51 protein-coding genes (1 of these 51 only partly in view) are annotated in these 53824 nt (G+C 35.0%); 33 read left to right on the plus strand and 18 right to left on the minus strand.

The features are described from left to right. Positions 1-980, minus strand: partial view of a dihydrolipoyl dehydrogenase gene (gene lpdA, locus ACS8MM_RS03530; RefSeq protein WP_379713088.1) — the 5' portion only. It extends 409 nt beyond the left edge of the window; the window shows 980 of its 1389 coding nt (coding positions 1-980); the start codon lies at positions 978-980; its stop codon lies off the left edge, out of view. Between the two features lie 250 nt (positions 981-1230). Here lpdA and ACS8MM_RS03535 point away from each other — a divergent pair, with 250 nt between their 5' ends. The 4 genes from ACS8MM_RS03535 to purL all read left to right on the plus strand — a co-directional run bounded on the left by ACS8MM_RS03535 (position 1231) and on the right by purL (position 9821). Next, positions 1231-2445: an RsmB/NOP family class I SAM-dependent RNA methyltransferase gene (locus ACS8MM_RS03535; protein WP_379713090.1), complete on the plus strand. Its 1215-nt coding sequence runs from the start codon at positions 1231-1233 to the stop codon at positions 2443-2445. A 150-nt stretch (positions 2446-2595) separates the two neighbouring features. After that, positions 2596-3693, plus strand: coding sequence for an HNH endonuclease signature motif containing protein (locus tag ACS8MM_RS03540; protein WP_379713092.1), 1098 nt, complete (start codon positions 2596-2598; stop codon positions 3691-3693). Between the two features lie 550 nt (positions 3694-4243). After that, positions 4244-6064 (plus strand): endonuclease, encoded by a 1821-nt coding sequence (locus ACS8MM_RS03545; protein ID WP_379713094.1) that lies wholly within the window; start codon positions 4244-4246, stop codon positions 6062-6064. An 88-nt stretch (positions 6065-6152) separates the two neighbouring features. Next, on the plus strand, positions 6153-9821 hold the full coding sequence (gene purL, locus ACS8MM_RS03550) for a phosphoribosylformylglycinamidine synthase (RefSeq protein WP_379713096.1): 3669 nt from the start codon (positions 6153-6155) through the stop codon (positions 9819-9821). 40 nt (positions 9822-9861) lie between these two features. Here purL and ACS8MM_RS03555 read toward each other — a convergent pair whose 3' ends face one another. Further along, on the minus strand, positions 9862-12108 hold the full coding sequence (locus ACS8MM_RS03555; RefSeq protein ID WP_379713098.1) for a response regulator: 2247 nt from the start codon (positions 12106-12108) through the stop codon (positions 9862-9864). 163 nt (positions 12109-12271) lie between these two features. Here ACS8MM_RS03555 and ACS8MM_RS03560 point away from each other — a divergent pair, with 163 nt between their 5' ends. Then, positions 12272-13132, plus strand: a complete 861-nt coding sequence (locus ACS8MM_RS03560; RefSeq protein ID WP_379713100.1) for an EamA family transporter — start codon at positions 12272-12274, stop codon at positions 13130-13132. Positions 13133-13162: 30 nt separating this feature from the next. On the opposite strand, the gene ACS8MM_RS03565 is transcribed toward ACS8MM_RS03560, so the two are convergent. Both ACS8MM_RS03565 and ACS8MM_RS03570 read right to left on the minus strand, forming a co-directional pair. Further along, positions 13163-13738, minus strand: coding sequence for a dual specificity protein phosphatase family protein (locus ACS8MM_RS03565; protein WP_379713102.1), 576 nt, complete (start codon positions 13736-13738; stop codon positions 13163-13165). A gap of 1 nt (position 13739) precedes the next feature. Further along, complete coding sequence (locus ACS8MM_RS03570; RefSeq protein WP_379713104.1) at positions 13740-15665, minus strand: LTA synthase family protein; 1926 nt, start codon at positions 15663-15665, stop codon at positions 13740-13742. Between the two features lie 123 nt (positions 15666-15788). Between ACS8MM_RS03570 and ACS8MM_RS03575 the strand changes: the two genes are divergently transcribed. Beyond that, positions 15789-17207, plus strand: a complete 1419-nt coding sequence (locus ACS8MM_RS03575; RefSeq protein ID WP_379713106.1) for an L-serine ammonia-lyase — start codon at positions 15789-15791, stop codon at positions 17205-17207. Then, positions 17207-17581: a DUF2809 domain-containing protein gene (locus tag ACS8MM_RS03580; RefSeq protein WP_379713108.1), complete on the plus strand. Its 375-nt coding sequence runs from the start codon at positions 17207-17209 to the stop codon at positions 17579-17581. Before ACS8MM_RS03575 ends, ACS8MM_RS03580 begins: the two co-directional genes overlap by 1 nt. 527 nt (positions 17582-18108) lie before the next feature. Here the strand turns inward: ACS8MM_RS03580 and ACS8MM_RS03585 are convergent. The 6 genes from ACS8MM_RS03585 to ACS8MM_RS03610 all read right to left on the minus strand — a co-directional run bounded on the left by ACS8MM_RS03585 (position 18109) and on the right by ACS8MM_RS03610 (position 23568). Continuing rightward, positions 18109-19185, minus strand: coding sequence for an outer membrane beta-barrel protein (locus ACS8MM_RS03585; protein WP_379713110.1), 1077 nt, complete (start codon positions 19183-19185; stop codon positions 18109-18111). 15 nt (positions 19186-19200) lie between these two features. Continuing rightward, positions 19201-21135, minus strand: coding sequence for a KUP/HAK/KT family potassium transporter (locus tag ACS8MM_RS03590; protein WP_379713112.1), 1935 nt, complete (start codon positions 21133-21135; stop codon positions 19201-19203). Between the two features lie 120 nt (positions 21136-21255). After that, on the minus strand, positions 21256-21942 hold the full coding sequence (locus tag ACS8MM_RS03595; RefSeq protein WP_379713114.1) for a response regulator: 687 nt from the start codon (positions 21940-21942) through the stop codon (positions 21256-21258). Beyond that, positions 21935-22303 carry a sensor histidine kinase gene (locus tag ACS8MM_RS03600; protein ID WP_379714988.1) on the minus strand — a complete coding sequence of 123 codons (369 nt, stop codon included), beginning with the start codon at positions 22301-22303 and terminating at the stop codon, positions 21935-21937. Before ACS8MM_RS03600 ends, ACS8MM_RS03595 begins: the two co-directional genes overlap by 8 nt. A gap of 3 nt (positions 22304-22306) precedes the next feature. Further along, entirely contained in the window at positions 22307-23044 is a 738-nt protein-coding gene (locus ACS8MM_RS03605; RefSeq protein WP_379713116.1) for a sensor histidine kinase, read from the minus strand. Between the two features lie 92 nt (positions 23045-23136). Further along, positions 23137-23568, minus strand: coding sequence for a nuclear transport factor 2 family protein (locus ACS8MM_RS03610; RefSeq protein ID WP_379713118.1), 432 nt, complete (start codon positions 23566-23568; stop codon positions 23137-23139). Between the two features lie 99 nt (positions 23569-23667). On the opposite strand from ACS8MM_RS03610, the gene panB reads away from it, so the two are divergent. The 5 genes from panB to ACS8MM_RS03635 all read left to right on the plus strand — a co-directional run bounded on the left by panB (position 23668) and on the right by ACS8MM_RS03635 (position 27794). After that, positions 23668-24486: a 3-methyl-2-oxobutanoate hydroxymethyltransferase gene (panB, locus tag ACS8MM_RS03615; protein WP_379713120.1), complete on the plus strand. Its 819-nt coding sequence runs from the start codon at positions 23668-23670 to the stop codon at positions 24484-24486. Between the two features lie 109 nt (positions 24487-24595). After that, entirely contained in the window at positions 24596-24949 is a 354-nt protein-coding gene (locus tag ACS8MM_RS03620) for a four helix bundle protein (protein WP_379713122.1), read from the plus strand. Between the two features lie 36 nt (positions 24950-24985). Next, on the plus strand, positions 24986-25675 hold the full coding sequence (locus ACS8MM_RS03625) for an RluA family pseudouridine synthase (RefSeq protein ID WP_379713124.1): 690 nt from the start codon (positions 24986-24988) through the stop codon (positions 25673-25675). Between the two features lie 28 nt (positions 25676-25703). After that, on the plus strand, positions 25704-27032 hold the full coding sequence (locus ACS8MM_RS03630; RefSeq protein ID WP_379713126.1) for an aldehyde dehydrogenase: 1329 nt from the start codon (positions 25704-25706) through the stop codon (positions 27030-27032). A gap of 12 nt (positions 27033-27044) precedes the next feature. Further along, entirely contained in the window at positions 27045-27794 is a 750-nt protein-coding gene (locus ACS8MM_RS03635; protein ID WP_379713128.1) for a hypothetical protein, read from the plus strand. Positions 27795-28047: 253 nt separating this feature from the next. Here the strand turns inward: ACS8MM_RS03635 and ACS8MM_RS03640 are convergent, their stop codons facing one another. Next, on the minus strand, positions 28048-28926 hold the full coding sequence (locus tag ACS8MM_RS03640; protein ID WP_379713130.1) for a hypothetical protein: 879 nt from the start codon (positions 28924-28926) through the stop codon (positions 28048-28050). 122 nt (positions 28927-29048) lie between these two features. On the opposite strand from ACS8MM_RS03640, the gene ACS8MM_RS03645 reads away from it, so the two are divergent. Together ACS8MM_RS03645 and ACS8MM_RS03650 are read left to right on the plus strand one after the other, a co-directional pair. After that, on the plus strand, positions 29049-30083 hold the full coding sequence (locus ACS8MM_RS03645; protein ID WP_379714990.1) for a formimidoylglutamase: 1035 nt from the start codon (positions 29049-29051) through the stop codon (positions 30081-30083). Positions 30084-30113: 30 nt separating this feature from the next. After that, complete coding sequence (locus ACS8MM_RS03650) at positions 30114-31385, plus strand: DEAD/DEAH box helicase (RefSeq protein ID WP_379713132.1); 1272 nt, start codon at positions 30114-30116, stop codon at positions 31383-31385. Between the two features lie 283 nt (positions 31386-31668). Here the strand turns inward: ACS8MM_RS03650 and pdxH are convergent, their stop codons facing one another. The 4 genes from pdxH to ACS8MM_RS03670 are packed head-to-tail and all read right to left on the minus strand — an operon-like array spanning position 31669 to position 35079. After that, on the minus strand, positions 31669-32313 hold the full coding sequence (gene pdxH / locus ACS8MM_RS03655; RefSeq protein ID WP_379713134.1) for a pyridoxamine 5'-phosphate oxidase: 645 nt from the start codon (positions 32311-32313) through the stop codon (positions 31669-31671). A gap of 2 nt (positions 32314-32315) precedes the next feature. Then, on the minus strand, positions 32316-32987 hold the full coding sequence (locus tag ACS8MM_RS03660) for an SDR family NAD(P)-dependent oxidoreductase (protein ID WP_379713136.1): 672 nt from the start codon (positions 32985-32987) through the stop codon (positions 32316-32318). 11 nt (positions 32988-32998) lie between these two features. Then, entirely contained in the window at positions 32999-33904 is a 906-nt protein-coding gene (locus ACS8MM_RS03665) for a ribonuclease Z (protein WP_379713138.1), read from the minus strand. Further along, positions 33904-35079 carry a proline dehydrogenase family protein gene (locus tag ACS8MM_RS03670; protein ID WP_379713140.1) on the minus strand — a complete coding sequence of 392 codons (1176 nt, stop codon included), beginning with the start codon at positions 35077-35079 and terminating at the stop codon, positions 33904-33906. The genes ACS8MM_RS03665 and ACS8MM_RS03670 overlap by 1 nt, the downstream gene beginning before the upstream one ends. Positions 35080-35176: 97 nt before the next feature. Between ACS8MM_RS03670 and aroB the strand changes: the two genes are divergently transcribed. The 4 genes from aroB to ACS8MM_RS03690 all read left to right on the plus strand — a co-directional run bounded on the left by aroB (position 35177) and on the right by ACS8MM_RS03690 (position 39351). Continuing rightward, the gene (gene aroB, locus ACS8MM_RS03675) at positions 35177-36244 is read left to right on the plus strand and encodes a 3-dehydroquinate synthase (protein WP_379713142.1); all 1068 of its coding nucleotides are present in this window, start codon (positions 35177-35179) and stop codon (positions 36242-36244) included. A gap of 287 nt (positions 36245-36531) precedes the next feature. Then, the gene (locus ACS8MM_RS03680) at positions 36532-37932 is read left to right on the plus strand and encodes an arginine decarboxylase (RefSeq protein WP_379713144.1); all 1401 of its coding nucleotides are present in this window, start codon (positions 36532-36534) and stop codon (positions 37930-37932) included. Positions 37933-37964: 32 nt separating this feature from the next. Next, positions 37965-38939: a deoxyhypusine synthase family protein gene (locus ACS8MM_RS03685; RefSeq protein WP_136668117.1), complete on the plus strand. Its 975-nt coding sequence runs from the start codon at positions 37965-37967 to the stop codon at positions 38937-38939. Between the two features lie 19 nt (positions 38940-38958). Continuing rightward, the gene (locus ACS8MM_RS03690; protein WP_379713146.1) at positions 38959-39351 is read left to right on the plus strand and encodes a DNA primase; all 393 of its coding nucleotides are present in this window, start codon (positions 38959-38961) and stop codon (positions 39349-39351) included. Positions 39352-39411: 60 nt separating this feature from the next. On the opposite strand, the gene ACS8MM_RS03695 is transcribed toward ACS8MM_RS03690, so the two are convergent. The 3 genes from ACS8MM_RS03695 to pyrR are packed head-to-tail and all read right to left on the minus strand — an operon-like array spanning position 39412 to position 41248. Further along, positions 39412-39744 (minus strand): ribonuclease Z, encoded by a 333-nt coding sequence (locus tag ACS8MM_RS03695; protein ID WP_379713148.1) that lies wholly within the window; start codon positions 39742-39744, stop codon positions 39412-39414. A gap of 36 nt (positions 39745-39780) precedes the next feature. Continuing rightward, positions 39781-40710 (minus strand): aspartate carbamoyltransferase catalytic subunit, encoded by a 930-nt coding sequence (locus ACS8MM_RS03700; RefSeq protein WP_379713150.1) that lies wholly within the window; start codon positions 40708-40710, stop codon positions 39781-39783. A gap of 1 nt (position 40711) precedes the next feature. Next, positions 40712-41248, minus strand: a complete 537-nt coding sequence (pyrR, locus tag ACS8MM_RS03705) for a bifunctional pyr operon transcriptional regulator/uracil phosphoribosyltransferase PyrR (RefSeq protein WP_379713152.1) — start codon at positions 41246-41248, stop codon at positions 40712-40714. A 1281-nt stretch (positions 41249-42529) separates the two neighbouring features. Here pyrR and xerA point away from each other — a divergent pair. From xerA to ACS8MM_RS03780, 15 genes are all read left to right on the plus strand, one after another. After that, entirely contained in the window at positions 42530-43570 is a 1041-nt protein-coding gene (gene xerA / locus ACS8MM_RS03710) for a site-specific tyrosine recombinase/integron integrase (protein WP_379713154.1), read from the plus strand. A 140-nt stretch (positions 43571-43710) separates the two neighbouring features. Continuing rightward, the gene (locus ACS8MM_RS03715) at positions 43711-44535 is read left to right on the plus strand and encodes a hypothetical protein (protein WP_379713156.1); all 825 of its coding nucleotides are present in this window, start codon (positions 43711-43713) and stop codon (positions 44533-44535) included. A 157-nt stretch (positions 44536-44692) separates the two neighbouring features. After that, positions 44693-45610, plus strand: a complete 918-nt coding sequence (locus tag ACS8MM_RS03720; RefSeq protein WP_379713158.1) for a hypothetical protein — start codon at positions 44693-44695, stop codon at positions 45608-45610. Positions 45611-45784: 174 nt separating this feature from the next. Then, complete coding sequence (locus ACS8MM_RS03725; protein WP_379713160.1) at positions 45785-46411, plus strand: CatA-like O-acetyltransferase; 627 nt, start codon at positions 45785-45787, stop codon at positions 46409-46411. A 163-nt stretch (positions 46412-46574) separates the two neighbouring features. After that, the gene (locus ACS8MM_RS03730) at positions 46575-47012 is read left to right on the plus strand and encodes a hypothetical protein (RefSeq protein WP_379713162.1); all 438 of its coding nucleotides are present in this window, start codon (positions 46575-46577) and stop codon (positions 47010-47012) included. A 123-nt stretch (positions 47013-47135) separates the two neighbouring features. Continuing rightward, positions 47136-48092 (plus strand): hypothetical protein, encoded by a 957-nt coding sequence (locus tag ACS8MM_RS03735; protein ID WP_379713164.1) that lies wholly within the window; start codon positions 47136-47138, stop codon positions 48090-48092. A gap of 195 nt (positions 48093-48287) precedes the next feature. Next, positions 48288-48683: a hypothetical protein gene (locus ACS8MM_RS03740; RefSeq protein ID WP_379713166.1), complete on the plus strand. Its 396-nt coding sequence runs from the start codon at positions 48288-48290 to the stop codon at positions 48681-48683. Positions 48684-48914: 231 nt separating this feature from the next. Next, a complete protein-coding gene (locus ACS8MM_RS03745) occupies positions 48915-49481 on the plus strand; it encodes a hypothetical protein (protein ID WP_379713168.1) in 567 nt (188 codons plus the stop codon). Between the two features lie 162 nt (positions 49482-49643). Next, positions 49644-49940: an Imm27 family immunity protein gene (locus ACS8MM_RS03750; RefSeq protein ID WP_379713170.1), complete on the plus strand. Its 297-nt coding sequence runs from the start codon at positions 49644-49646 to the stop codon at positions 49938-49940. Positions 49941-50387: 447 nt separating this feature from the next. Beyond that, entirely contained in the window at positions 50388-51110 is a 723-nt protein-coding gene (locus ACS8MM_RS03755; RefSeq protein ID WP_379713172.1) for a hypothetical protein, read from the plus strand. A gap of 161 nt (positions 51111-51271) precedes the next feature. Beyond that, positions 51272-51736, plus strand: a complete 465-nt coding sequence (locus tag ACS8MM_RS03760) for a hypothetical protein (RefSeq protein WP_379713174.1) — start codon at positions 51272-51274, stop codon at positions 51734-51736. Between the two features lie 140 nt (positions 51737-51876). Beyond that, complete coding sequence (locus tag ACS8MM_RS03765) at positions 51877-52134, plus strand: DUF7660 family protein (RefSeq protein WP_379713176.1); 258 nt, start codon at positions 51877-51879, stop codon at positions 52132-52134. Continuing rightward, entirely contained in the window at positions 52127-52474 is a 348-nt protein-coding gene (locus ACS8MM_RS03770) for a hypothetical protein (RefSeq protein ID WP_379713178.1), read from the plus strand. The genes ACS8MM_RS03765 and ACS8MM_RS03770 overlap by 8 nt, the downstream gene beginning before the upstream one ends. 161 nt (positions 52475-52635) lie before the next feature. Next, a complete protein-coding gene (locus ACS8MM_RS03775) occupies positions 52636-52968 on the plus strand; it encodes a hypothetical protein (RefSeq protein ID WP_379713180.1) in 333 nt (110 codons plus the stop codon). A gap of 180 nt (positions 52969-53148) precedes the next feature. Next, positions 53149-53580 (plus strand): hypothetical protein, encoded by a 432-nt coding sequence (locus ACS8MM_RS03780; protein ID WP_379713182.1) that lies wholly within the window; start codon positions 53149-53151, stop codon positions 53578-53580. Positions 53581-53824: the final 244 nt, after the last annotated feature.

The raw sequence follows: 53824 nt of genomic DNA on the forward strand, positions 1-53824 counted from the left end.
ACACACAAAATTCCTTCCGCCGAAGCAACGTGTGCTAAAGCTTGACCTGGAGTAACGTCTCCAATAGCATAATAACCAGGAACATTTGTTTGGTAGTAAGCGTTTACTAAGATTTTATCTCTATCCGTAGCAATACCCGTTTCTTCTAAACCGATATTTTCAATATTTGTTTTAATACCAACAGCTGAAAGAACGATATCCGCTTCTAGAATTTCTTCTCCTTTTGCTGTTTTAACTGTAGCCTTCACACCTTTTCCAGAAGTATCCACTTTCTCTACAGAAGCATTTGTCATTACATTGATACCTGCTTTCTTTAAAGAACGCTCAAATTGTTTGGAGATATCTTCGTCTTCAACTGGAACCACATTTGGCATGAACTCAACGATAGTAACTTCGGTACCCATTGAATTGTAGAAGTGTGCAAATTCCACTCCGATAGCACCTGAACCCACAACAATCATTTTCTTTGGTTGTTCCGGTAACACCATTGCTTGACGGTATCCGATTACTTTTACTCCATCCTGAGGTAAATTAGGCAATTCTCTTGAACGTGCACCAGTTGCAATAATGATGTGATCTGCAGTATATTCGGTTACTTTTCCGTCAGCAGCAGTAACATCTACTTTTTTTCCTGGTTTCACTTTTCCGAAACCATCGATAACATCAATTTTATTTTTCTTCATTAAGAATTGAACTCCTTTACTCATTCCTTCCGCTACTCCGCGGGAACGTGCAATTACAGCGCCAAAATCTTTATCAACATTGTCTACTTTTAAACCATAATCAGATGCGTGTTTTAGGTAATCAAAAACCTGAGCTGATTTCAATAACGCTTTCGTAGGAATACACCCCCAGTTCAAACATATTCCACCCAAATTTTCTTTCTCGATAACGGCTACTTTAAAGCCTAATTGTGATGCTCTAATGGCAGTTACGTATCCACCAGGACCACTTCCTAAAACAATAATATCGTATTTCATAACGTAAAATTTTCTAAATTTCAGAGCACGAAAATACATAATAAATATAGAGTACTCAAATATTCTATTAATTATTTGGGCGTTTCCCTTCGGGTCACGTGTTCCGCGCTACACGGTAGCTCGCTACACCCGTTAACGCATTTGAAATGAAGATTCACCACCAATTCAACTTCGTAAATTAAAAAAACTTCCTACTTCTAACTTCTAACTTCCAACTTTACACTATCTTTGCACGCTCAAAATTAACATCATGCGATTACATAGAAACTTAGTTTACACAACAATAGACTCTTTAAATGCTATTTTTAATGAAGGTGAATATGCCGATAAAGTAGTAGCTCGTGCACTAAAAAAAGATAAACGTTGGGGAAGTGCCGACCGTAAATTCGTTGCAGAAACCATCTATGAAATTGTACGTTGGAAACGTTTGTATGCAGAAATCGCAGAGGTAAAAGAACCTTTTGATCGAGATAACTTGTGGAGAATGTTTGCTTCTTGGGCTGTACTTAGAGGATATCCTATTCCCGATTGGACACAATTACAAGGTACTCCTGTTCGAAAAATCAAAGGTCGTTTTGACGAATTATCAAAAAACAGAGCCATCAAAGAATCGATTCCAGATTGGATGGATGCATTGGGTGTAAAAGAATTAGGAGAAGCAACTTGGACCAAAGAAATTAAAGCTCAAAATGAGCAGGCCAAAGTTATTCTACGTGTGAATACTTTAAAAACAACTCCCGAAAAATTGCGTGCCCGATTAATGGACGCTAATATCGAAACCGAGTATATCAAAAATCAATCGCAAGCTTTAGTGTTAAAAGAACGTGCTAATGTGTTCTTAACGCAGGAATTTAAAGACGGTTTGTTTGAAGTGCAAGACGCTTCATCCCAATTGGTTGCTCCTCTTTTGGATGTTAAACCAGGAATGCGTGTTGTAGATACTTGTGCTGGTGCCGGTGGAAAAACATTGCACTTGGCTTCCATCATGGAAAACAAAGGGCAATTGATTGCTTTGGATTTGTACGAAAGTAAATTAAATCAGTTAAAATTACGTGCGCGCCGTAACGGAGTTCACAATATTGAAACACGTGTTATCGAAAACTCGAAAACCATCAAAAAATTACATGAAAAAGCGGACAGAGTTTTAATTGATGCACCTTGCAGTGGTTTGGGGGTATTAAAACGTAATCCGGACAGCAAATGGAAATTACAGCCGGAGTTTATTGAAAATATCAAAAAAATTCAAGCCGAAGTTTTAGAAAATTATTCCAGAATAGTTAAACCTGGTGGAAAATTAGTCTATGCGACTTGTTCGGTATTACCCTCTGAAAATCAAGAACAAATAGCAAAATTTTTAACCACAGAAAGCGGAAAAAACTTTACCTTTGTAGAAGACCACAAAATTCTGGCTCATGAGTCAGGCTTCGATGGATTTTATATGGCTCTATTAGAAAGAAAACCGTAAAAACCTAGTAAAAATTTCCAAACCCAAATTTATTTTTTGTTCTATTTTTCTTACGCTAATTAATTTAAAATAAGAAAATTACTAATATTTCATTGCTATTTGCAATAAATGTTTACATTTGAATCCCCAATTTTTTTAAATTATCAAAAAATGAAAAAAATCTACTTACTATTTTTATTGAATTCCTTTTTAGGATTTGCTCAAATTCCTGCGGGTTACTACGATACAGCAACCGGTTCAGGATACACATTAAAAACAAATCTTTATAACATAATAAGTAATCATACCATTGTCTCAGGTACAACAGGTTATGCAAACTTATGGACAACATATCAAACTTCTGATAGAGATGTATTTACTGGAGTAGGATATGAAAATGACAATACAATCTATGATATCTACACCGAAAATCCCACTGGGAGCACTGGAGAATGTGGATTTATTTATGGTACAAGCCAAGACACTGGCTCTGGAGGAGGAAGTGAATGTCAAGTTTACAATAGAGAACATATAATTCCTCAATCTGTTTTCGCTCAAGCTTCTCCGATGAGAAATGATGCTCATTTTATTCCACCTACAGACAAAAGAGTTAATGCTCTAAGAGCTGATTTTCCACATGGAAATGTAGCAACAGCATCAACAACAACAAACAATGGAGGAAAACTTGGTACAAGTGCAGTTCCAGGGTATGTTGGCACAGTTTTCGAACCTAATCCAGCATTTAAAGGAGACATTGCGAGAATGTATTTTTACTTTGCTACTTGTTATGAAAATACTGTGGCTACTTACAATTACGAAATGTTTAATAACACCAGTAATCAAGTATTTAATCCTGTTTTTTTAAGCATGCTTCTAAGTTGGCACATAGCCGATCCAGTGAGTCAATATGAAACTACCCGTAACAATGCAATTTATGCACGCCAAGGGAATCGTAATCCGTACATTGACCATCCTGAATATGTTTGTCAAATTTGGAGCTCACAATGTGCAGCCTTGAGTAATGAAGATTTTGCTGAAAATGTATTCAAAATTTACCCCAACCCATCTAACGGAAATTTCAGAATCGAATATGATTCTACAATAGGAGATATCAATTTAGAAATTTACTCAATGGTTGGTCAGAAAGTGTATGAAAAACAAAATATCAACGACAATACGGTTTCAACAAATGGACTTCAAAGCGGAATGTATCTTGTCAAGATTAACAAAGATTCCAAATCCATCGTAAAGAAAATAGTTATCAACTAATACAATGCAAGCGGCCTTAACGGCCGCTTTTTTTATGTCCATAAATTCTTATAACGACTATATAGTTATCCAAATCAAAAATTAAGAAAATTATCAAATTGGCAATAAAAACTGTGAGAATTTTTCTATTTAACAATCAATAAACTGTAAATCAACGATTTGTTAATAAAATATTAAATAAAATAAGATTCATATTGTTTTTTTATTTCTATATTTCCAAAGCAATTCGTTTTCAATGAGTTAACAATATAATAATATTTAAACGCTATTTTTCTTCAATTGAAGAAGTACTTTCGCCGAGTTTAAATAAATGGGAATAAAGAATAAAGAATAAAGAATAAAGAATAAAGAGTAAAGAGTAAATTAATGTTTGATCCTTGCCAAGGGTGTAAGTGGGAAACTGGTGATGCGTTTTGAATACTATCTGAGTAAAAGATTATATATAAAGAACAAAAATTAAATAGGAGTTCAATTGTAAATTAAAAACAAAGAAAAAGAGTAAAACAGAGTAACAACAAATCCAAAAACAAAAAACAAAAACCCAAAGCAAATGAAACAAAAATTACAATTACTGGTATTCTTACTATCAGCAGGATGTTTCGCGCAAGCACCAGCAGGATATTACAATTCGGCAACGGGAACAGGGTATACCCTAAAAACCCAATTATACAACATTATTAAAGGTCATACAGACAGAGGCTACGCTGGACTCTGGACTACGTATCAAACTTCAGACAGAGACAATCAGAACGAAAATGACAACACTATTTTCGATTTATATTCAGAAAATCAATCTGGTGCAGATCCTTATAACTTCGCTTACAGTACTGGTCAATGCGGTACATATGCAGTAGAAGGTGATTGCTACAACCGAGAACACATGATTCCGCAATCAGTATTCAATTCTAGTGCTCCAATGGTTTCCGATGCTCACTTCATTCCTCCAACTGATGGAAAAGTAAATGGAATGCGTTCCGATTATCCCCATGGAAATGTAGCCTCAGCATCGTGGACATCTCAGAACGGAAGTAAGTTAGGTACGAGTGCCGTTTCTGGTTACACTGGAACAGTTTTTGAACCTAATGCCGCTTTCAAAGGAGATATAGCCCGCATGTATTTCTATTTTGCTACACGTTATGAAAATACTGTTGCCGGTTACACATTCGATATGTTCAACGGTACAAGCAATCAAGTTTTCACTACTGCTTTCCGTGATATGCTCTTAGCTTGGCATGCTGCCGATCCAGTAAGCGCTCGTGAAATTGCAAGAAACAATGCTATCTATGCACGTCAAGGAAATAGAAATCCTTTTATAGACAATCCAAATTATGTAAGTATGATTTGGGGAGGAACGCCTGATACTACGGCACCTTCTGTTCCAACCAATTTAGCAGCTTCTAATGTAACTTCAACTAGCTTGACTTTATCATGGTCTGCTTCAACCGACAATGTTGGTGTAACAGGTTATGATGTTTATATGAATGGAAGCTTTAAAACTTCTGTGACTAGTACCACTAGTTCTATAACTGGATTAACTGCCTCTACAACTTATTCTTTTACCGTAAAAGCAAAAGATGCCGCAGGAAATTCTTCCGCTAATAGTGCAACATTTAATGTTACAACTTCTACAGCGGCTCCAACCGTATCAGATTTATACTTCTCAGAATACCTAGAAGGTTCTTCAAACAATAAAGCACTTGAAATAACCAATAGAACAGGAGCTTCTGTGAGTTTGAGTACGTATTCCATAAAAAAACAAACCAATGGTTCAGGTGCTTGGAGTACAGGTTTGGCTTTAACAGGAACACTTGCCAATAATGGTAAATATGTAATTGTAAACAATACAATAGCTTCAGCATGCTATTCTACTACAACTGCCAATATTTCTACAGCAGCTGGAGAAATGACATTCAATGGTAATGACGCAGTTGGTCTATTTAAAAATGGAGTTTTAATTGATGTTATTGGTATTTTCAATGGAGGTACAGCAAATTTTTCAGCTGATGAAACCTTACAAAGAAAAACTACAGCAACAGTTCCTTCTACAACCTTCAATAAAACTGCCGATTGGAATGTACTGGGCATAGATACTTGTAGCGGATTAGGAAACAGAACTGCAAATCCAAATCAATTAACAACAATCGATTTCGATATCTATCCAAATCCTTCAAATGGTAACTTTACTGTTTATTTTACTAACTTCGAAAAAGGATATTCAATGGAAATCTATTCGATTTTAGGTAAAAAAGTATTTGAAAAATCAGCCATTACAACACAAAACAATACTGTCTCACAACTGCAATCTGGTGTCTATTTAGTAAAGATTACTAAGGAATCAGAAACCGTTGTCAAGAAAGTTATTGTGAACTAAAAAAATAAAGCGCCGATTGGCGCTTTATTTTTTTCTATTTCAAAATTGAAATACTAAATTTGCATCACAAAACAACAACACAATAACAATGATTCATTTTTTTGGTAACTCAACCAATACCGTTTTTGCCGTTCAGACGCAAAACGGATTATCGACAGAAGATATCTCAAAATTAAACTGGCTTTTTGGCAACGCACATAAAATAGAAAAATCCGTCCTGACGGATTTTTTTGTTGGTCCTCGTGCCGCCATGATTACTCCGTGGAGTACAAATGCCGTCGAAATAACCCAAAACATGGGAATTTCAGGTATTATCAGAATTGAGGAGTTTGAAAAAGTAGCCGCTGATTTTACCAATTTCGATCCGATGATATCACAAAAATACTCGGAATTAAATCAGGACATTTACGTCATAAATATTCAGCCGGAACCAATTCTTGATATTGATGACATTGCGGCATACAACAAACAGGAAGGATTAGCACTAAGTGATGAGGAAGTAGATTACCTAAATAGTCTTGCGAACAAATTAGGTAGAAAACTTACCGATTCTGAAGTTTTTGCTTTCTCACAAGCCAACTCAGAACACTGTCGTCATAAAATCTTCAATGGAACTTTTGTAATAGACGGAGAAGAAAAACCTACTTCCCTATTCAAATTAATCAAGAAAACTTCTGAAACCAATCCGAATGATATTGTTTCAGCTTATAAAGATAACGTTGCTTTCGTTAAAGGTCCAAAAGTAACGCAGTTTGCTCCAAAAAGTGCCGACAAACCCGATTTCTACACCGAAAAAGAATTTGATTCGGTTCTTTCTTTGAAAGCGGAAACACATAACTTCCCTACCACTGTTGAACCTTTTAACGGAGCTGCAACTGGATCAGGAGGAGAAATCCGTGACCGTCTTGCTGGCGGACAAGGCTCATTGCCTTTAGCAGGTACTGCAGTATATATGACGTCTTACTCAAGATTGGAAGAGAATCGACCATGGGAAAACGGTATGGAAGAAAGAAAATGGTTGTACCAAACTCCAATGGATATTTTGATCAAAGCCTCTAATGGTGCTTCTGATTTTGGTAATAAATTCGGACAACCTTTAATTACTGGTTCTGTTCTAACTTTCGAACACGAAGAAGAAGCTCGTAAATTAGGTTTCGATAAAGTTATCATGCTTGCCGGTGGAATTGGCTACGGAAAATTAGATCAAGCGATCAAAAAGAAACCTCAAGAAGGCGATAAAATAGTAATTCTTGGTGGAGAAAATTATAGAATTGGAATGGGTGGTGCTGCGGTTTCTTCTGCAGATACCGGTGCTTTCGGTTCGGGTATTGAACTGAATGCCATCCAACGTTCCAACCCAGAAATGCAAAAACGTGCTGCCAATGCTATTCGTGGTTTGGTAGAAAGCGATAACAATCCTATTGTTTCCATTCACGATCATGGTGCTGGTGGACATTTAAATTGCCTTTCAGAATTAGTGGAAGATACAGGTGGTTTAATCGATTTAGACAAACTTCCCGTAGGTGACCCTACCCTTTCTGCTAAAGAAATCATCGGAAACGAATCTCAAGAAAGAATGGGATTGGTGATTGGTGAAGAAAATATTGACATCCTTCAAAAAATTGCAGATAGAGAACGATCTCCTATGTACCAAGTTGGAGATGTAACTGCTGACCATCGTTTTACTTTCGAGTCCAAAACTACTGGTGCAAAACCAATGGATTATGCGCTGGAAGACTTCTTCGGAAGTTCACCAAAGACAATCATGACCGATACAACTGTTGCTGTCAATTATTCAAACTTAGAATACACGGCACAAAATATACCTTCGTATTTGAACCAAGTGCTTCAATTAGAAGCGGTAGCTTGTAAAGACTGGTTAACCAACAAAGTGGATCGTTGTGTTGGTGGCCGTGTTGCTAAACAACAATGTGCTGGACCACTACAATTACCATTGAACAATGTTGGGGTTATGGCGCTTGATTTCAAAGGAAAAGAAGGAATTGCAACCACAATTGGTCACTCTCCAGTTGCTGCATTAGTAGACCCAGTTGCAGGATCCAGAAATTCTATTGGAGAAGCTTTATCCAATTTGGTTTGGGCTCCACTAAAAGATGGATTGAAATCGGTTTCATTATCTGCTAATTGGATGTGGGCATGTAAAAATGAAGGAGAAGATGCTAGATTATACGAAGCGGTAAAAGGTTGTTCCGATTTTGCTCTCGAATTGGGAATCAATATTCCAACTGGAAAAGATTCACTTTCAATGAAACAAAAATATCCTAACGACGAAGTAATTGCTCCTGGAACAGTAATTATTTCTGCAGCGGGTAACTGTTCAAATATAACCAAAGTAGTTGAACCCGTTTTACAACACAACGGAGGAAATATTTACTATTTGAACTTATCTCAAGATGACTTTAAATTAGGAGGAAGTTCATTGGCACAGATTTTAAATAAAATCGGTTCAGAAGTTCCGACTATAACTAATGCCGCGTATTTCAAGAAAGCTTTCAATGTAGTACAGGATTTAATCAAAGAACGTAAAATTAAAGCCGGTCACGACATTGGTAGTGGTGGTTTGATTACAACATTACTGGAAATGTGCTTTGCCGATGTAAATTTAGGCGCCTCTTTCGATTTGACTTCTTTGGGAGAAACTGATACCGTAAAGGCATTGTTCAATGAAAATATAGCCATAGTTTTCCAAGCTGATGCTGCTGTAGAAACTATTTTTGCTCAACACAATATTGAAATTTTCAACATTGGATCAGTTGTAGAAGGAAATTCGGTAACCATTACCAACAATTCGGATGCATTTACTTTTGCTGTTTCCGAAGTAAGAGATACTTGGTTCAAAACTTCTTTCCTTTTGGATTCAAAACAATCGAAGAACGGAACTGCTCAAGAACGTTATAACAATTACAAAAAACAACCTTTAACCTATAATTTTCCTTCACATTTTGACGGAAAAGCTCCAGTTATAGACGCTACTAAACCAAGACCAAAAGCAGCTATCATCCGTGAAAAAGGAAGTAACTCCGAAAGAGAAATGGCTAACGCTATGTTCTTAGCAGGTTTTGATGTAAAAGATGTTCATATGACCGATTTGATTTCTGGTCGTGAAACATTAGAAGATATTCAGTTCATTGGAGCGGTTGGTGGATTCTCTAATTCAGATGTTTTAGGATCAGCTAAAGGTTGGGCAGGTGCCTTCTTATACAATGAAAAAGCCAATACAGCATTGAAAAAATTCTTCCAACGCGAAGACACGTTATCTGTGGGAATTTGTAATGGTTGCCAGCTATTCATGGAATTGGAATTAATCAATCCGGAGCATGAAGTTCATGGAAAAATGACACACAACAATAGTCATAAACACGAAAGTATCTTTACTTCAGTAACTGTGGAGAAAAACAACTCTGTGATGTTATCCTCATTAGAAGGTACAACTTTGGGTGTTTGGGTTTCACATGGAGAAGGTAAATTCAACTTACCTTATTCTGAAGATCAATATAATATTGTGGGTAAATATGGTTATGATAGTTATCCTGCCAATCCAAACGGATCAGCGTTCAATACAGCCATGCTATGCGACAAAACTGGACGCCACTTGGTGACCATGCCACATATTGAACGTTCTACTTTCCCATGGAACTGGGCATATTATCCAGATAACGGACATAAAGATGAAGTGACTCCATGGCATGAAGCCTTTGTTAATGCACGTAAATGGATTGAAACTAAAAATAAGTAATCCCAATAAATAAAAAAAACGCTCAAATTGAGCGTTTTTTTTATTTAGTTACAAAATATACAATTGTTTCATACAATTCCTCCACATCGACCGGTTTACTGAGCACTTTTCTAATTCTGGATGCAGAGAATAATTCCTTGTTCACTTCTTCGGAAATCGCTGTTAATGCAACAATGGGTATCGATGGTTTTAGTTTCGAAATATGATCGGAGGCTTCGAATCCGTCCATTATTGGCATCATAATATCCATCAGAATCAAATCATAATTGTTCAATTCAACCATCTTACAAGCTTCCAAACCATCATTGGCAACATCGCAAGTATACCCTTTACGAGTTATGATTTTTTGTGTGATTAACTGATTGGTTTTATTATCCTCTACCAAAAGAATTTTGACCGAAGAGGGATCAAGTATCTCTTTCGGAACTTGAATTGTTGTAGGATCTTCATGGTATTTCTCAAAATCAAGGGAAAAAGAAATGGTAGTTCCTTTGTTTGGCTCCGAATCTATAAAAATAGTTTTATTAAATAAAGCCAATGTCTTTTTAACCAGGGTCAGCCCCAATCCGGAACCTCCATATTCGTAGTTGATTTTATCCGAACCTTGAAAGAACAAATCATAGATTTTCTCTTTAATATTTTCTTCAATTCCTATACCGGTGTCTTTTATAATGAATTGAATTTCTATTGTATCCTCATTGTCTCTTAATTTCTTAGCTTCCACGATTACGCTTCCGTCTTTTGAAAATTTAAACGCATTATCAATCAGACTAAACAATACCTGATAAAGTTTTGCCTCATCAAAAACTAATTGTGATGGTATTGTCGCATCAAAAACCAACGAATCGATATTATTATTGGTTCTGTTCTTTTTTACGAGGGTAAGAATTTTACCAAGCAATTCCTTTAATTGAACAATATCTTTCTTTGGAACATATTCTTTTTCAAAACTGTCAATAACATTGATTTCGATTATATTTCCAGATAAACTATACAGATTTTGAACTGAAGCCTGCAATTGTTCTATATTCTTATCATAATTGCTTTTGTCTTCTTCCATTAAATGCAACAAACCATTTAAAGTATAAATCGGGGTTCTCAACTCATGCGAAATGGTATCCAATAATTTCTTCTTGATATTCAGGGCTGTTTCCAATTCGGAATTTACCTGATGAAGCATTGCGTTTTTTTCGTTGAGTAAATCATTGGTTGAACTTTTGAATCGGGCATTTCGATACTGAAAATACAACAATACAATTAGTGTTATAATAGTAAACAAACAAAGAATCAAAAGATAATTCTTGTATTTGACGTTTTCACTTTTAAGCTGATTTTGTTTGATAATAGATTGGAATTCGATGTTTTTAATCTCCAATTCTCTTTGTTGATTCAAAGAAAGATTCATCTTCACCACGCGATAAATAAGTCGCTTTTTTAAAAAATCATTTGCTGCTTTGAAATTTTCGGTCGCTTCTTTGTAGTTTTTTAGCTTTTCATTAATCTTCCCTAAAATTGTAAAATAGCGGGAATGCAATAAGTAATCATCATCTTGTTTTTGAAAAGCTTTAGATTTATCAGCAATTGCCAAATACTTTAATGCATCATCAATTTTGTTCAAATGATAATAACATTCAGCAATAAACAAGTTGGTTTCCGGTTGGTCCGGATCACCATTGGTCTTTTCGTTTACTTCTAGGTATTTCAACGAATTTTCCAATGTTTTGTTCCAATCTTCTTTCTTTAAATACAGTAAAGTCAGATTATAGTACATATCCACCTGCTTCTCTAATGGCGCATATTTCTTCAAATACTGTTCCGAAAGTAAGGTGTATTTTTCATCTAAGGCTTCATTCCCTTGGGAATTATAAAACACTGCCAAATGCTCATAATATTCGCCTCGAATACAATTATTGTTGTGTTTGTCTAAAACTCGTTCTACTTTGTCTAACACTTTCTTGCTGGTCGCATAATCAAATGTAGATACATAGAAATAGGAAATCTCTAAATACAGATAAAGCAACTGATCGTAATTATTGGACTTAATCAGTTTTTTTTCTAATTCATTGATCAAATGAGAACCTTTCTGATAATGTTCATAGTCATTTAGACTCAATAGCTTTTTGGCCTTTTCAAATTCATTCAAAACGGCAGGATCGATGGCCGTTTGTTCTTGATTTGCAAAAGCTGAAGAAGTAAAAAAGAAAATAATAAGAAAAAAGCAACATGATAGCCTGTGCAACATCATAGACAAACCCAATTTGACATTTGCTTTATTTGAAAATTTCACGTGATAACCTATTAATTTCTATCAATTTACAATAATAATTACTTTCATCCAAATTTTACAATTTAAACTACAGGTTTTTACGTTATACTGCACAGATAACGTTCATTACTATTTAAAATTGCACTTCGTGTAATGGATTCCTATCTTTGAATAAAATTTAACAATGTATTATATTCTTTTCAGTATTATTTGCAGTGTTTTAGTAGGGGTACTTTTCAAAATCGCCCGAAAAAAAAACCTGAGTATTTATCAAATCATAGCTTGGAACTATGTTTTCGCTTTACTTTCTTTGGTTCTATTTTTTAAACCACAACTAAAAACCAACTTTGGTATAAAAACCGCTTTTGTAACTGGAAGTCTTATTTTTCTTTTACCTATTGTATTTGTCTTTCAGGCGAAAGCCATCAAATATTCCGGTATTGTAAAAACAGACATTGCTCAACGTTTGTCCTTATTTATATCCATCTCTTTTTCGTTATTTATTGCCAAAGAAGTGTTCAATGCCTATAAAAATTTAGGTTTAACTCTCGCCTTCATCGCTATCTTTTTTACGTTCTATAGAAAACAAAAAAACGAATCGGATTGGCGAAAAAACTATTTCTTACTATTGGTTTTATTCGGATTTGGGATTATAGACATCCTATTCAAAAAGGTGGCTACCATTGGAGAACTACAATTCACAGAATTGCTTCTTCTTGTTTTTGGTGGTGCCTTTCTCATTGCAACACTTATTGCCAGCTATTACATTGTGTCCAAAAAGGAAGGCTTTGCCATTCAAAATATGTATTGGGGAATTGCAACCGGACTTCTCAACTTCGGAAATATTTTCTTTTACATAAAAGCACATCAATCCTTGTCCTCGAATCCTTCTACTGTATTTATCGGAATGAATATGGGCGTTATACTATTGGGAAGCTTAATTGGGGTTGCTTATTTTAAAGAAAAACTCTCCCCTCTAAATTATGTTGGAATTGCTTTTTCATTGCTGTCTATCGCTTTAATCGCCTATTCCCAACTACAATAAAAAAAGTCCCAAATTTTGGGACTTTCTCTTTTATTTTTTTGCTTTCTCTTTTCTGGATTCATAAGCATGAAGGAAATCGCCTTTTGGTTTCCCTAAATCAAAGGAACTCCATTTTGTTAAAAAGCGGGTACTCGTTCTTGCTTCATCACGATCCATCCCTTCGTATTCAATTCTGTAAAGCGCCGAATACATTTCAGCACGTCCAACACCATGGTAACAATGAATTAGCACGGGATAGTTTTCAGGCTTGTCCATAATCTCAAAGAAGCGATCCAAATTTTGCTGCTTCGGTACCTGATCAGAACCATTGTTAAAATAGTTCACACCCGGAATTTTCTCAACAGCATTCTTTTCTGCTGTTAACTCTTCTGGAATCTCAGGATTGTTCACATCATCTCCCGTACCTGGGAAACGTAAATCGACAATACTCTTGATTTTGTATTTCTTTACGTAGTCTTCAATTTCATCGGGAGGTATTACACCACTTTTGTATACTTTTCCTTCCGTAATCGTTTCGAAGTTATGGTTGATATGCATATCGTATACATACTTCCCTACTCCAATAAGGACCACAAAGACAACTAAAATTCCTAATTTCTTTTTCATTTTATTGATAATATAATTTTTGATCGATGATGCGTTCAAAATAGTCTTTCAAGAAAGCTTTACAAGCTTCTCCTGTCTCCAACATTTCGGCATTAGGTTTGGCAATCAGATTTCTTTCTAAGCCTTTGTCATTGATATCATAATAGCCGGTAACCTTTTTACCATCAAATATACAGATATAATTTCCTCTTTGAAATTGGTATTGGTTTCCGCTGAAATTCACCACAAAAGGTTTGATTTTCGCATCACCTACCAAGCTTCTTCCCCAACTTCTGAACGGTTTATTATAGCCAACCATATCCAAGACCGTTGGGTAAATATCAATTTGCTGCGCCAACTCTTTATGATCGCCTTTTAAACTTCCGTCAGGTTTGTAAATCAAGATTGGTACCGCCTGACGATTGATCACTTTCTCGTATTCCGGATAACCGGTTAAATTACCATGATCGGCAGTAATAATAAAAATCGTATTCTTAAACCAAGGTTGCTTCTTTGCCGACTCAAAAAACTTCTTAAAAGCATAGTCTGTATAGCCAACACATTGATGCATTTTATTGGTTCCTTTCGGGAACTTGCCTTCATACTGTTTTGGTACAATATAAGGTTCGTGTGAGGAAACCGTGAAAATAGTACTGAAAAATGGCTTTTTCTTGGTATCCAATTGTTGTTTCATAAACTGCATGAACGGTTCGTCCCAGATTCCCCATACACCGTCGTGTTCTGCATCATTATTGAATTCGGTTTTCCCGTAATAATGGTCAAAACCTAAAATATTTCCAAACCCTAAGAATCCCATTGAACCATTCGGCGCTCCATGAAAGAATGAAGTATCGTACCCCATTTCTTCCAAGCATGATACTAATGACTGAATCTTCTGTTTTGGATACGGCGAAGAAGTAAAAGCATCTCTAAAGGAAGGAATACCTGAGATTACGGATGACATTCCGTGGATGGACTTACTTCCGTTTGCGAAGGCATTCGAATAAATCCTACTTTGCTGAGCCAAAGAATCCAAAAACGGCGTGTAACTCACATAGTTTTTAATGTTTCTATCTTTGTTGAACGCACCCCAATATTCGCGTCCGTAACTTTCTGTGATGAATAATACGATATTCGGAGTCGATTGTGAATTGTTTGTGTACTGCTTAATCGGTTGTATCTCACGCTCCAAAACACCGGCTTGAACCGGGTAGCTTACTTTTTTAAAACTGGTTTTACCGATGGTTCGAATCAAAGAAAAAGGCGTATTCAACACAATATCGGCGTGTTGGGGCTTGGTAACATAACGATTGGCATCAATCATATTCAAAGGACGCGTACTCTTTTTAAAGTCACCTCTAATTCCTCCCACACAAATTGTAGCAATAGCCAATAAACTCACAGTCGATGTGAAAAAGTACTTTGCATGATGATCTACCGGTTTTTCTTCCACTCGTATCAGTTTGTACAAACGAATCCATACATAAGCGATAATGAAAAACAACAAATACACATGCCAATAACTCACTATAAAACGAAAGAACATATTCCCTTTATTCGACTCGTGCTTTATGATATCCATAATCGCCATTGTCGTTCTGGAATAGGTGTATTTATAATAAATAAAATCGGCAAAATTAGTAGCGTAGGCCACAAAATTGAAGGCAAAATACACATAGAACAATACCCTTTGGTAGTGCTTTTTAGAATTCACCCAAAACGGCAATACCGACAACAAAATAAAGAGACCGTTGACATATAAAATGGATGTGGTGTCAAACACCAAACCATGATACGCCAAACGCAAGTATTCTGAAATCGAATCGACTTTCAGGTAAGAGAAATTATAGAAAAAAAACAATAATCGCGCAATTGAGTAAAACAAATACGCTAAAAAGATTCTATAAATTAGGACTTTATATTCCTGAGTTCTAAAAAATTTAGTCATTGAGAATGCATTTTCGAACAGCAAAAGTAGAGGATAAAACAATATCTTACTACATTTTTAAAAAATTATAACTTTTTTGTTATCAAATAGCCGTTATCTTTGTAGACTAAATCGTTGTAGTGTATGGAAGAATGTATTTCGGTATTTGATATGTTAAAAATTGGTGTTGGACCTTCAAGTTCACACACTTTGGGACCTTGGCGTGCCGCAGAACGATTTTTAATCGAACTCAAAGACCTCAACCTACTTGAACAAACCACACGAGTAAAGGTGGATTTGTACGGTTCATTGTCTTTAACAGGTGTGGGACACGCTACTGATTTGGCTGTAATGCTGGGACTGAGCGGACAAGATCCCGAGTACATTCCCGTACAGGATATTGATGGTATTATCAAAAACATTAAGAACAGCCATAAACTACAACTCAACAATCAATTCACAATTGATTTTGATATTGAAAAAGATATCGTTTTCAATAAAAATTTTCTTCCCTTTCACGCCAATGGTTTAACATTTACCGCCTATCACGATAAGGGTTCTTACGAATCCACTTTTTATTCTATCGGTGGCGGATTTGTTGTGAAGGAGGAAACAACCTCAGCCAAATCGGAAATCAAATGTGCTTTCCCTTATCCTATTACTTTAGCGTCTGAATTATTGGAGTATTGTCAGCAACAAAACCGTAAAATATCGGAAATTGTGTACGACAACGAAAAATCGATGCGTTCAGAAGAAGAAGTACATAACGAACTCCTTCGCGTATGGCATACCATGTTGGAATGCATGTATATTGGCTGTCATAGTGAAGGCATACTACCCGGTGGATTGAACGTTCGTCGTCGCGCTTTTGACATGCACCAAAACTTGATTGGCTTGGCTAACTATAATTCGCCTCAGGAATGGCTGGAAACCATTCGTAAAACTGAAGTGAAATTCCGTCAAATTCTAAAATGGGTAAGCTGTTTTGCGTTAGCGGTGAACGAAGTTAATGCTTCTTTAGGACGTGTGGTTACTGCACCAACAAATGGAAGTGCAGGTGTAATTCCAGCGGTTTTAATGTATTATATGGTAATTGAAAACCATGCTGCCGATGACAAGCAAATCAAACAATTCTTAATGGTAGCCGGAGAAATTGGAAGTATCTTCAAGAAAGGAGCAACTATATCAGCTGCAATGGGCGGATGCCAAGCAGAAATTGGTGTATCTTCAGCAATGGCTGCGGCTGCACTTTGCGAAGTAATGGGTGGAACTCCGGAACAGGTTTTAATGGCTGCCGAGATTGCTATGGAACATCATTTGGGATTAACCTGTGACCCCATCGGTGGTTTAGTGCAAATACCTTGTATAGAGCGAAACACCATGGGAGCTATTAAGGCGATCAACGCTGCTGAATTGGCTTTGGAAACTGATCCGAAAAACGCAAAAGTCCCTCTGGACAAAGTAGTCAATACGATGTGGCAAACCGCCAAAGACATGAACAATAAATACAAAGAAACTTCAGAAGGTGGACTTGCAGTAGCAGTAAACATGGCCGATTGTTAATGGTAAAAACGCGCTTGACTTACTTCTGTTGTATCCTTTTCATTATTGTATTAGGTATTGCATCAAGAGCATTCGGTAGTATTCCTTTATTTGTTGGCGATGTTTTGTATGCGGTCATGATGTATTGCATCGTACGCTTTCTTTTACCGAATAAGAAGTCTTCTTTCGTTTTCAGTATCGCTCTCCTACTCTGCTTTGCTATCGAATTCCAGCAGATTTTACAGTATGAATGGATGGTTACTTTACGTCGAACCTTACTCGGGAAGTATATACTTGGACAAGGTTTTCTTTGGAGTGATTTGATTTATTATTCATTAGGTGCAGGCTTAGGATATGTAGCAGATGTTTTTCTTCTGAGAAATTATAAGTTATGACCCGAGCCTCGCCGTAGAAAGAGGCGAACAGAGCGAAGCTAATTAGGAGTTATGAATTAGCAGTAATTAGTCCTTAGTACTTAGTCCTTAGTGCTGTTTAAAGATAAAATAGTCCATAGTACTTAGTCCTTAGTGCTGTTTAAAGATAAATTAGTTCACGTTACTTAATAACTAGTTCACCAAACTTAATTAGTAGTTCTCGTTACTTAGTAACTAGTTCACCAAACTTAATTAGTAGTTCTCGTTACTTAATAACTAGTTCACCAAACTTAATTAGTAGTTCTCGTTACTTAATAACTAGTTCACCAAACTTAATTAGTAGTTCTCGTTACAAAGAAACTAGTTCACATCTTTTAGTTTATAGTTCACGTTACTTAATAACTAGTTCACAACTTTTAGTTTATAGTTCACGTTACTTAATAACTAGTTCTCATTTTGACATAAAACACAAAAGCACCAAAGCAGCTTGTTTTGCTCCTTTGATGCCTTTTGTTACTATCTAACTGTATAAAGTGTCTTCTTCGAAATTAGAATTCGAAGCTCATGGTAGTCGTAACCGAGAAGTTGTCTTTCTTAGTACCTAAGTCGAACAATGATTCCGTTGCACGGTACCATTTTCCTTCGGTTCTGATTTTCATTCTAGAATTCGGAAGAAAGTCAAAGTTCAATGAATTCCCTAGAGTTTCGAAAGGCACACCTGCAGTCACTATCACGTTATCTTTATCTTGGAAGTATTCAATACGATGTGCCATTTGCCACTTATCAGAAAGTGTAAACTGGTTAATCAATGTTGGTGTCCACCATGTTTTGTATTCTTGACCTTCCGCTGCGATATCCTGAGCACCGAAGTCAAACCCTAAGATAGTTCTCCACTTAGCACTCCATGCTTTGTCCCAGTACAAATCACTGAAATAACGCATACCGAAAACAGTACCGTAGGCTTCTTTACCCGCAAAAGTACTCCAGTTTAGCGTTGAAGTTTCGTTGGCTTTATACACCAATTGCGTTCCGAATGCCGGTGCTAATTTTTTATCTACTTTATTGATACGTTGCCAGCCATTGGTTAACAAAATCGATCCTGATAATTGATCAGAAAACTGATGGTTTAATTTTACACCAGTCATGAAATACGGAGATGCTTCCGCAGAAATTGAACGAGTTGCCGTTAAATTCGAGTGCGAAGTTGCCGTTTCAAATCCAATATAACTCGGTAGAATACCTGCTTCTAAAGCTGTTTTTTGTGACTTATTCAGATACACACCAACGTATGCTTCATTCAACAATTTCAAATCTTCTGATGCATAATTTTCATCCACATAGGTTCCGGCATGTACCGAAAGTTTAGCATATACATTCTCATAGCTAACAGACGCTCTTAATAAAGCCATATTGATATTGAATTCATTTTGGCGATTGTAGCTGTACGAAAACGGCAATTTAACTTTGGTAACGGGTTCACTAAAATCATACGAATAATAGGTATCGATGTAACCAGAGATTTCAATTTTAGGTTTCGAGGTTTGTGTAGTGTCTTGTGAAAAAAGACGTTCAGTAAAGAAAAAAGAACTTAAACTGAATAGAACGGGGATTAATTTTATTTTCATTTTGCAAAAGTAAATTTATTTTCTATTTAAGTCAACATTTGAAACCGGCGAATAAATCATGGGAACATTCTCGATGGACACATCGCTTTTATCTAATCCGAACGCCTTCTCATCAGAGATGGACAAACGTTTCAGCCAGAAGTAGGAAGTCAACAACCAACCGTCTTTGAATTCGAAGTCATTCTCAACAGATAAGAATTTTTCGATAATGATAAATTTAAAATCGGGTTCAGCATTGTACTTTGTGGAGCCGTCAGGACGAATGTGGAGGTTGAGTTCTTTTTTGCTTACCAAATCCTGGACAATTTTCTTAAAGTAAAGCTCAACTTTAGGCTGTACACGGAAACCTACATTCAATATGACTTTAATTACTTTGTCATCCAGAATTTCAACCACTTCATAGTTCAGTGTAAAAGGTTCATTGGTTCTATTAATATGGAGGAACCAGTACACATCGGCTCTTTTCGGTTGTTTCGCAAATATGGAATTGATGATTTTCTCTTCTATTTCATACGTTCTGTCTGCTTTGGACAAATAAATTAGATGCGTAGAATACTTCGGAATCGAATCGTCTTCACTCAGCTCCTTTAGCAATGGCGTTTGCTCCATCAAATTGGTAAACTTCAGGAAACGGTTATTGATTTTTCGGGAGTAATACCAAACATACATCACCATGAAGATGAAAAGTTCAAAGAACAAGAACATCCATCGTTCTTTGATTTTAACTACGTTCGCAATAAAGAAAGAAACTTCAATCACTGCAAAAACAAAAAGCATTACAGCCACCCAGCCCATTTTCATCTTTTTAATGAATACCAAATAATACGACAAGAGCAAAGTAGTCATCAACATGGCAATAGTGATAGAGAAACCATAGGCCGCTTCCATGTGTGCCGAATTCTTAAAATACAAAATCATTAATACGCAACCAATCCAAAGGATAGTATTGACAGAAGGAATGTAGATTTGACCTTTTAAATTGGTTGGGTTTTTAAGCGCCACCCTTGGCCAAAAGTTCAATGATATTGCTTCATTGATTAATGTAAACGAACCACTTATCAATGCCTGTGATGCAATAATTGCCGCCACTGTTGCAATACAAATTCCGATTAACAAAAACCATTGCGGCATGATTTCATAAAATGGATTCTGACCATTTAAAAAATCACTGCCTTGGTGCATCAACCAAGCGCCTTGACCCAAATAGTTGGTCAGTAAAGCAATTTTAACGAAGATCCAGGTGATACGAATGTTCTCTTTACCACAATGCCCAAGATCAGAATACAACGCTTCGGCGCCAGTTGTACATAAAAACACTGCACCCAATAACCAGAACCCCTGAGGATACTCTACTAATAGCTTATAAGCATATATTGGATTCAATGCTTTCAGTATATCCGGATGATGCACAATTTGAGAAACGCCCAATACCATCAACATGGTGAACCAAACCACCATAGCCGGGCCAAAAAAGTAACCTACTTTTTGCGTACCAAATCGCTGAAAGAGAAATAATCCGGAAAGAATCATAATTACAATAGGTATGGTAGGTAAATTAGGAACGATAGCTTCCAAACCTTCTACTACAGAGGCAACAGAAATGGGCGGGGTTATAATACCGTCGGCTAACAATGTAGTTGCGCCTAAAATGGTGGGTATGATTAATTTTCCTTTTCCGAAACGTCGTACCAAAGCGTACAGAGAGAAAACGCCTCCTTCCCCATTATTATCTGCAGAAAGAGTAAGTAAAACATATTTGAATGTAGTTTGGAAAGTCAGTGTCCAGAAAACACATGATATTCCTCCATATACCAGTAACTCGGTTATTTGACGGTCACCAATGATTGATTTCATTACATATAGCGGACTTGTACCTATATCTCCGTAAATAATTCCGAGAGCAACAAGAAGAGAAGCCGCTGAGACTTTTTGAATTGTTTCCTTATTCATTTTTAAAAAGATTAATTAATTTATTGCGTGATTTTTGGTGTGATTTCAAGGCATAGCAAAGCCTGATCACGATGAATTTTATTCGTAATGATTTAGATTATGCAGTACGTAGAAAGTTGATTATCCTGAACTAAATCGGTAGCCTACGCCCGATTCGGTGATAATGTATTTCGGGCGGTTAGGATCTTTTTCTATTTTCTTTCGGAGTTGCGCCACAAACACTCTAAGGTATTGTGTTTGGTCAGAATAACTCTGACCCCAGATTTCTTTCAGTAGGTACTGATGGGTTAAAACCCTTCCGTCATTTTTAATTAAAAGTACCAGTAAATTGTATTCCGTTGCGGTGAACTTAATGACTGCTTCATCAATGGTAACCAATCGGGAAGCGTAATCGATGGTTAAATCTCCGATAGTTACTATAGATTGTTTGCTATTGTTTGCTTTACCACGCAAAGCTGTTCTAATTCGCGCCAATAGTTCCTGTGTTCGGAAAGGTTTAGTTAAATAATCATTGGCCCCATTATCGAGTGCTTTAACGATTTCCTCTTCTGCACTTTTGACGGAGAGAATAATAATTGGGTTCACGAACCAGCTGCGCAATTGCGTGAGAATATTTTGTCCGTCTTCGTCGGGTAAACCTAAATCGAGTAAAATCAAATCCGGTTGCTGACTGGCAGCCATAACGATACCTTCTTTACCATTAACTGCAAAATGTACTTTATAGTCATTGGCTTCCAAAGAAATCTCCAGCAGTTTTCTGATTTGGATTTCATCATCAATTACTAATATCGAAAAAGCGTTACTCATTTTTTAAAGAATTGATAGGTAAAGAATCCACATTGAATAGTAAAGTAAACACTGCTCCGCCATCTTCTGCATTATGCAAAGAAATCGTTCCGTTTTGTGCCTCAACAAATCCTCTAACAATAGACAATCCTAATCCGGTTCCACCTGTTTTTGATTCTTTAAACCTGTAAAACTTATCAAAAGCCCTGTCTATTTCCCCATTAGGAAAACCATAACCATCATCAGAAATAGTAATGATGCATTGTTTGATCATTTCAATATGAATATCATAATCAACATCCACATCATATTCTACTTTGATTTTTACGGTTGCACCTTTTGGTGTATGTTGTGAGAAGTTGAACACTAAGTTATGAATAATTTGTTACATCAATCCATAATCCAATTTAAACAAAGGCAGATTCTCATCAATTACATAAACCACCTTATGCTCTTTCAAATCATCGGACAAACGCTCACAAACTCCGTAAATAATTTCGCGTACATCACACCAGTCCATCTTCGGATGAATATAACCCGATTCCAGTCTGGACATGTTTAACAAGTTTTCAACCTGATAATTCAGTTTCATGGAAGCCTTTTCAATTTCATGATGCAATTTATCCTGCATTTCCTCCGGCAAACGAACATCCTTTTGCTGCAAAGTATCAATTGAACCAATAATAGCCGCAATTGGAGTGCGTAATTCATGAGAAAGCGAATCGAGTAATGTATTGTATAATTTTAAAGTACTGATTCTCGTTTCCTTGATTTGAATAGCGCGTTGCATTCTCTTGAACTTGTTCGTCAGCACCGCATTAATCAATACGATAATAAAGAAAAGAATTAACAGAAAAGTATCTTCTGCGTTGTCAATGTGTAAAGTGTAGTACGGTTTAATGAATAAAAAATTCAAAGCAAGAGCGCTTAAGATTGCACCCATAAGAACTGGTTTCAATTCAAAGAAAATAGCTTGAAAAGAAACCAGAACAAGAAGGATATACCCTATAATTTTATATTCTATTACATCTCTAATGAAAAGACATAATAAAGAGACAGCCACAACCGATAGAATGCTCATTGCATATTGGTTAAGATCTGTCTTTTGAAATAACTTGTCCATTACTGTTAATTTTTGACAAAGTTACGTCGATAGTTGTAAGTAAAATATAATATATCCGAGAAGAGATATAAAGATTTTATAAAGATTTGGAATTACTTTCTTCTGGTATCAATAAGATGAATGATTTTCCAAGTATTGTTTTCTTTGAATAAGGTAAAAGCATTAACTCCTTTGTGACTTAATTTACCGTTCAAATAAAACTCATAAGGTGTCCAGGCATGCGCCATAGCACCATCCACTTGAATCGAATAACCTAAAATGCGCTCTTCAAATTGTAAATCTTTTGGGAATGAGGCGAAGGACTTGATGAATTCGGCTGCTTTCTCGTCTACTAATTTAATACCCGCTTTTCCTTCAATGATCGATTGTAAAGCCATTCGGTCATGACACACTGATTTTATCTTAGTGGTGTCTTTGGCATGGAAACCAATAAAAAAGTCTTTGATAGTATTTTCCACTTCGTTTTGTTGTGCCTGAGTACCTATCGTAAAACAGAACGCTAACAGTAAAATAAATTGTTTCATATTGATTGATTTTATTAGCATAAGTAGCAATTGTAACAAAATTGTTACGGTATTTTATATTTTGTACTAATTTTACATCTCAAACAAAAAACAAGAGTTATGTCTACAGCTAAAAAAGATTATAAAAGAATTACCACTAAATCCTTAATTGATATGAAAGCCAATGGCGAGAAAATATCAATGTTGACTGCTTATGATTATACCATGGCAAAGATTGTTGATTCTGCAGGTGTAGATGTAATTCTAGTGGGTGATTCAGCCAGTAATGTAATGGCAGGTCATGAGACGACCTTACCTATTACTTTGGATCAGATGATTTACCATGCGTCTTCTGTGGTTCGTGCTGCAGAAAGAGCGTTAATCGTAGTTGATTTACCTTTCGGCTCGTACCAATCGGATTCCAAAGAAGCCTTACGTTCGGCTATCCGTGTGATGAAAGAAAGTGGCGGTCATGCTGTAAAGTTGGAAGGTGGCAAGGAAATCAAAGAATCGATTAAGAAGATACTACAAGCTGGAATTCCGGTGATGGGTCATTTAGGATTAACACCTCAATCCATTTATAAATTCGGAACGTATACTGTTCGCGCCAAAGAAGATGCGGAAGCAGACAAATTAATTGAAGATGCTCAATTATTGGAAAAGATTGGATGTTTTGCATTGGTATTAGAGAAGATTCCTGCTGCATTAGCGCAAAAAGTTGCCGAAAGCATCTCAATTCCAGTAATTGGGATTGGTGCCGGTGGTGGTGTTGACGGTCAGGTTTTAGTTTTACATGACATGATTGGAATGACACACGAATTCAGTCCGCGCTTCCTGAGACGTTACATGAACTTGTATGAAGACATGACTACTTCTATCGGGCAATATGTTACTGATGTGAAATCGAAGGATTTTCCTAACGCAAATGAACAATATTGATTTAGACATCTTAGACCTTTTAGATTTTTAGACTACTTAGAGCTTTAGATTGCCTAGACTATTCTGTTTAAATATTTACAAATTTCAATTATAAGCCATACAAAAATATATGCACCAATTTAAAGAACTAGCGGTTTGGAAAAAAAGCAGATTATTTTGTTCTGAAATTTATACCGTCACTTCAACTTTCCTAAGTGATGAAAAGTTTGGAATCACTAATCAACTCAGAAGAGCTTCTGTCTCAATCCCTTCTAATATAGCTGAAGGCTCGTCCAGAAATTCAAATAAAGATTTCTCAAGATTTCTTGAAATAGCAATTGGTTCCTGTTACGAAATTGAAACACAATTATTAATTGCTTCAGATTTAAATTTCATTGAACAAAATAAACTACAATTATTAATTAATCAATTGGATGAAATAACTAAAATGATATCCAAATTCCTTTCAACAATAAAACTCTAATATTCTAAGAAGTCTAAGCAGTCTAAGTAGTCCTAAATGAAAGAAATTTCAAATAAAAATAATTTACAAGTTCTTCACGAAGACAACCATATTATAGTGGTGAACAAGCGTGTAGGCGATATTGTACAAGGTGATAAAACCGGTGATAAGCCTTTATCCGACGTTGTTAAAGAATACATCAAAGCTAAATATGATAAACCTGGAGACGTATTTCTAGGTGTAGTGCATCGTTTGGACCGACCTACAACAGGTATTGTAGTCTTTGCACGTACCAGTAAGGCTTTGACTCGTTTGAATGAGCTATTCAGTAAAAGAGAAACCCAAAAAACCTATTGGGCGGTGGTGAAAAACCAACCTCCAAAAGCGGAAGATAACTTGGTGCATTATTTAAAAAGAAATCCGAAGAACAATACTTCCAAAGCACATTTGAAAGAAGTTCCGGAAAGCAAAAAAGCGAGCTTGGATTATAAAATCATAGCAAAGCTGACTAATTATTTTGCTTTGGAAATCAATTTACATACAGGAAGACATCATCAGATACGTTCGCAACTTTCGTTTATTGGTTGTCCGATAAAAGGTGATTTGAAATATGGTTTTGACCGAAGCAATCCTGACGGTGGCATTCATCTTCATGCTAGAAAACTGACATTTGTACATCCTGTATCCAAAGAAAACCTTGAAATAATCGCTCCGGTTCCCGATGATGTGATTTGGAAATCAATATAATTTTTATCTTTAGAAAAAATATTCTTTTATGAGAACTATTCCTTCTGTTTCTGAAAGAAAAGAAGCATTGAAAAAGCTGCTTAACAATGTCATCATCCATGAAGAAGAAATTCTGGATGCTTTGCACAAAGACTTCAGAAAACCGCGATTTGAGAGTGTCATTTCGGAAACGGCTTATGTTATTTCCGATATTAAAAATACCATCAAAAACTTAAACTCTTGGGCTAAACCGAAACGGGTTCTACCTTCGATACTCAATTTTCCATCATCGGATTATATTTACACCGAACCCTACGGTAAAGTGCTAATTATTGCTCCGTGGAATTATCCTTTTCAATTGGCAATAGCGCCATTAGTTGCTGCAATAGCCGCTGGAAACAGTGTCACATTAAAACCATCGGAACTTACTCCATACACATCGGCATTGGTTTCTAAAATTGTGAGAGAATCATTCGATGTAAGGCAAGCATTAGTGGTTACTGGTGATTATACGATTGCACAGGATTTGTTACAAAAGCGCTGGGATTATATCTTCTTCACCGGAAGTGTTCCTGTAGGCAAAATTGTAGCCAAAGCTGCCGCAGAACATCTTACACCGGTTACATTGGAACTGGGAGGAAAAAACCCTTGCATTATTGATGAAACCGCAAACCTACCATTAGCAGCTAAAAGAATTGTTTGGGGTAAGTTATTCAATGGAGGACAAACCTGTATTGCTCCCGATTATCTTTTAGTACATTACCGAATCAAACAACGACTGATTCATCATATTATCAAAGAAATTGAAAGCGCTTTGGGAGAAAACCCTGAAGAATCGGAAGATTTAGCAAGAATTGTTAATTTGAAGAACTGGCGTAGACAAGTAAGTTTGATTGAAAACCAGAATATAATTTATGGCGGTCAAAGTAACGAAGAAACATTATACCTGGCTCCTACACTTGTTGACGAACCTTTCTTGGAAAGTGCACTGATGCAAGAAGAAATTTTCGGTCCAATCTTACCGATACGTTCGTATGAGCGTAAAGAAGATATTGCTAAAACTGTCGCACAATACGAAAAACCTTTATCATTATATATCTTCTCGGAAAATAAAGCTTTCATAAAAGAAGTCTTGGAAAAATATGCTTTTGGAGGTGGTTGTGTCAATGACACCTTAATTCATTTTGCCAATAAACGATTGCCGTTTGGTGGTGTTGGGCATTCAGGAATTGGAGCGTATCATGGTAAATTGGGATTTGATACCTTTTCTCATAAAAAATCAGTGATTAAAAAACCCAACTGGATTGATATTCCGCTTCGTTATGCACCATATCAAGGAAAACTAAAAATGATCAAACGAATTTTAAACTGGATATAATTAAAAACAACTATGAGTGAATTTGAAGACTTTGAAAAATTTGAACGAAACCCTAATAAAGCACTTGATATTGGTGTTGCAATCAATGATGCATTTGAAATTTATAAAAAAATAGCACTTCCAGGCGGTATTGCATTACTAATTATTATGATGGTAGTTTTTGTCGTTCTTTTTACTGGAATTGGTTTTTTTGTTGATCTAGAAACGTTATCTGAAGAAATGAAAAATTTTAAACCTGAAAATATATCTTTACAAACTAATTTGATGTATTCGGGTGTACTTACATTGATTACAGCATTAGTGAGTCCGTTCATTGCCGGAATATTAAAAATGGCTCATGATGCAGATCATAATGAAGAAGTAAAAATAAGTTCAATTGGGTATTATGTAAATTCTTCACGTTTTGTACCTATTGTATTAACAGTTTCGGTACTAACTTTAGTAAATTCTTTAATCTCAAATTTCTTAACTTATGGTTTTCCAGTAATAGGAAACAAAATAGCTATTCTCATTACTTTTCCAATAGGTATCTTAACATTTATAGCTTTACCATTAGTATTATTTAATGAGTGTAACTTTTTGAAAGCCATTCAAGACAGTATACGATTAACTGCTCCTAAATTCTTTATTGTATTGGTTTTATTAGTAATAGTTTATATACTTTCGCTAGTTGGATTGATTGCGTTTTGTATTGGTCTGGTATTTACAATGCCGATAATATATGCTATGCAATATGTCATCTATAAAAGTTTAGCAGAATAAAAAATCCCTCTCATTTACTTGAGAGGGATTTTTTTCTAACCCATATTAATATTCACATTACTATATCTTGAAATCAAATATTTACTTCATTAATACAGTACAAAAATAACATTTTATTTTAGTATTGTTATAAAAATATCGACACAAAACCTATAAATCTGTCAAACATCTGATTTCTCATTACTTTCTTACAAACAAAGGGCTGCTTAGAAATAAGCAGCCCTTTGTTTGTGAGTTATGTTATTGTATCGTACTATCGCAATACAAAACTTGATTTCGATACCAATTCTGTTTTATCAAATATATATACGAAATAATTGCCTTCAGAAATATCACTTACTGGTAAATCTTTTTCAACTTTAACTGTTTTATTTTCATACTTCACAGTACTTATAAAACTATACGTTAATGCTTTCTCTCCAAACATTTCAGTTTTCTTATCTCCTAAAACATTATTCTTAGCATCAATTATTTGAACATAATAGGTTTTGTCACCAGACTTGGCAATTTGATTTTCTGCAATCATAAAGCTTACTTTCAAAACGTCTGCTCTACTCGCTTTATCTGTTGCAATTTGTTTACCTGAACTTTTCTGTTTAACAGCAGTAGTCTGTAAGTTCAATACTGATAACTTAGCTCCTTTTTCAATTGTTTTTGTCAAATAGTCATTACGAGAAACTAGCGTATCATTGGCTTTTCTGGAATCATTCAACACTACATTCGTACTGTCTATTTTAGTATTCAGTTTCGTATTTTCTTTCTTAAGTACATCGACCTCTTTCATTAGAGCGGCGATTCGGCTATTCAATTTAGCAGCTTCAGTTTTATATCTAGCTATTGCTCCAGCATCACCCTTCGATCTTTCTACTTCAGCCATTAATTGCTGCACTTTATCTCTTTCCGCAATTAATTCTTCTGATAGTGTTGTATTTGAAGCAATGGCATCATCAAGCGCGGTTTTTGAAGTTTGCAAATCTTTTAGAACATCTGCTTTCTCTGTTTCTAAAAGGGCAATAGTATTCGTATTATCTGTACTTAATTTGTACATGTAAGCTAAGCTTCCCATTAATAATAATGCCAAAATAGCTATAATGGCTTTTAAGCCCGAGTTGCTACTTTTTGGTTTTTCCATGATTAAAGTTTTGGTTTTTGGATTGTTATAACGTGCTAATTTATATTTTTTATTTAAGATATCAAATAATAACGCAAGTTTACATAAAAATAGTATTTTTGGAACACAAGATTATAACATCAATGGAGAATTTAATTCGGTTTAAGCAATCAGATTTAGCAAAAATTACCAATTTCAGAAACGGTGAAGTCAAGTTTGGGGAGAAAATGTTTGTGGTTCCCAAAGACGAAAATGTAGCTGAATTCATGACGAATTGCGAAGCGAAATTTGTACTTCTGGGGATTCCGGAAGATGTAGGAATTCGTGCCAATTTGGGAAGACCTGGAGCACAAACTGCATGGAAAAGTGCAGTTGCAAGTATCGCTAACATCCAACATAATAAATTTTGCAAAGGAAGTTCCATCTTAATATTAGGGCATGTTGACACTTCACAAGAAATGGATGCAGCCGAGAATCTAAACGAAAACGATCCTGAAGACCGAAAAAAATTATTCAAAATAGTAGAACAAATTGACAAAGAAGTTTCACATATCATTTTCAATATTGTAAAAGCTGGTAAAATTCCAATTATCATTGGTGGCGGACACAATAATGCCTATGGAAACATCAAGGGAACTGCTTTGGCCAAAGGGAAACCCATCAACGCAGTTAATTTTGACCCACATTCCGATTTCAGAATTTTGGAAGGCAGACATAGTGGTAATGGTTTTTCCTATGCTTATGACGAAGGGTTTCTTAAAAATTATTATATCTTCGGATTACACGAAAGTTATTCTTCTAAAAGTGTAATAGAGAACTTAAAAAGCCTAAAAGATAGGGTTCGCTACAATACCTATGATGAAATTAAAATCAGACAACAGAAAACATTTACACAAGAGTTGTATCAAGCATTGGATTTCATCAAACAAGACACATTCGGAATTGAAATCGACCTAGATGCCATTCCCGGTATTGCTTCTAGTGCAATGACACTGAGTGGTTTTTCTGTAGAAGAATTACGGCAGTTCATTCATTATTTTGGCTCACATAAAAACGCATCGTATTTACATATTTGTGAAGGAGCACCTAGTTTAGGCGAAGAAAAAAACAATCATTTAATTGGTAAACTTATTGGATACTTAGTAACCGATTTCATTAAGGCGCATTCGGGTAACTAATTTAGATTATCTTTGCATAAATTTTTTTATATGCAGTTCCAAGATTTATCTATTTCCAAAAGTGTTTTACTCGCCGTTACTGAAGAAGGCTACACCACTCCCACTCCTATTCAACAAAAAGCCATTCCGGTTATCCTAGACGGCAATGATTTGGTGGGTTGTGCACAAACTGGAACGGGTAAAACTGCAGCCTTTGCCATTCCTATTTTAAGTCATTTACATCCTATTGTAAGTAAAGCTAGTAAAGGAAAAAAAATCAGAACTCTTGTCGTTACTCCTACTCGTGAATTAGCGATTCAAATAGGTGAAGCTTTTGCGACCTATGGAAAATATATTAATACTACACAATTAACAATTTTTGGAGGAGTATCACAAGTACCACAAGTGGATCAACTCAGAAAAGGAATAGACATCTTAGTAACTACTCCAGGTAGATTGCTCGATTTACATAAACAAGGATTTGTAGATTTGACTCACTTACATCATTTGGTTTTAGACGAAGCGGATCAAATGTTTGATATGGGATTTATTAATGATGTTAAGAAGATAATCAAACTCACTCCTGCTGACCGTCAGACATTATTATTTTCTGCAACAATGCCGCTAGCCATTAGAGAATTAGCGGAACAATTTTTAACTAATCCTGAAACCGTTCAGGTAACCCCAGTATCTTCAACAACAGAAATGGTACGTCAGCAAATTTATTTTGTTGATAAACCGGAAAAGAAACAATTACTGCTGCATTTATTGCAAACGGAAGATTTGAAAAATGTTTTGGTATTTTCTAGAACAAAACACGGTGCAGATAATATTGCTAAATCATTACAGAAAAATAATTTCAAAGCAGAAGCCATTCACGGTGACAAATCCCAAAGTGCCCGTCAAAGAGTTTTAAATGCTTTTAAAGATAAGGAAATTGATATTTTAGTGGCTACTGATGTGGCTGCTCGTGGTATTGATATCGAATTATTGCCTTTTGTCATTAATTTTGATTTACCCAATATTCCGGAAACTTATGTTCACCGAATTGGAAGAACTGGTCGTGCCGGTAATAGCGGACTTTCTATTTCATTTTGTTCCAAAGATGAAGAAGTCTATTGGAAAGACATTCTTAAATTAACCAGAGCTAATGTAAAAACAATGGAGGATCATCCTTTTCCATGGAAAGGAACTCCGAAGAAAGACAAAAACGACACATCAGAAAAGCAGCAAACTACTTCAAATAAAAGAAGTGGAAAAGCAAAGCCGAAAAGTTCAAGAAAGTCAGATAACGCAAAGAAGAATAAAAAGCGTTGGTACTAAAATAGAAAAAGTGCCATAGTTTGGGGAACCTTTGGCACTTTAACAATCAAATAAACAAACTAAAAAACTAACTATTTTAATCACAAATCAGATTTGTGAGTCGTTTTAAAAGTATTTTATCTCTAAACTACTTTTGGTAAGGTTCTGACATTCAGAACTCTTTGGTATCAAACTTGTTTTTGAACCTTTTTGATGAGACAATATTACAGAGTTTTCGATTAAGTGCAAAATAAAATCGATGAAATGCATAATTTTTAACATAATTTAACACTTTTCCTACAATTTAGGATGATAATCGATCTATTTTCCATGTAAAATCATCCTGCAATTGGTATCGAATTCGATCATGCAATCGATTTGGGCGACCTTGCCAAAATTCGATTTCTTGAGGTTCAATAAGATAGCCACCCCAATTTTTAGGTCTTGGTATTTCTTTTCCAGTAAATTCTTGTTCCAATTGTTTTAATTTGTCATCCAAAAAATCTCTTGACGGAATTACTTCACTCTGATTCGAAGCAATAGCACCCAATTTACTTCCATCAGGTCGAGATTCAAAATACCCATCCGATAGATTATCAGCGACTTTCTTCGCTTTTCCCTTTATAATTACCTGACGCTCCATCGAATGCCAGAAAAATGACAAACATACATTAGGGTTAGCTTCAATTGCTTTTCCTTTTTCAGAATTATAATTGGTATAGAAAATAAACCCTTCATAAGTGTATTGTTTTAGAAGTACAATCCTTGATTTAGGAAAACCGTCTAATCCAATAGTTGAAACGGTCATGGCATTTACTTCATCCACTCCTCCAAAATCTTCAACTTCATGAAACCACTTATTGAACAAATTAATCGGATCTTCAGGAATAGTAGATTCCAAGAGTTCACTTTTTTCGTATGATTTTCTATAATTACTTAAATCTTCCATTGTTACCAGTTTAATTCCATTTGATTATCGGCTGCCCAAAACGTTCCCGTAGGTAAATCTTTTTGATACAATTCGAAAATTCCATTAGCTGAAAATTCGGGAGTTATATCAGCTTCCTGACCACCCATATCCGTTTTTACCCATCCAGGGTGAATAGAAAGCACTTTAATGTTTCTCTCCTGAAGTCTTGCCGAAAGTGTTTTTGTGTACATATTTAGAGCCGATTTCGACATTCTATAAGCGGTAGCATTGGGAATAATTTTTTCACGGTTTAACATTCCCATAACCGAAGAAATATTAAATATAGTACCATTATCATTGATCAGATCCAAACACGCTTCGGTAAAGTTGAGCAATCCAAAAACATTGGTTTCAAAAGTAGCTTTAACAACATCAATCTCCGGTTGGTATTTATCCAAATCCAAACCTACACCAGCGTTATTGATTAAGAAATCAATAGAGCCAAATTGCTCTTTCAGGGATGAAACAAGATTAGCAACAGCTGTTGACGAAGTAATTTCTAATGCAAATACAGAAAGATTCGGATGATTTACCGTTTCGATTTTACCACATCTTGAAGTTGCAAGAACTTGAAACCCTTCAGACAAAAATCGATTCACCAAAGCTAGTCCAACACCTCTATTTCCTCCTGTTATTAAGACTTTCTTTTGCATAATTATTGGATTTAAAATTCAAAATAAGCGCCGTCGTCTCCTAGTATGGTATTTTTAAAAACCGACTGTGCTTCCTCTTTAAACAATTCAATAGAATCGTAACGAGTAGAATAATGGCCTAAAACTAACTGTCCAACATTTGCTTTCAAAGCTATACGTGCGGCTTCTTTGGCTGTAGAATGCATTGTTTTTTCAGCTAAATGTTCTTCTGAATCCAAAAAAGTTGCTTCATGATATAAAACATCTACATCTTTAATAATAGGAATAATACTTTCGGAGTACATCGTATCAGAACAGAAAGCATAACTCTTAGGTTCAGGTGGATCGAAGGTTAACACCTCATTAGGGATTACCCTACCATCGTCCAAAGTAATATCTTTTCCATTTTTGATATTTTGATAATAGCACGTTTCGATCTCGAATTCTTGTACCTTATCAATATTCAGTTTTCTTTCTTTTCTTTTTTCCTTAAATAAGAATCCGTTTGTATAAACTCTGTGTTTTAAAGGAATTGTTGTCACCGTTACCTTATCATCTTCAAAAATAAGCTCTGATTCTGTTGAAGAAAGCTCAACAAAATTCAGTTCATATTGTGGCCATGAATTGGATAATTTCAGTTGCAGTTTGATAATTTCCTTAATACCCACCGGACCAAAAATGGTCAACGGATTATTTCGGCTCAATAAATTAAAAGTAGACACCAAACCGATTAGTCCATACAAATGATCTCCATGCAAATGCGATATAAAAATATGGTTGATTGCAGAAAATTTAACCTTATTCTTGCGCAACTGTACCTGAGTTCCTTCACCACAATCAATTAAAAACAATCGATTATTGATTTCTAATACCTGCGAAGTTGGATTTGTAAATGTTCTTGGTGTAGCAGCGTAACAACCTAAAATGGTTAAGTTCATTATTTTTTACCCTTTCTTCTGTCTCTTTCGTTTTTAATTAAAGTCAATTCGCGACTGGTTTGTCCTGCCACTGAAGTATTTTCTTCGGCACGACGAATCAAATAAGGCATTACATCCTTAACAGGACCAAAAGGCAAGTATTTAGCCACATTGTATCCTTCAGCCGCAAGGTTGAAACTGATGTTATCACTCATTCCGTACAATTGTCCGAACCAAACTCTAAAATCATTTTTAGCAATTCCTTTATGCGCCATCAACTCCATTAATTTATACGAGCTATCTTCATTATGTGTTCCTGCAAAAATGGCCATAGTATCTATGTTCTCCATCATATAAGCAACAGCATCATCAAAATTATAATCGGTTGCCTGTTTAGAAGGACAAATTGGTGATTTGTATCCTTTTTCTTCTGCCCTTTTGTTTTCTTTTTCCATGTAAGCTCCGCGAACCAATTTCATACCAATATGAAACCCTTCTTCCTGAGCCTGAGCGTGCAATTTTTTCAGATAATCCAAACGATCCCAACGGTACATTTGTAATGTATTGTAAACGATTGCTTTGTTCTTATTGTATTTGCGCATCATATCAGCTACTAAATCATCGGCTGCGTCTTGCATCCAACTTTCTTCACCATCAATCAATAATGCAATATCATTTTCGTGAGCTGCTTTACATACTTTATCAAAACGTTCCACTACTCTATTCCATTCGGTTTGCTCTACTTCGTTCAAAGTTTGACCTTCACCTAACTTTTCATACAATTCAAAACGTCCGAAACCCGTTGGTTTAAATACCGCAAAGGGAATTGCTTTTTTTTCTTTGGCGAAATTGATAATCTTTAATGTTTTATTCATGGCATCATCAAAAGCCGACTCGTCTTCTTTCCCTTCTACTGAATAATCCAAAACCGAAGAAACACCACCAACACTGTACATTTTATCTACTACCGGAATACAATCGTCTTCCGAAACACCTCCACAAAAATGATCAAATACCGTTGCACGAATTAATCCTTCCACTGGTAAATGCGCTTTTAAAGCAAAATTTGTAACTGCGGTTCCTATCTTTACTAAAGGTTCGGAATCAATTAATTTAAAAAGGAAATAAGCTCTTTCTAGTTCGGTATCACTTTTAAGCGAAAATGCATTTTGTGTGTTGTTAAAAATTTTGTCCATAGTTAAATGATAATGTTATGCAAATATAAGACACCACGCTATTTTATTATACAATTTTTACTTTATTTTGTGCAACATTTTAATACTCCTTTGTGAAATGAAATCAATTAATGCCAACGGTTACGAAATTCACTTTAACCAAGAAAGTTACAGTTATTTAAACGCTTATTTAAAAGAAAACCATTTTTCTAAAATCTTCTTCTTGGTTGATGAGAATACTAATGAATATTGTATACCCAAGATTTTACCATTAATTGAAACCGAAACACCTTTTGAAATCATAGAGCTTGAAGCTGGTGAAGAAAACAAGACGATAGAAACTTGTACTCAAATTTGGAATGTTTTAATCGAATTAGGTGCCGACAGAAAGAGTTTGTTCATCAATATTGGCGGCGGAGTAATTACTGATATGGGAGGATTTATTGCGTCAACCTATAAAAGAGGAATTCCTTTCGTTAATATTCCGACTACGTTGTTAGCGATGGTAGATGCTTCTGTAGGCGGCAAAAACGGAGTGGATTTAGGCGGATTGAAAAATCAAATTGGTACCATTACCAATCCGGCGATGATTCTTATTGATTCTTCCTTTCTGGAAACTCTTCCACAAAGAGAAATGCGTTCCGGATTAGCCGAAATGCTAAAACATGGTTTGATTGCTAAAGCTTCGCACTGGGAAAAATTCAGTAAATTGGAAGAAATTCAATTTGATGAATTCGACGAATTGATCCGAGAATCGGTTACCATTAAAAATGATATTGTAACGCAGGATCCAACAGAAAATGGCATCCGCAAAGCTTTAAACTTCGGACACACATTGGGACACGGCATTGAAACGTATTTCTTGGAAGATCCCGAAAGAGAAACGTTACTTCATGGCGAGGCCATTGCGGCAGGTATGATTATGGAAAGTTATATAGCTTTAGAAAAAGGATTAATTTCAGTAGAGGAATATTCAAAAATTAAAGCCAAATTAAATCAAATTTACACTCCTATTGTTATTGATGAAAATGATGAAAATGAAATCATCGATTTGCTGATTCACGACAAGAAAAATGAGTACGGAAAAGTACAATTTGCCCTTTTAGATGGAATTGGAAGTGTAAAAATCAACCAAACCACTGATAACGAAACAATTAAAAAAGCGTTTGAAAACTACAAAATATAACGTTTTTTTGTTTTTTTGTTTTCGAATACGAAATTTAATTTTTTAAATTTGCCCGCATGTTTAGACACAATAAATGGAGAACAAATTTTACCTTTCAGGAAAACATTCTTGAAAGGAGAAATGTTGTTTTACAAATTGTGACAATTATTAAATGGGAAGCCAACCGGCTTTTTGCTACAAATCAGAAAATTTACAGCGAGTTAGAGATAGAATTTGCAAATATTAGAGTTTGAAAAATTTTGTGTTAGATTTTTTATTAATTTTAATTACAAATTACTGATAGCTAAATGAATACAAAATATTTCGATTTAATTAATCAAACATTCTATTTCCCACAGGAAGAATTTACTTTAAACAAAGACCATTTACAATTTCATGGTATCGATTTAATGAAGTTAGTTGAAGAATATGGAACTCCATTAAAATTCACCTACTTGCCTAAAATTTCCGAAAATATCAATAAAGCCAAAATGTGGTTTCGTAATGCTATGGAAAAGCAAGGGTACGAAGCTAAATACTTTTATTGCTACTGCACCAAAAGTTCGCATTTTGAATTTATTCTAAATGAAGCATTGAAGAACAATATTCATATTGAAACTTCTTCGGCATTTGACATCAACATAGTTGAAAAACTAATGGAAGATGGAAAGATCAACAAAAATACATTTGTAGTTTGTAATGGATTTAAACGCGGCGCTTATGTTACCAACATTGCTCGTTTAATCAATAACGGACACAAAAACACCATACCCGTTATTGACAATTTTGAAGAATTGGATTTACTTCAAGAACAAATTGATGGTAAATTTAAAATCGGTATTCGAATTGCAGCTGAGGAAGATCCTAAATTTGAATTTTATACTTCGCGTTTAGGAATTGGATACAAGGATATTGTTCCTTTCTACAGAAAAAACATTCAGGACAACAAAAAAGTTGAGCTGAAAATGCTTCACTTCTTTATTAATGCCGGAATTCGTGATACTGCTTACTATTGGAATGAGTTATTAAAATGTATGAAGGTATACATCAACCTTAAAAAGGAATGTCCTTCATTAGACAGTTTGAATATTGGTGGTGGTTTCCCTATCAAAAATTCATTGGCTTTTGATTACGATTACCAATATATGGTGGAAGAAATTCTAAATCAGATCAAGATTGCTTGTGATGAAGCTGAAGTTCCCGTACCACATATCTTTACCGAATTCGGTTCCTATACCGTAGGTGAAGCTGGAGGAGCTATTTTCCAGGTTTTGTACCAAAAGAAACAAAATGATCGTGAAAACTGGAATATGATTGATTCGTCTTTCATTACCACGCTTCCTGATACATGGGCCATTAACAAACGATTTGTAATGTTGGCGGTCAATCGTTGGAATGATACTTACGAAAGGGTACTCTTGGGTGGATTAACTTGTGATGGTGACGATTACTACAACTCGGAACAGCACATGAATGCCATTTATCTTCCAAAGTACAATAAAGAAAAACCTTTGTATATTGGTTTCTTCAATACAGGTGCATATCAGGAAACTATTGGAGGTCATGGCGGATTACACCACTGTATTTTACCACAACCGAGGCATGTCCTGATTGATAAAGATAAAAACGGAATTTTTGCTCACGAAGTTTTCTCTGAGGAACAAAGTGCAGAACAAATTCTAGAAATTTTAGGATACAACAAAAAATAATAACTTGCTGCTTCAAGCAAAAAACAAACAAAATGAGCAAAGGACCTATTAGTCAATTTATTGAAAAACACTACCTTCATTTCAACGCTGCTGCTTTAGTAGATGCAGCAAAAGGTTATGAAGAACATTTATTGGACAACGGTAAAATGATGATTACTTTGGCTGGCGCAATGAGTACTGCCGAGTTAGGAAAATCATTAGCTGAAATGATTCGTCAGGACAAAGTACACATCATCTCTTGTACAGGTGCCAACCTAGAAGAAGATATTATGAACTTAGTTGCTCATAATTCGTACAAAAGAGTACCTAACTATCGTGATTTGTCTCCTCAGGAAGAATGGGATTTATTGGAAAACCATTACAACCGTGTAACGGATACTTGTATTCCTGAAGAAGAAGCTTTCCGTCGTTTGCAACAACATTTATTCAATATCTGGAATAATGCTGATTCAAAGGGTGAAAGATATTTCCCGCATGAATTCATGTACCAAATGATTAACTCGGGTGTATTGGAACAATACTATGAAATTGACCCTAAGGATTCATGGATGGTCGCTGCGGCAGAGAAAAACTTACCAATTGTAGTTCCTGGATGGGAAGACAGTACAATGGGTAACATTTTCGCTTCGTACTGTATCAAAGGAGAATTCAAAGCAACTACTATGAAAAGTGGTGTAGAATACATGATGTGGTTAGCAGATTGGTACAAAGATAATTGTTCAGGAAAAGGAATCGGATTCTTCCAAATTGGTGGTGGAATCGCTGGTGACTTCCCTATTTGTGTTGTACCGATGTTATATCAAGATATGGAAATGCATGATGTACCGTTTTGGGCATATTTCTGTCAGATCTCTGATTCTACGACAAGTTACGGTTCTTACTCGGGAGCAGTTCCAAACGAGAAAATCACTTGGGGTAAATTAGACATTACTACTCCAAAATTTATTGTAGAATCTGATGCAACTATCGTTGCACCTCTTATATTTGCATACGTATTAGGTCAATAAAATAGAATACCCCATTTTTATGAAAAGAGTTATCGTTGATTATTCAAAATTAACAAGTGAGATTTTAAATCTATTAGTAGAAAAATTTCCTGACGGTTATGATGATTCAGACATCGTTCGATTTAAAAATGCTAAAAACGAATCGATTGAGGCTGTTGAAGTCCGTACCGAAGACACAATATATCTGGTAAAAGTAAGTACAAAACTTGCTGACAGAATCGAAAATTATGACGAAGATGAAGAATTAGAAGGAGGAGATGATTCATTGGACGCATTGAAAGAATTAGAAATCGAAGATGGTGCCGATGATGACGATGATGATGACAAAGATGCTGCTGACGTTGACGACGACGATGAGGATTCTGATGACAATGACATCGCAGACGATTATTCTGATGACGAAGAAGACTAAGAATAAAGAATAAAAAAAGGAACTCAATGAGTTCCTTTTTTATTTTATACTGTTTTGAAATTAAAAACCTAAGTCTCTTTCTATTTCTTCCATTTCGATTAAATCATGTGCTTCTAAGACTGTCGGTACTACATGTAGTGATTGTGGCACATCGTTAAAATCAATTCCTTCGGCAACAATTACAAAGGATTTCTTTTCTTTTTTAAACTTTTTGGCTAAATCCACGAAGCTTTTGATTGCTTTGATATCCACCGATTCGTCGTGTGAAATATCCAAGATAATATTATTCTCTTTATAAGTATTGAACTGATCGGTAACTTTTTGTAGAAAAACACTCGAGTTACCTTCTGTATCTTTAATAATAGTGGTATGTCCTTTGTGATCGACTTTCATTTATTTTAGTTTATTTTGGTATATCAAAAATAAGACTTATTGTTTAATTTTCGAAGCCAATAAGTAAATAACTGCCATTCGAACCGCTACTCCGTTTTCCACCTGTTCTAAAATAACCGATTGCTTGGAGTCGGCTACATCGCTGGTGATTTCCACACCGCGGTTGATGGGGCCAGGATGCATGATTACAATCTCCTTATTCAACGAATCCAGCAATTGTTTATCGACACCATACTGCATGGCATATTCTCTCGTAGAAGGGAAATAACTAATATCCAGACGTTCGTTTTGTACACGAAGCATATTGGCCACATCACACCATTCCAAAGCTTTTCTCAGATTCGGTTCCACCTGAACACCCAATTCATTGATGTATTTCGGGATTAAAGTCTTCGGTCCGCACACTTTCACTTCGGCGCCTAACTTCTGTAAAGAATAAATATTAGATAACGCCACACGGCTATGTAGAATATCACCAACAATCACGACCTTCTTCCCTGCTACATCGCCTAATTTTTCTCTAATGGTATAAGCATCCAATAGTGCTTGGGTTGGATGTTCGTGCGCACCATCTCCTGCATTAACAATACTTGCATTCACGTTCTTTGACAGGAAAACCGCAGCTCCCGGAGAAGAGTGTCGCATCACAACCATATCCACCTTCATGGACAGAATGTTGTTGACCGTATCGATTAATGTTTCTCCTTTGGTTACCGACGAGCTTGATGCGGCAAAATTGACCACATCGGCCGAAAGTCGTTTTTGGGCCAATTCAAAAGATAGTTTGGTACGGGTACTGTTTTCGAAAAAGATGTTGGCAATGGTAATATCTCGTAGTGAAGGTACTTTTTTGATGGGACGGTTGATGACTTCCTTAAAATGATCGGCAGTATTAAAAATCAATTGAATGTCCTCTTCTGTAATGTATTTGATTCCTAATAAATGATTTACGCTTAATTCCTGCATCTTATTTTGTTATTAATTCTACTGCGTCTTCTCCGGAAGTTTCCTTCCACTTTACCACTACTTTTTCGTTGTTGATGGCATCTACCTGACGGCCACGGTAATCGGGCTGTATGGGTAAATGGCGACTGAATCGTCTATCGACAAGTACGAGTAGTTCTACTTCACTTGGTCTACCGAACGATTGAATGGCAGAAAGCGCAGCATTGATGCTTCTTCCAGTGTACAATACGTCATCGATAAAGATTACCTTTTTGTTTTCGACTAAGAAATCGATTTGGGTTTTGTTGGCTTCCAGCGTTTCTCCTCTTCTGAAATCGTCTCTGAAGAAGGTAATGTCCAAGAATCCTAGGGCAATGTTACTGACTTGGTATTCGGTTTCCAAAATGCTTTTTAAACGATTGGCCAATTGTGTGCCACGAGGCTGAATGCCTATAAGAACCGTGTTTTTGAAATCGAGGTGATTTTCTATTAATTGACAGGCCAAACGGTGAAGTATGATGTCTACTTCTGTTGCGGTGAGCAAAGTTTTTTGACTCATTGTAGTTAGTTGTGTTTGGAGTGTAAAATTAAGGAATTTTTATTTTCTTTTTTGTCTTGATACAAAAAAATCTCGTCTAGGGCCGAGACACGGCAAAAAAAGGTCAAGACTGCCTATTCTAATCCTAAAAACTACCTCAGTACTGCGCTGCGTGACCCGAACCGCTCGTCGTGTGTTCTTTTCTTTTGTCTTGACACAAAAGAAACAAAAGGTCAAGGCTTCGATTCTCGGCGGTCCAATTTCATTTCGAATCCTAAAAGAAAAGAACTCGCCTTCTAGGCTCAAACAGCTTTTCTTTTGACGGATTCTTCAATGATTGGAACCTCGCCTGCGAATCTGAGGCCGAAGGGATAACGTAATAGGAATCTAAAAACAAACTATTTTTCATGTTCTTTTCTTTTGCCTTGACATCTCGTCTGATGACGAGACAGGCAAAAATCTCGTCTAGGGACGAGACACGGCAAAGGTCAAGACTGCATAGTCTACTCCTAAAAACTAACTCAGTACTGCGTTTCGTGACCCGAACCGCTCGTCGTTCCTCCTCGGCTACGCGGATCACTATCACTTCGTACTTTCGTTGTTTTTTACGGAGTATGCTATGAGGTCTTCTTGGGGATTGTGGTTTGGGAGTGATGGGAGTTAAAAAGTAGAGTACGGAAACCATAACTTATCGTGCATTTGATACTATTGAGCGTGCGGATAAAATAATTTATCGTGCGGATGGTAATTGTAAGCGTGCGGATGACATAATGTATCGTGCGTTTGGTAATTGTAAGCGTACGGATGCCATAATGTATCGTGCGTTTGATAATTGTAAGCGTGCGGATGACATAATGTATCGTGCGGATGGTAATGGTAAGCGTGCGGATGCCATAATGTATCGTGCGTTTGATAATTGTAAGCGTGCGGATGACATAATGTATCGTGCGGATGGTAATGGTAAGCGTGCGGATGTAATTATGTATCGTGCGTTTGATGATTGTAAGCGTGCGGAGGGAATAATTTACTGTGCGTTTGAAAATTGTAAGTGTGTGGATGTATTAATTTACCGTGTACTAACAACTATTCAAAGAAAGGCATAAAAAAACCTTGCAACAGAGGAAAAAATTGAAATTTGGATTGTTGGATTATTGGATTGTTGGATTGAAAGATTTTTGACTTTAGTGTGGCTTCGAGAACCTCAGCCACCGATGATGCTTCGACAGGCTCAGTAACCGCCGCTGACAGGGTTGGGAATTCGGTATAAAATTCTTATATTCACGTTTTTATAAGCCCGACAAAATGAAATGGAATGCACGCCTGATACGACACCACGGAGAAATTCGGATTGCTGTTATTTTTGAGAAAAACAAAGAACTGATTGCCCGAATCAAGCAATTTGAAGGTTCAAAATGGAGCCAAACCCTACAGTTATGGCATGTTCCCGATACTGAAGCCAACAGAATCCGATTTAAATTAAAAACAATACAAGAGTCTATGCCTTCTGAAGAAGGTATTTTAGCGATTGAAAATTTTTCCAGACATTTAAAATCGAAGCGATACAGTCAGAATACCATAAAATCCTATTGTGATGCGTTGAAATCATTTTTGGTATTCTACAGGGAAAAGCCGGTAAAAGACATCACGAATGAGGATGTTATACGCTACAACAACGATTATATCATAAAGCACCGGCTTTCGTCATCTTATCAAAACCAGATTGTTAATGCGATTAAGTTATTTTTTAGGATTGTAAATGAAAAAGCGATCCATCCTGATTTGATTCATCGTCCGAAACGCGAAAAGAAACTTCCCAATGTTTTGAGTAAAGAAGAGGTGAAATTGCTTTTGGAATCCACCTCCAATTTAAAGCACAAAACCATGCTGAGTTTGCTTTATGCCTGCGGATTACGAAGAAGCGAATTGCTGAACCTAAAGCTTACGGATATAGATTCGAAGCGGAATATTCTGACTATCCGACAATCGAAAGGAAAAAAAGACCGGATTACACCACTTTCCGTCAAGATTATAGCACTGTTGCGGATGTATTATCAATTGCACAAACCAAAACAATGGTTGTTTGAAGGTATTGAGCACAAGCAATACTCCGAACAGAGTTTGCAAAGTGTTATGAAACAAGCGCTTTACCGATCAAAAATTAAGAAACCGGTTAGTTTGCATTGGCTTCGCCACAGTTATGCCACGCATTTATTAGAAAGCGGTACCGATATCCGTTACATACAGGAGTTACTAGGGCATAGCAGCAGTAAAACCACCGAGATCTATACGCATGTGAGTACGCATAGTTTACAACAAATTAAAAGTCCGTTTGATAATTTATGAAATGTAGTATATTTGAATACGTATTGTACTAACTGTACCTATCCTGCCCTTTTGGAAGGATATGTATGATAAAACAATACATATAAACAAGTTGTGCGTCATTTTACCGAAAGAAACTAGAGAGAAACTTAGAGCCCAAAATGAATAAAATACTATTCCTAATTTTAATAGTTTGCGGTCAGTTTTCATTGGCGCAAAATCCTGAAGACATAGATAAAATAAAATTTTCTTATTCCATTGGTGGGTCTTCTTGGGGAAATAATGGTATTTATTCAAGAAACGAAATATTTGAATTAGCCAAAAAAGAAAATGGAGACTTTAAGTTTATAAGTCATCTAAAAGTTAATGATGAAGTAAGAAACAAAAAATCCACTAAAGATACGGTTGTAATTAAAATTGAAAAATATCCAATAATTACGAAAAATGAAATTCAAAATTTATTGAGAGAATTGAACACTAATAGAGACAACTATACTGAAGAATTCATAAAGCAAAATTTTACAAAGCCATCACGAAACGAAATTCTAAAAATCGCCAAAAAATGTGATCAAAAAGATTACTTCAAAAACGATTATGACGAAAAAGAAGATATTCAAAAAAAATATTCTCAGATTCAGGAATATAAATATTTTGATGAATTTATAAGAATTGACAAACCTGATATAGAAAATTTTGAATTGACATTTGACGCTTGGAATAGTTTAGGAATAGTAACTTTTTCAAATGAAAAAACTATAGTTTATAACAGTCAATATTTTAAAAATTGTGGACAACCAATTTCTATCCAGGATATTAATATAAAAGATAGTCTTGGCAAACAAATAATCAATTTAAACATAAATCTAATCATCCAGAAAATATTACCTAAAAGCTCCGAAATAAGCAAAGTAGTAGATTTGAATAGCATAAAATTAAAGTACATAAACTGGTATATGAAAAACAAAACATCTGAATTTAAATATTAAAACGTCGCACAACAGCGGTTTGGCGCAATAGCTAGTTACTTTTCAACCTGACGTATTTCTTTACGAAAAACTTTTATCTTTAACAGAAATAAATCGTTCCGCATTGCCGCTACTGCGCCAAGCCACAGAACGTTAGCAGCAAGCTATTAAACCACTTATGAGAAATTTATTCCTTTTAATTATCCTCTCTTTCTCTTACAATAGCATTTTTGCTACCACATATCCTATAACACCAAGACCTTTGCGAAAATTAGTCATTGAAAGTGACGCTGCAATAGTTGGAAAGGTTATAAGTGTAACTGACAAGGTTTACGAAGGAAAGAAAAAAAAGAATGTATATTATCCATCGTATAAAGTTGCAAAAATTGCTGTTGTTGAAATTCTACAAGGCGAAATGAAAGACAATACAATCGAGATTCTCTTTGAACCAAATATGATTTGTCCATCTTCTGACATGTATTATGAGAATACTTCAGTTATAGCATTTTTAGATATAAGAAATGGAAAATACAGTACTCATGCTCTGTCATATGGTTCAAAAACTCTTGATTCAATTGGAATCTCAATTTACAAAACAAGAATAAGTGAAATTCAGAAAATATTAAAAATTACTGATTCAATTTCTAAACGAACTGAAACAATTGAATGGCTGGTAAAATGCGCTGAAAAAGAAGCAACGAGTTGGGAAGGAGTTTTTGAGTTGATGGACTACAAAGAATTTTCAAACAGTTTAAATAATAATTTTTCTAGAGATTTGAATAAGGAACAAAAAATCAGGTTAAAAACAGCTTTTTTAAATTCGCTTAAACAGCCATTTTACGATTTTAATTTATCAGATTTGATATATGAAGAAAACAAATCAGAAATTGATTCTATCCTATTAGAAAGATTAAAAAACCTATCTGAAGAAGATTACTATTATGCGGCTGATTACATAGACAGACTTAAATATAAGAATACTTCTGAAGAAATGAAAATTCTCTTAAAAAGATATTATGAAATTCGATTTGAAGAAAAAGATGTTTCTGAGAGAAATAAAATCGTAGTTAGATTTATAGCCTCAATTGACAAATAGCCAGCTGCTAACAGCCGTTTGGCGCAATGGCTGGTTTAGTTTTCCTTAGCTGGAAATTACTAAGTTGAAATTTTACTTATCTTTAGAACAAATTATTTAAAAAGTCGCCACTGACGCCAAGCGGCGGCACGTTGGCGGTAATTCTACAACCCATATTTAAAATAGAAAACCTACATGAAAGAAATCAACATAGAAAGATGGAACCGAAAAGAACATTTTGAATTCTTTTCGAAAATGGCAAGCCCATATTTTGGAATTATTACAGAGTTAGATTGTAGCAATGCTTATAAAAAAACTCAAGAAAATAGACAATCGTTTTTTTCATATTATCTACACAAATCCATGATTGCGGTAAATTCAGTCGAAGAGTTGAAATTAAGAATCGTAGAAAATAAGGTAATATCATTTGACAAAATAAACGCAGGCTTTACTGTCGGAAGACAAGACGGAACATTCGGTTTTGCATTTGCGAATTTTTATGAGGATTTTGAAACTTTTAATGCTGAAGTACAAGAAGAAATTAAAGCTGTACAGAACTCAATTGGATTACGTTTAAATGAAGATGATGTAAAGAAAGACCTGATTCGTCATTCAACAATTCCTTGGACTTCATTTTCAGGACTTTTACATCCAACAAATTTTGACAGAACGGAGTCTGTCCCAAAAATAACATTTGGGAAATTTAGTATTCGAGAAGGGAAAAAGTTTTTACCTGTATCAATTGAAGCTCATCACGGATTAGTTGATGGTTTTCATTTTGCAAAATACTTAGAAGAATTTCAAACGCAACTTAACAAATGATAAGAACTACCGCCAACAACGGTTTCACGCAATGGCGAGAGCTGTTTATGCCGGTTGCCGATTTTCCGCTGGAAAATCTTATATTAGCAGAAACAAATCAGTCACGAAATCCGCCACTTCGTGAAGCCGGCGGGACGTTAGCAGCAAGTTTTAAACCCTCGTTATGAAAGAACAACATTATAAATTTCTAGCAATAACTTTTTCTGTCATAATCATTTGGATTCTGTTTGGATTATTTGATTCTTATGATGAGCATAATGCTTACTTCAGTCCGTGGTCATTGTATTTCTATTTAGGTGGAAGTATGATTGTTGGAATAATTATTTCAATCATTGTGTTAGCATTGAGATTAATCTTTTTTAGAAAAGAAAAGTATAGAAATAATTTCTTTTATGTGTTTTGCGGTTATCTGAATTTGACAATTTCAATTATTTGGTTTGTAAGTTTGCTGACAAGGATATTAACTATAGATTACAACTTAACAGAATATGGAATACCAAGTTTTTGTTTAGCAATTATTATTTTGACAGACTTATATTTTCCAAGAAAAGTGACAAAAGAAGCCGAAAAACCTGCTGCTAACAACGGTTTTGCGCAATAGCTCCTATCCTATCCGCCGGAATCCTAGCAGATTCCTGAAAATCCTGCTTCCGCATAATATTTTTTCATAAATTGCCGCTACTGACGCAAAGCCGCGGAACGTTGTAGGCAATAAATAAACACCATGCTAAAAACAAAAATCTCTATAATATTATTTTTAACTTCATATTATGTTAAAGCACAAAACATAGATAAAGACTTTATGTGGTTAAGTGACAACAATGACGGAGTAAAACAAATAACTATCTCTAAAAATGATAAAATTGGAATTATTCAAAATTTCAACCGAAATGGCAAACCATATTTTATAAAAAATTCAGAATTTAACGGCGATAAAGTTTTTGCTGTTTGGTATTTTCAATGGGATAATGAAAATAATATGAAAAGTTTAACTTTTGCTCATTCAAATATTGGAGTTGAAATTGAAATTTATTCTAAGGATAAAAAAACAAATAAAACATATACTTATCTTACTAAAGAAACAGAAAAATTTGTAAATAACGTTGACGATTTAGAAATCAACGAATTCAGCTATTTAGATGAAATCAAACAGATAAATGATACAATAAGTCTATTGAAAAGCAAAAGCTATACAGATTTATTAAAAAGAAAAAAATATTTACTTATTGAAACCGTCTTAGATGACAACCAAAAAGAAATAAGCTCTAAAACATATAATTATAAAAAGAAAGTTGAAAGTTCTTCATCTACAAAATATCAGGACGACAAAATCATTGTAGATTATTCAAACAACTTTTTTGGTATTAAGGATTTAACAATAAAGGAAATCGATAGCGATGGAAATATAATTTCAGAAACTACTGGTGATAATTTGACAAAATATAGCTATCAAAATAAAAAGCTTACTGAAAAACTAATATTTGAACAAGAAAAGGTTATCTCTAGAACTATTTATATTTACAAGGACAACTTATTAATTCAAGAAATATATGAGGATGTTCAAAGTGGCAGAAAATACGTAGATAAATATGAATATAATGAAAGAGGAAAGTTGAGTTTAAAAACCATAACCCGAGAAGATGGAGAAAGTCAATATAAATACGAATATGTATATTGGTAATTTTACTGCCTACAACACACGCTATAAGCAATTTGGGGATTTGGCTTAATGGAAAAATTAGTTTGTATTTCGAAGATTTGGCAAATCCGAAGAATGGGCTTAATTTAGTCCCAAACTGCTTGTAGCGCGTGAACGTTATAAGCAAGTTAACAAAAGTATCGTCCTAAAATAAGTTGATTAAAATTGAAAAATTAAATGACAGACGAATTTAAACCACCAATAAATGAAAGAAGTACAAACCAATTACTTGATATAGTCTGTGAGCCAAAAAAGTGGAATGAACGAGCAGTTATGTTGGCTCAAAATGAATTAGCCAATCGTAATGTAAGTAGAGAAACAATTCAACAAAAAACTAAACAAAAAATTTATATAGCCAATAAAGAAATTAAAGTTGAAAATTTACGTAAAGCAAAAGAAAAATATGACTTGTTAGATTTTATATTTTCACTCGATGATGTTTTAATTGAAGTATTGTTTACTTGGGATTTGAAAAAACAAGGTTATACAAAGAAAGCTAAACAACAGAAAACAATACTTTGTGTATTAGCAATTGTTATTTCGATTCTAATTATAGTTGCGAATTCACTATAACCTGCTTATAACAGTGGTTTGGCACCATTGCTGGCTATATTTAAACCAATTGTATATTTTCCGCAGGAAAATCTTATCTAAGCGGAAAACAAATTAATCACGAACCCACAACGGCATGCCAAGCCACGGGACGTTATAAGCAATTTTATGAGGACTTTAGTGATAATTACACTTTTCATAGTAACATTAACAAGTTGCTCAAAGAAAAAGGATAAAATAGAAATTTTTCTAGTGAAGAATAGAATCCAATCTTCAGATGGAATTCCTATTGAAAAATTGTCGAACGACAATGAGGATTATAAAGAAATACTAGAAAGATTTAAAGATAAAAATGTAAGTTGTGATACGATAAATAAAAAATTGATTTATGCAGGAAACTTCAAAGCGACTAAAAAAGATTTGGAATCTATGCCATTATTTAATGATAATGAAATTCTAAGTTTTAAACAAAAAACATCAGAACTTGAAATCTCAAAAAGTGCTTTTGAAAAATTATGTAAATTTGGATCTACTAATTCTAAAAATGGAATCGGAATTCAGTTTGTTGTTTGTATTAACGAAAACCCTACGTTATTTGGATATTTTTTTAATTATTCCTATTTCGTTTCTTATTTTACATCAACCTATGAGTTAGCTTATGAAAATCCTGAAAAAGAAATAAGTAAGAAGAACTCATATTTCTTAAATTTTACTGATAGAAAATATGACCAAAGCGATAGATTAATAAGCCGAAAATTAGACTCGATTAATGAAATGGATTTGTTTTCAGCATTGAAAAACAGTAATCGTCTAAAATAAAACTGCTTATAACAGCGGTTTGGCTCAATAGCTACTAATCAATAAATAACAACGTTCGATTTTCCGCTGGAAAATCTTATCTTAGCTAGAAATAATCGTTTCACGCAGCCGCTACTGCGCCAAGCCGCGGAACGTTAGGAGTAAGCAAACCGAAAACCCTATATGGAATTCAACACCGAAATAAATCCGGAAGAAACTTTAATTGTCGGTTCATGGAAAATGGATAACGGAAAAGTTGTCGGTGACCAAGTTTGCCGAAGAATTGAAGAACTGAAAAACAATTATCTCAAAAAAGTTGCCGTTGACAAAAGTGGCTGGAAAACACTTTACCAAGATCCAAAAGATAGCCGTTATTGGTTGTTGACATATCCAAATTCTGAATATCATGGTGGCGGTCCACCTGCTTTGAAAATGTTAACGCAAACAGAAGTTATTGAAAAGTTTGGGTTGCTTAAGTGACGTGGCTTGCCTACTCCTAACAGCGGTTTGCAGCAATGGCTGGTTCCGATTTTCCGTCGTCGGAAAATCGACAGCCGGAAATTTTGATATCTTTACAACTAACCATAAACGTTCCGCCACTGCGGCAAGCCGAGGAACGTTAGGCGTCATTGTATGAGACCACAGAACAGAATAAACAATCCAGAGAAAATCGACCAACTTTTAATCGACAAAGATTTAAAGGACGGAAAGCTTGTTATTGTTCAATTCTCTGACAAATTATATTCCGACAAAATTCTTGCTGACTTAAACGAACTTTGTTTAAAATATGACGACAACTTCAGCGTTCGTTTTTATGGACATTATCAAAGTTCATTCGACTGCAATACACTTTTAAAACTACCGAACATTAAAGCTCTTTGGATAGACTGTCTTTTAAAAGCCGACAATTTAGAAGTTTTAACTGAATTGAAAAATTTAAGAAGATTAAGTTTAGGTGTGTTTGAACTCAAAGAAACCGAAATATTTCAAGCAAAAAACCTTAAAAACCTCAAAGAGTTAATAATTGGTGAGACAAAGACGAAATCACTTAACTTAAAATATTTAGAAAACTACACGAATTTAAGTTACTTAATAATTAGTGGACATACAAAGAACATTGATTCTGTAGGAAAGCTTGCTAACTTGGAATATTTAGGTTTAAATTCAATTTCAAAAGTACCATTGAACTTTGTGAATAAACTTAAAAAGCTAAAATCATTACATTTTGTACTTGGGGGACGTGAGAATTTAGATGAAATTGAAGAAAATGAAATCCAAACTCTTGAAATAATAAGGGTTAGAGCATTTAATAGTTTTAAAAACATTTCAAACTTCAAGAAATTGAAAACTCTACTAATTGAAGACCAAATACAGTTTACTGAGTTTCACTTCGACAAAGAGATTTCGACCTTGGAAGATTTTAAGTTAATCAACTGCAAGACTTTTAAATCATTAACAGGTCTTGAAAAATTAAGCGGACTTAATCAGTTGAGAATTTATAAAACAGAGATAAACTTCAACGATTTCATCAAACAAATATTTCCTAAATCACTCGACATATTTGCATTTTATACAACTAAAACCAAAATTGACAAAGAAATTAAAGAGCATCTATTAAAATTAGGATATAAAGATGGACTTGAAAAATAAACAACGAACGCCTAACAGCGGTTTGGCACAATAGCTACTTTTAGCTTTAACATCACGTTCGATTTTCCGCTGGAAAATCTTATATTAGCAAGAAAATAAATCGTTCACGCAGCCGCTACTGCGCCAAGCCGCGGAACGTTATGCGCAACCAGTCGACCACCATGAAAAAAAACATTTTTATACTCTTTCTTATAATTTGCTTTATGGGATGTTCTAAACGAAATGATTTAGAAGAAAAGTTTATTAATGGCGACAATGATTGTTGGGTTATATATTCCCAGAATTATCCTAATTACACTTTTTGGAGATTTAATAAAGATAAAACCTCAGATAACTTATGGAGAGAAAATAATGGTGATCTTAAAAAATTTAATGTAGACGGTGATTTAGAAATTGGCCCTAAAAAATGGAATGTTAGTTCAGATAGTATTTTAACCTGGGGAATGCATAAATATGATTTGGTCAACGCAAATGAGAATGTAATTGTCTTGATGTCAGAAGATAAGAAAACTCTTAAACAATGGCATATTTTTTTAATAAGAGAAAGTAAAACGACTCAACGAAAAGGAGCATATTATTTTGAACAAAAGAGGTCGAAAAATAAAGAAAGGTATATCTCAAAATAACTGGCAGCGCATAACAGCGGTTTTGCGCCATAGCTCATTTTATCGTTCTTGGAAAATACTCTAAACATAACAATTTCTTATTACATTTATCCTTAACTTGCCGCTACGGAGCAAAGCCGCGGAACGTTATAGCCAATTTTATGAGCGACACACTTAACAATTTTAAAGTAACAGATAGACAAACTTTCATTAAGTTTCTTGACTTATTACGCAAGGACTTTTTAGACAATCCAGAAAATTGGGAAAACCAAACTTTGCCTGACTTTTTAGAAGCTATGAGTTCATATACAGAAGACATACAAGGCTATTACGACAACACAAACCAAAATATTAACTCTGACAACGCAAACTGGTCAACGTTTGCCGACATTTTTAAAGGAGCTAAAATCTATGAATAAACAATTGACAAACTTTAATTTTACTCTTTGGTTAGAATTTGAAGTAGTTGCACCGAATGATTGGGACACAGAAAACGAGTTTTGTAATATTCACGTTGATTTAGAAGACGGACGACATTATGGACTAAATATATGGACATACAAGTATTTAGAAACTGCAATTAACGAAGACAAAAAAACAGGACAAAATCTAAACGGATTATATCAAAAACCTCCTGATTTGTTTGTAAAGGAATTAACGAGAGAATGTATTGAACAAACTATTCAAGACTTGCTTAAAATTGGAGACTTAGAAAAAGTTTTGAATCCCAGCATTTATGACGACAGAAATAACGAGTAGAAAAACTGGCTATAACAGCTACTACAACGGATTTGGGCAATTGGCTTAATGGAAAGATGGTTTTGTATTTGGGATGATTTGGCAAATCCGAAGAATGGGCTTAATTTAGTCCCAAACCCGCTGTAGTACCAGAACGTTATATGCAACCATAAAAACCAACAATGTATAAATACTGTTTCGAAACTGAATATTATGAATTTAAAACCGAAATGGATTTTGAAAAATTCTCTAAAGAGTTTGATTCAAAGATTGAAAAAACAATCCAATTCGTAAAACAGGAAAATTCAGATTATAGATTGGTCAATATTTATATTTGTAAATATTGCAAACAATTATGGTGGCTTTCAGATACTGACAATCATTGGCGTGGATATTTTTTAAAAGAAGAAAATGCTAAGAATCATCTGAAAAGAAATCTTAATGACCCTAGAAGCTGTGGTTGTGTATTCTTAATCATTGTATTATTAATTATTTTGATTAAAAGTTTACTTTAATAAAATGGCTGCATATAACAGCGGTTTGGCTCAATAGCTACATTTACAATAAAAATCACGTTCGATTTTCCGCTGGAAAATATTATCTTAACAAGAAATAATCGTTCCAAGCAGCCGCTACTGCGCCAAGCCGCGGAACGTTGTGTGTAATTTAAGCAACCGAACTAAAAACCAGACTAAATGGGAATATTTGGAAATATATTTGGAAGTAAAAAACTAAAAACGACTGACTCTGATTTTGGAGAAATCGAGAGTTTTAGCACAAGAGGAAATGATGTTGGTTGGCAGATAAATAAAAGATATCTGAACTTTGACATTGAAATACTAATCGCAGGAGACAAAGACGGAATTGCGGAAAATCAAAGACGGATTTTACTAAATGCTCTGAATAACGAAACGGTAATCAAATCTGAATCGGAAAAGGCACTAAAAGAACAATATGCAAATGCCGAAATGGAATTTGAATCAATAGAAGAACATTTTGACCTGAAAGGAATTTCTGTGAGGGACGAGGGATTTGAAATGGCTTTTCAACAAAAAAATGACCCTTACTATTTTTTTAATGTTCATTTTGAGAATAACAAACAAGTCGGAGTTTCAATAGATGGATAAACGAAATAAAAACTACACACAACAACGTATAAAAATAATTGCGGTTTTGTGCTAAAACAAAGGTAGTTGCATGTTTGCTACATCTGATTTTCCTGCGGAAAATCCTCGCACGCAAACCCGCAACTATTCTTATACAAACCCGTTGTGCGACACTTTCGTAAAACAGAAGGCAATAGAAACATTAATATTTAAAAATTAAAAGTATATATGAAATTTAAAATAGAACACTTATTATTTCCTGTAT

Origin of the sequence: Flavobacterium sp. MAHUQ-57 (genome assembly GCF_051908335.1) — a bacterium.
Taxonomy (GTDB): domain Bacteria; phylum Bacteroidota; class Bacteroidia; order Flavobacteriales; family Flavobacteriaceae; genus Flavobacterium.

Excerpts from the sequence above, each read along its gene's own strand:
- ACS8MM_RS03560 (WP_379713100.1), top strand. The coding sequence starts at position 12,272 with ATGTATTATATTCTTTTCAGTATTATTTGCAGTGTTTTAGTAGGGGTA.
- ACS8MM_RS03725 (WP_379713160.1), top strand. The coding sequence starts at position 45,785 with ATGAAAGAAATCAACATAGAAAGATGGAACCGAAAAGAACATTTTGAA.
- ACS8MM_RS03665 (WP_379713138.1), bottom strand. The coding sequence starts at position 33,904 with ATGAACTTAACCATTTTAGGTTGTTACGCTGCTACACCAAGAACATTT.
- pdxH (WP_379713134.1), bottom strand. The coding sequence starts at position 32,313 with ATGGAAGATTTAAGTAATTATAGAAAATCATACGAAAAAAGTGAACTC.
- ACS8MM_RS03770 (WP_379713178.1), top strand. The coding sequence starts at position 52,127 with ATGAATAAACAATTGACAAACTTTAATTTTACTCTTTGGTTAGAATTT.
- ACS8MM_RS03575 (WP_379713106.1), top strand. The coding sequence starts at position 15,789 with ATGGAAGAATGTATTTCGGTATTTGATATGTTAAAAATTGGTGTTGGA.
- ACS8MM_RS03635 (WP_379713128.1), top strand. The coding sequence starts at position 27,045 with ATGAGTGAATTTGAAGACTTTGAAAAATTTGAACGAAACCCTAATAAA.
- ACS8MM_RS03565 (WP_379713102.1), bottom strand. The coding sequence starts at position 13,738 with ATGAAAAAGAAATTAGGAATTTTAGTTGTCTTTGTGGTCCTTATTGGA.
- ACS8MM_RS03685 (WP_136668117.1), top strand. The coding sequence starts at position 37,965 with ATGAGCAAAGGACCTATTAGTCAATTTATTGAAAAACACTACCTTCAT.
- xerA (WP_379713154.1), top strand. The coding sequence starts at position 42,530 with ATGAAATGGAATGCACGCCTGATACGACACCACGGAGAAATTCGGATT.
- ACS8MM_RS03645 (WP_379714990.1), top strand. The coding sequence starts at position 29,049 with ATGGAGAATTTAATTCGGTTTAAGCAATCAGATTTAGCAAAAATTACC.
- ACS8MM_RS03750 (WP_379713170.1), top strand. The coding sequence starts at position 49,644 with ATGGAATTCAACACCGAAATAAATCCGGAAGAAACTTTAATTGTCGGT.
- ACS8MM_RS03730 (WP_379713162.1), top strand. The coding sequence starts at position 46,575 with ATGAAAGAACAACATTATAAATTTCTAGCAATAACTTTTTCTGTCATA.
- ACS8MM_RS03570 (WP_379713104.1), bottom strand. The coding sequence starts at position 15,665 with ATGACTAAATTTTTTAGAACTCAGGAATATAAAGTCCTAATTTATAGA.
- panB (WP_379713120.1), top strand. The coding sequence starts at position 23,668 with ATGTCTACAGCTAAAAAAGATTATAAAAGAATTACCACTAAATCCTTA.
- purL (WP_379713096.1), top strand. The coding sequence starts at position 6,153 with ATGATTCATTTTTTTGGTAACTCAACCAATACCGTTTTTGCCGTTCAG.
- ACS8MM_RS03540 (WP_379713092.1), top strand. The coding sequence starts at position 2,596 with ATGAAAAAAATCTACTTACTATTTTTATTGAATTCCTTTTTAGGATTT.
- ACS8MM_RS03735 (WP_379713164.1), top strand. The coding sequence starts at position 47,136 with ATGCTAAAAACAAAAATCTCTATAATATTATTTTTAACTTCATATTAT.
- ACS8MM_RS03545 (WP_379713094.1), top strand. The coding sequence starts at position 4,244 with ATGAAACAAAAATTACAATTACTGGTATTCTTACTATCAGCAGGATGT.
- ACS8MM_RS03700 (WP_379713150.1), bottom strand. The coding sequence starts at position 40,710 with ATGCAGGAATTAAGCGTAAATCATTTATTAGGAATCAAATACATTACA.
- ACS8MM_RS03585 (WP_379713110.1), bottom strand. The coding sequence starts at position 19,185 with ATGAAAATAAAATTAATCCCCGTTCTATTCAGTTTAAGTTCTTTTTTC.
- ACS8MM_RS03760 (WP_379713174.1), top strand. The coding sequence starts at position 51,272 with ATGAAAAAAAACATTTTTATACTCTTTCTTATAATTTGCTTTATGGGA.
- ACS8MM_RS03775 (WP_379713180.1), top strand. The coding sequence starts at position 52,636 with ATGTATAAATACTGTTTCGAAACTGAATATTATGAATTTAAAACCGAA.
- ACS8MM_RS03660 (WP_379713136.1), bottom strand. The coding sequence starts at position 32,987 with ATGCAAAAGAAAGTCTTAATAACAGGAGGAAATAGAGGTGTTGGACTA.
- ACS8MM_RS03670 (WP_379713140.1), bottom strand. The coding sequence starts at position 35,079 with ATGGACAAAATTTTTAACAACACACAAAATGCATTTTCGCTTAAAAGT.
- ACS8MM_RS03620 (WP_379713122.1), top strand. The coding sequence starts at position 24,596 with ATGCACCAATTTAAAGAACTAGCGGTTTGGAAAAAAAGCAGATTATTT.
- ACS8MM_RS03765 (WP_379713176.1), top strand. The coding sequence starts at position 51,877 with ATGAGCGACACACTTAACAATTTTAAAGTAACAGATAGACAAACTTTC.
- ACS8MM_RS03625 (WP_379713124.1), top strand. The coding sequence starts at position 24,986 with ATGAAAGAAATTTCAAATAAAAATAATTTACAAGTTCTTCACGAAGAC.
- ACS8MM_RS03695 (WP_379713148.1), bottom strand. The coding sequence starts at position 39,744 with ATGAAAGTCGATCACAAAGGACATACCACTATTATTAAAGATACAGAA.
- ACS8MM_RS03680 (WP_379713144.1), top strand. The coding sequence starts at position 36,532 with ATGAATACAAAATATTTCGATTTAATTAATCAAACATTCTATTTCCCA.
- ACS8MM_RS03720 (WP_379713158.1), top strand. The coding sequence starts at position 44,693 with ATGAGAAATTTATTCCTTTTAATTATCCTCTCTTTCTCTTACAATAGC.
- ACS8MM_RS03605 (WP_379713116.1), bottom strand. The coding sequence starts at position 23,044 with ATGGACAAGTTATTTCAAAAGACAGATCTTAACCAATATGCAATGAGC.
- ACS8MM_RS03535 (WP_379713090.1), top strand. The coding sequence starts at position 1,231 with ATGCGATTACATAGAAACTTAGTTTACACAACAATAGACTCTTTAAAT.
- ACS8MM_RS03740 (WP_379713166.1), top strand. The coding sequence starts at position 48,288 with ATGACAGACGAATTTAAACCACCAATAAATGAAAGAAGTACAAACCAA.
- ACS8MM_RS03690 (WP_379713146.1), top strand. The coding sequence starts at position 38,959 with ATGAAAAGAGTTATCGTTGATTATTCAAAATTAACAAGTGAGATTTTA.
- ACS8MM_RS03780 (WP_379713182.1), top strand. The coding sequence starts at position 53,149 with ATGGGAATATTTGGAAATATATTTGGAAGTAAAAAACTAAAAACGACT.
- ACS8MM_RS03650 (WP_379713132.1), top strand. The coding sequence starts at position 30,114 with ATGCAGTTCCAAGATTTATCTATTTCCAAAAGTGTTTTACTCGCCGTT.
- ACS8MM_RS03715 (WP_379713156.1), top strand. The coding sequence starts at position 43,711 with ATGAATAAAATACTATTCCTAATTTTAATAGTTTGCGGTCAGTTTTCA.
- aroB (WP_379713142.1), top strand. The coding sequence starts at position 35,177 with ATGAAATCAATTAATGCCAACGGTTACGAAATTCACTTTAACCAAGAA.
- ACS8MM_RS03580 (WP_379713108.1), top strand. The coding sequence starts at position 17,207 with ATGGTAAAAACGCGCTTGACTTACTTCTGTTGTATCCTTTTCATTATT.
- ACS8MM_RS03640 (WP_379713130.1), bottom strand. The coding sequence starts at position 28,926 with ATGGAAAAACCAAAAAGTAGCAACTCGGGCTTAAAAGCCATTATAGCT.
- ACS8MM_RS03595 (WP_379713114.1), bottom strand. The coding sequence starts at position 21,942 with ATGAGTAACGCTTTTTCGATATTAGTAATTGATGATGAAATCCAAATC.
- ACS8MM_RS03630 (WP_379713126.1), top strand. The coding sequence starts at position 25,704 with ATGAGAACTATTCCTTCTGTTTCTGAAAGAAAAGAAGCATTGAAAAAG.
- ACS8MM_RS03590 (WP_379713112.1), bottom strand. The coding sequence starts at position 21,135 with ATGAATAAGGAAACAATTCAAAAAGTCTCAGCGGCTTCTCTTCTTGTT.
- ACS8MM_RS03610 (WP_379713118.1), bottom strand. The coding sequence starts at position 23,568 with ATGAAACAATTTATTTTACTGTTAGCGTTCTGTTTTACGATAGGTACT.
- pyrR (WP_379713152.1), bottom strand. The coding sequence starts at position 41,248 with ATGAGTCAAAAAACTTTGCTCACCGCAACAGAAGTAGACATCATACTT.